47 protein-coding genes (1 of these 47 only partly in view) are annotated in these 57671 nt (G+C 62.3%); 35 read left to right on the plus strand and 12 right to left on the minus strand.

Annotation, left to right across the window (positions count from 1 at the left end):
- Positions 1 to 8 precede the first annotated feature (8 nt).
- The 4 genes from DNK89_RS00280 to DNK89_RS00295 all read right to left on the minus strand — a co-directional run bounded on the left by DNK89_RS00280 (position 9) and on the right by DNK89_RS00295 (position 5413).
- On the minus strand, positions 9 to 989 hold the full coding sequence (locus DNK89_RS00280) for a tripartite tricarboxylate transporter substrate binding protein (RefSeq protein WP_238990642.1): 981 nt from the start codon (positions 987 to 989) through the stop codon (positions 9 to 11).
- A 370-nt stretch (positions 990 to 1359) separates the two neighbouring features.
- Complete coding sequence (locus DNK89_RS00285; RefSeq protein WP_110959125.1) at positions 1360 to 2949, minus strand: amidase; 1590 nt, start codon at positions 2947 to 2949, stop codon at positions 1360 to 1362.
- A 32-nt stretch (positions 2950 to 2981) separates the two neighbouring features.
- Positions 2982 to 3992 (minus strand): tripartite tricarboxylate transporter substrate binding protein, encoded by a 1011-nt coding sequence (locus DNK89_RS00290; RefSeq protein ID WP_238990643.1) that lies wholly within the window; start codon positions 3990 to 3992, stop codon positions 2982 to 2984.
- A 62-nt stretch (positions 3993 to 4054) separates the two neighbouring features.
- Positions 4055 to 5413, minus strand: a complete 1359-nt coding sequence (locus tag DNK89_RS00295; RefSeq protein WP_238990644.1) for an MmgE/PrpD family protein — start codon at positions 5411 to 5413, stop codon at positions 4055 to 4057.
- A 168-nt stretch (positions 5414 to 5581) separates the two neighbouring features.
- On the opposite strand from DNK89_RS00295, the gene DNK89_RS00300 reads away from it, so the two are divergent.
- On the plus strand, positions 5582 to 6469 hold the full coding sequence (locus DNK89_RS00300) for a LysR substrate-binding domain-containing protein (RefSeq protein WP_238990645.1): 888 nt from the start codon (positions 5582 to 5584) through the stop codon (positions 6467 to 6469).
- 185 nt (positions 6470 to 6654) lie between these two features.
- On the opposite strand, the gene xseB is transcribed toward DNK89_RS00300, so the two are convergent.
- Together xseB and xseA are read right to left on the minus strand one after the other, a co-directional pair.
- Positions 6655 to 6987, minus strand: a complete 333-nt coding sequence (xseB, locus tag DNK89_RS00305) for an exodeoxyribonuclease VII small subunit (protein ID WP_110958446.1) — start codon at positions 6985 to 6987, stop codon at positions 6655 to 6657.
- Between the two features lie 3 nt (positions 6988 to 6990).
- Positions 6991 to 8730, minus strand: a complete 1740-nt coding sequence (gene xseA / locus DNK89_RS00310; RefSeq protein WP_110958447.1) for an exodeoxyribonuclease VII large subunit — start codon at positions 8728 to 8730, stop codon at positions 6991 to 6993.
- Between the two features lie 108 nt (positions 8731 to 8838).
- Here xseA and DNK89_RS00315 point away from each other — a divergent pair, with 108 nt between their 5' ends.
- From DNK89_RS00315 to DNK89_RS00360, 10 genes are all read left to right on the plus strand, one after another.
- Positions 8839 to 9150, plus strand: coding sequence for an HU family DNA-binding protein (locus DNK89_RS00315; RefSeq protein WP_110958448.1), 312 nt, complete (start codon positions 8839 to 8841; stop codon positions 9148 to 9150).
- A gap of 99 nt (positions 9151 to 9249) precedes the next feature.
- Positions 9250 to 9702 (plus strand): DNA-binding transcriptional regulator, encoded by a 453-nt coding sequence (locus tag DNK89_RS00320; protein WP_110958449.1) that lies wholly within the window; start codon positions 9250 to 9252, stop codon positions 9700 to 9702.
- Positions 9703 to 9931: 229 nt separating this feature from the next.
- Entirely contained in the window at positions 9932 to 10909 is a 978-nt protein-coding gene (locus DNK89_RS00325; RefSeq protein WP_110958450.1) for a hypothetical protein, read from the plus strand.
- A gap of 24 nt (positions 10910 to 10933) precedes the next feature.
- Positions 10934 to 11554: a bifunctional 2-polyprenyl-6-hydroxyphenol methylase/3-demethylubiquinol 3-O-methyltransferase UbiG gene (locus DNK89_RS00330; RefSeq protein WP_161958918.1), complete on the plus strand. Its 621-nt coding sequence runs from the start codon at positions 10934 to 10936 to the stop codon at positions 11552 to 11554.
- A 202-nt stretch (positions 11555 to 11756) separates the two neighbouring features.
- Positions 11757 to 13661, plus strand: a complete 1905-nt coding sequence (locus DNK89_RS00335; protein WP_203422167.1) for a hypothetical protein — start codon at positions 11757 to 11759, stop codon at positions 13659 to 13661.
- Positions 13658 to 15217: a hypothetical protein gene (locus DNK89_RS00340; protein ID WP_110958452.1), complete on the plus strand. Its 1560-nt coding sequence runs from the start codon at positions 13658 to 13660 to the stop codon at positions 15215 to 15217. Before DNK89_RS00335 ends, DNK89_RS00340 begins: the two co-directional genes overlap by 4 nt.
- Entirely contained in the window at positions 15211 to 20646 is a 5436-nt protein-coding gene (locus tag DNK89_RS00345; protein ID WP_110958453.1) for an FtsK/SpoIIIE domain-containing protein, read from the plus strand. The genes DNK89_RS00340 and DNK89_RS00345 overlap by 7 nt, the downstream gene beginning before the upstream one ends.
- Positions 20633 to 22327: a hypothetical protein gene (locus DNK89_RS00350; RefSeq protein WP_153064225.1), complete on the plus strand. Its 1695-nt coding sequence runs from the start codon at positions 20633 to 20635 to the stop codon at positions 22325 to 22327. The genes DNK89_RS00345 and DNK89_RS00350 overlap by 14 nt, the downstream gene beginning before the upstream one ends.
- Positions 22324 to 24090 carry an ATP-binding protein gene (locus DNK89_RS00355; RefSeq protein ID WP_110958455.1) on the plus strand — a complete coding sequence of 589 codons (1767 nt, stop codon included), beginning with the start codon at positions 22324 to 22326 and terminating at the stop codon, positions 24088 to 24090. Before DNK89_RS00350 ends, DNK89_RS00355 begins: the two co-directional genes overlap by 4 nt.
- Positions 24091 to 24182: 92 nt before the next feature.
- Positions 24183 to 25175 carry a hypothetical protein gene (locus tag DNK89_RS00360; protein WP_153064226.1) on the plus strand — a complete coding sequence of 331 codons (993 nt, stop codon included), beginning with the start codon at positions 24183 to 24185 and terminating at the stop codon, positions 25173 to 25175.
- Between the two features lie 25 nt (positions 25176 to 25200).
- Here the strand turns inward: DNK89_RS00360 and DNK89_RS00365 are convergent, their stop codons facing one another.
- The 3 genes from DNK89_RS00365 to DNK89_RS00375 are packed head-to-tail and all read right to left on the minus strand — an operon-like array spanning position 25201 to position 30284.
- Positions 25201 to 26043 carry a phosphoadenosine phosphosulfate reductase family protein gene (locus DNK89_RS00365; protein ID WP_110958457.1) on the minus strand — a complete coding sequence of 281 codons (843 nt, stop codon included), beginning with the start codon at positions 26041 to 26043 and terminating at the stop codon, positions 25201 to 25203.
- Positions 26036 to 29371 (minus strand): ATP-binding protein, encoded by a 3336-nt coding sequence (locus tag DNK89_RS00370; protein ID WP_110958458.1) that lies wholly within the window; start codon positions 29369 to 29371, stop codon positions 26036 to 26038. The genes DNK89_RS00365 and DNK89_RS00370 overlap by 8 nt, the downstream gene beginning before the upstream one ends.
- On the minus strand, positions 29364 to 30284 hold the full coding sequence (locus tag DNK89_RS00375) for a DUF4007 family protein (RefSeq protein WP_110958459.1): 921 nt from the start codon (positions 30282 to 30284) through the stop codon (positions 29364 to 29366). Before DNK89_RS00375 ends, DNK89_RS00370 begins: the two co-directional genes overlap by 8 nt.
- 468 nt (positions 30285 to 30752) lie before the next feature.
- Between DNK89_RS00375 and DNK89_RS00380 the strand changes: the two genes are divergently transcribed.
- From DNK89_RS00380 to vapB, 8 genes are all read left to right on the plus strand, one after another.
- A complete protein-coding gene (locus tag DNK89_RS00380; protein WP_110958460.1) occupies positions 30753 to 31016 on the plus strand; it encodes a helix-turn-helix domain-containing protein in 264 nt (87 codons plus the stop codon).
- A 1-nt stretch (position 31017) separates the two neighbouring features.
- The gene (locus DNK89_RS00385) at positions 31018 to 32358 is read left to right on the plus strand and encodes a type II toxin-antitoxin system HipA family toxin (RefSeq protein ID WP_110958461.1); all 1341 of its coding nucleotides are present in this window, start codon (positions 31018 to 31020) and stop codon (positions 32356 to 32358) included.
- A gap of 240 nt (positions 32359 to 32598) precedes the next feature.
- A complete protein-coding gene (locus DNK89_RS00390; RefSeq protein ID WP_203422168.1) occupies positions 32599 to 32937 on the plus strand; it encodes an AlpA family transcriptional regulator in 339 nt (112 codons plus the stop codon).
- A 396-nt stretch (positions 32938 to 33333) separates the two neighbouring features.
- On the plus strand, positions 33334 to 34860 hold the full coding sequence (istA, locus tag DNK89_RS00395; RefSeq protein WP_110958462.1) for an IS21 family transposase: 1527 nt from the start codon (positions 33334 to 33336) through the stop codon (positions 34858 to 34860).
- Complete coding sequence (istB, locus tag DNK89_RS00400) at positions 34850 to 35653, plus strand: IS21-like element ISThsp10 family helper ATPase IstB (RefSeq protein WP_110958463.1); 804 nt, start codon at positions 34850 to 34852, stop codon at positions 35651 to 35653. The genes istA and istB overlap by 11 nt, the downstream gene beginning before the upstream one ends.
- A 799-nt stretch (positions 35654 to 36452) precedes the next feature.
- Entirely contained in the window at positions 36453 to 36842 is a 390-nt protein-coding gene (locus DNK89_RS00410; protein WP_238990646.1) for a helix-turn-helix transcriptional regulator, read from the plus strand.
- Positions 36843 to 36855: 13 nt separating this feature from the next.
- Positions 36856 to 38196 (plus strand): type II toxin-antitoxin system HipA family toxin, encoded by a 1341-nt coding sequence (locus DNK89_RS00415; protein WP_110958465.1) that lies wholly within the window; start codon positions 36856 to 36858, stop codon positions 38194 to 38196.
- A 570-nt stretch (positions 38197 to 38766) separates the two neighbouring features.
- Positions 38767 to 39018: a type II toxin-antitoxin system VapB family antitoxin gene (gene vapB / locus DNK89_RS00420; RefSeq protein ID WP_110958466.1), complete on the plus strand. Its 252-nt coding sequence runs from the start codon at positions 38767 to 38769 to the stop codon at positions 39016 to 39018.
- 115 nt (positions 39019 to 39133) lie between these two features.
- Here vapB and DNK89_RS00425 read toward each other — a convergent pair whose 3' ends face one another.
- Positions 39134 to 39793, minus strand: a complete 660-nt coding sequence (locus DNK89_RS00425) for an NUDIX domain-containing protein (RefSeq protein ID WP_110958467.1) — start codon at positions 39791 to 39793, stop codon at positions 39134 to 39136.
- Between the two features lie 59 nt (positions 39794 to 39852).
- Between DNK89_RS00425 and DNK89_RS00430 the strand changes: the two genes are divergently transcribed.
- The 4 genes from DNK89_RS00430 to DNK89_RS00440 all read left to right on the plus strand — a co-directional run bounded on the left by DNK89_RS00430 (position 39853) and on the right by DNK89_RS00440 (position 42954).
- Positions 39853 to 40794, plus strand: coding sequence for a metallophosphoesterase (locus DNK89_RS00430; protein WP_110958468.1), 942 nt, complete (start codon positions 39853 to 39855; stop codon positions 40792 to 40794).
- Positions 40795 to 40856: 62 nt separating this feature from the next.
- The gene (locus tag DNK89_RS00435; protein WP_110958469.1) at positions 40857 to 41348 is read left to right on the plus strand and encodes a hypothetical protein; all 492 of its coding nucleotides are present in this window, start codon (positions 40857 to 40859) and stop codon (positions 41346 to 41348) included.
- A gap of 110 nt (positions 41349 to 41458) precedes the next feature.
- Entirely contained in the window at positions 41459 to 41671 is a 213-nt protein-coding gene (locus DNK89_RS24125; RefSeq protein WP_153064227.1) for a hypothetical protein, read from the plus strand.
- A 314-nt stretch (positions 41672 to 41985) separates the two neighbouring features.
- Positions 41986 to 42954: an ADP-ribosylglycohydrolase family protein gene (locus DNK89_RS00440; protein ID WP_110958470.1), complete on the plus strand. Its 969-nt coding sequence runs from the start codon at positions 41986 to 41988 to the stop codon at positions 42952 to 42954.
- Between the two features lie 571 nt (positions 42955 to 43525).
- Here DNK89_RS00440 and DNK89_RS24130 read toward each other — a convergent pair.
- The gene (locus DNK89_RS24130; protein WP_153064228.1) at positions 43526 to 44785 is read right to left on the minus strand and encodes a hypothetical protein; all 1260 of its coding nucleotides are present in this window, start codon (positions 44783 to 44785) and stop codon (positions 43526 to 43528) included.
- Positions 44786 to 45026: 241 nt separating this feature from the next.
- Here DNK89_RS24130 and DNK89_RS00450 point away from each other — a divergent pair, with 241 nt between their 5' ends.
- A complete protein-coding gene (locus DNK89_RS00450; RefSeq protein WP_110958472.1) occupies positions 45027 to 45464 on the plus strand; it encodes a FixH family protein in 438 nt (145 codons plus the stop codon).
- Between the two features lie 8 nt (positions 45465 to 45472).
- Complete coding sequence (locus DNK89_RS00455; RefSeq protein ID WP_110958473.1) at positions 45473 to 46744, plus strand: cytochrome-c peroxidase; 1272 nt, start codon at positions 45473 to 45475, stop codon at positions 46742 to 46744.
- On the opposite strand, the gene DNK89_RS00460 is transcribed toward DNK89_RS00455, so the two are convergent.
- A complete protein-coding gene (locus DNK89_RS00460) occupies positions 46732 to 47550 on the minus strand; it encodes an AraC family transcriptional regulator (protein ID WP_110958474.1) in 819 nt (272 codons plus the stop codon). The two genes, DNK89_RS00455 and DNK89_RS00460, sit on opposite strands and share 13 nt — an antisense overlap.
- A gap of 558 nt (positions 47551 to 48108) precedes the next feature.
- Here DNK89_RS00460 and DNK89_RS00465 point away from each other — a divergent pair.
- The 10 genes from DNK89_RS00465 to hutU all read left to right on the plus strand — a co-directional run.
- Positions 48109 to 48576: a Spy/CpxP family protein refolding chaperone gene (locus tag DNK89_RS00465; RefSeq protein WP_110958475.1), complete on the plus strand. Its 468-nt coding sequence runs from the start codon at positions 48109 to 48111 to the stop codon at positions 48574 to 48576.
- A 17-nt stretch (positions 48577 to 48593) separates the two neighbouring features.
- On the plus strand, positions 48594 to 48920 hold the full coding sequence (locus DNK89_RS00470) for a hypothetical protein (RefSeq protein WP_060986352.1): 327 nt from the start codon (positions 48594 to 48596) through the stop codon (positions 48918 to 48920).
- A gap of 17 nt (positions 48921 to 48937) precedes the next feature.
- Positions 48938 to 49624, plus strand: a complete 687-nt coding sequence (locus DNK89_RS00475) for a response regulator transcription factor (RefSeq protein WP_110959130.1) — start codon at positions 48938 to 48940, stop codon at positions 49622 to 49624.
- Positions 49621 to 51003, plus strand: coding sequence for a cell wall metabolism sensor histidine kinase WalK (locus DNK89_RS00480; protein ID WP_110958476.1), 1383 nt, complete (start codon positions 49621 to 49623; stop codon positions 51001 to 51003). Before DNK89_RS00475 ends, DNK89_RS00480 begins: the two co-directional genes overlap by 4 nt.
- A 406-nt stretch (positions 51004 to 51409) precedes the next feature.
- Positions 51410 to 52375 carry an ABC transporter substrate-binding protein gene (locus tag DNK89_RS00485; RefSeq protein ID WP_110959131.1) on the plus strand — a complete coding sequence of 322 codons (966 nt, stop codon included), beginning with the start codon at positions 51410 to 51412 and terminating at the stop codon, positions 52373 to 52375.
- Between the two features lie 22 nt (positions 52376 to 52397).
- Complete coding sequence (locus DNK89_RS00490) at positions 52398 to 53234, plus strand: ABC transporter permease (RefSeq protein WP_015014420.1); 837 nt, start codon at positions 52398 to 52400, stop codon at positions 53232 to 53234.
- Positions 53231 to 54010, plus strand: coding sequence for an ABC transporter ATP-binding protein (locus DNK89_RS00495; RefSeq protein WP_110958477.1), 780 nt, complete (start codon positions 53231 to 53233; stop codon positions 54008 to 54010). The genes DNK89_RS00490 and DNK89_RS00495 overlap by 4 nt, the downstream gene beginning before the upstream one ends.
- Positions 54011 to 54040: 30 nt before the next feature.
- Positions 54041 to 54853 carry a histidine utilization repressor gene (hutC, locus tag DNK89_RS00500; RefSeq protein WP_110958478.1) on the plus strand — a complete coding sequence of 271 codons (813 nt, stop codon included), beginning with the start codon at positions 54041 to 54043 and terminating at the stop codon, positions 54851 to 54853.
- A 64-nt stretch (positions 54854 to 54917) separates the two neighbouring features.
- On the plus strand, positions 54918 to 56456 hold the full coding sequence (hutH, locus tag DNK89_RS00505; protein ID WP_110958479.1) for a histidine ammonia-lyase: 1539 nt from the start codon (positions 54918 to 54920) through the stop codon (positions 56454 to 56456).
- A gap of 39 nt (positions 56457 to 56495) precedes the next feature.
- Positions 56496 to 57671, plus strand: partial view of a urocanate hydratase gene (gene hutU / locus DNK89_RS00510; protein ID WP_110958480.1) — the 5' portion only. 549 nt of this gene lie beyond the right edge of the window; only the first 1176 of its 1725 coding nucleotides appear in the window; it begins with the start codon at positions 56496 to 56498; the stop codon falls past the right edge of the window.

The following is a 57671-nucleotide window of genomic DNA, read 5'->3' on the forward strand; positions in this document are numbered from 1 at the left end:
GGGGAAGATCAATCCGTCGTGATCTTTCCCTGCTTGATGACGGCGCTCCACTTTGCGTCCTGGGCCTGAATGTACTTGGCGAAATCGGTAACCGTCATGGGAGCTGGATCGGAGGCAACATCTGCGAACTGCTTGCGTACCTTGGGGTCGGCCAGCACCGCATTGATTTCCCTGTTGAGTCGGTTGACTATGTCCGCCGGCAACCGCGCAGGACCTACCACTCCCGCCCAGGTCACAGCCTCCGCCGCTGGGACGCCTGCCTCTGCCAGCGTTGGAACGTTGGGGAACATGGGCGAACGCTTCGATCCGGTAATCGCCAAAGCCCTGACACGACCTGACTCGACGTTCGGTGCCATGGTGCTGAAGTTGTCGACCATCACCTGGATCTGGCCTCCCATCAGATCAGTTTGTGCGGCAACGATGCTCTTATAGGGCACATGGGTAGCACTAAAGCCCATGCTCGTGCGAAACAGCTCCATCACCACGTGCAGGGCGGAACCGTTGCCCGATGAGCCATAAAACAGCGCCGTGGGATTGGCTTTCCCGTAGTCAGCTAACTCTTTGACTGTCTTGATGGGCAGCGTTGCCGTAACCCCCAGCAGATAGGGCTGTGTCATCAGCATGGCGATGGGCGAGAAATCGCGGGTGGGGCTGTATGGCAGGGTCTTGGAGACGTTGGACGCGACGGTAAAGTTCGACAGGTTGGCGGTCCCTATGGTGTAGCCATCGGGCGGTGCCTTGGCAATGGCGTCTAGGCCGATGGCCCCTGCTGCCCCCGGCTTGTTATCAACGACGATGGGCTGCCCCAGTCGTTGGGCAAGCGCCGTGGCAACGATCCGTACTGTCGTGTCTGCGCCTCCGCCGGGAGCGGCTGGAACAATGAAACGGATTGGTTTTTCCGGATATGCGGCCATTGCGGTCTGGGCGCCCGCAAGAAGGCAGGCAAGCGCTAGCAGGTGGGGACGGTAAATGGGGGGCAGGGAAAACATCTAAAACTCCGTAGGGTGGTTCTACGAATGTTAAGAATCGATGACGATTTGACCCATGCCTGTACAAGGATGGATCCATCCTGCAATGGCATGGATGGGCGGGGATTGGGCGGGCCCCGGATGGGACGACGTAAACAATGTTCGGGACACTCAGTAATGCCTCCCAGCCTGAATTCCGCAGCCGCAAGCATCCAAGATTTTTCCCCGGGATCAATCCACCCTGGGCCAGGACACATTGCCTAAGAGTCCAACAGGGAGGTGCTCGAAGGTCCGGTCGGTCTGGCAGGGAGCTGACTAGGGAAGACCTTGCCCAGAAAAGCTGAATCGCTCTACGTGAGTCGCCCCGAGCCAATTCAAGAGGTCTCCCGCTCTACCGCTTCAATCGCTCAAACGCAGCAGCGATTTCCAACACCTTCGCGTCGTCGCCCGCCCGACCCAGAAAGGACACGCCTACTGGCAGATTGCCCGCGGCTGTGCCGGCGTTGACCGTGATCTCCGGAAAACCCGTTGTGGGCGAGATTTTGCCGGCCGCATAGGCGTAGGTCTTGCAGGCAAAGCTGGGGTCCGCCTTGCCCGGCACCACCGGGGCGGTGCAGGCCAGGGTGGGGTAGAACAGCGCGTCGTAGCGGCCGGCGGCCATCAGCTCGCCCAGCTCGCGACGCAGCGTGGGGATCACCACGCTCAGCAAGTGGATGTATTCGGGCCCATCCGTGGTGCGGGTGTCCAGGTTTTCTTGCAGGCCCTTGTAACGCCCGGGGTTGATGCCGCGACTGCCCTTGTCGGTCAGCGCCTCCAGCCGCACCATGAACTCGCGCAGGTCGCGCGGCTGGCCCGCGGGCAGGCCGGCCAGATAGGCCTCGAACTGCGGGCGAAACTCGGCCAGCCCGATGGGCCCGAGCACGGCGGGTTGCAGCGTCTCGTACACCTTGGGCAGGCGGATGCGCTCTATCTGCGCGCCGGCCTTTTCCATGGCGGCCACGGCGCTTCGCTGAATGGTATCGACCTCGGGGTTGCCGCCTTCGAAGTTCTCCACCACCGCGATGCGCCTGCCGGCCAGCGTGGCCGTAGCCAGGCCCGTGGCCAGCGGCTGCTGCGGGCGCACCATCCCCTTGGTGGAGGCATCGCCCTTGTCCTCGCCCTGGATGGCGTCGAGCACGATGGCCTGGTCTTGCACGCTGCGCGTGATGGCTCCAGCCGCATCGGCCGTGAGCGACATGGGGATGATGCCCGCGCGGCTGACCAGGCCCATGGTGGCGCGCATGCCCACCGTGCCAGTGACGCTGGCCGGTGCCCTGATGGAGCCCGTGGTGTCGGTGCCCAGCGCAAACGGCGCAAGACTTGCCGCAACGGCGGCGGCCGACCCGCTGCTGGACCCATCGGCGGTGCGAAGAGGGTTGAAGGGGTTGAGCGTCTGACCGCCCACGGCGCTGTAGCCGTACCAGCCGTAGGACGCGGCCAGCTCCGACAGATTGGTCTTGCCCAGCAGGATGGCGCCCTGGTCCAGCAGCCGCTGCACCACGAAGGCATTGGTGGCCGGCACCGACTGCGCCAGCGCCAGCGAGCCGCCGGTGTTGGGCATACCCACGGCGTCGAAATTGTCCTTGGCCAGGAACGGGATGCCCGCCAGGGGTGCATTGCGCGCGGCGGCTCCTTGCCGGGCGCGCTGTTGTGCATCCCACGCGCGGGCCTGCTCCAGCGCCGCGCCGTTGACGGCCAGCACCGCGCGGGTACCACCTGCGGGGCGGTCGATGGACTCGATGCGCTGCAGGTAGGCGGCCACGAGTTCGGCAGAGGTGAGAGCGCCGCTGTCCAGCGCGGCGCGCAGCTCCGGCAGGCCCATGGCGATGATGCGCTCGGCCGGCATCGCGGCGGAAGCCCAGGCGGGGAGGGCGGTGGCCAGGGCCAGCATCAGGGCATTGCGGGCGGGGCGGGATGAAAGGAATGGAGGGTGGGTATGCATGGCGGTGTGCTCGTTCTTCATGGATTTACGGATCAATCGACGGTTGCGCCCGAGGCCTTGACTACCGGGGCCCACTTGGCGCGTTCTTCTCGCAGCACGCGGGCAAATGCTTCGGCATCGCCCGTCCAGCCTGCGGGCATGCGCTCGGCCCCCATGGCTGCCAACTGCGCCGCTGCGGCGGGGCGCTGCAGGGCCTTGTTGGTTTCGGCATTGATGCGGGCCACCAATGGAGCGGGGATGCCAGCCGGCCCGACCAGGCCGAAGACCACGCTTGCTTCCATCTGGCTGAAGCCCGCCTCGGCCATGGTAGGCACATCCTTGAGCAGCGGCACGCGCTCGGCCGCCGTCACTGCCAGGGCGCGCACCTTGCCGCCCTGCACCATGGGCAGTGCCACCGGCACGGAGGCGAAGAAAACGTCGACCTGGCCGCCGATCAGGTCGGTGAGCGCCGGGGCCGCGCCGCGGTAGGGCACGTGCAGCATGTCCAGCCCGGCCTTGCGCTTCCAAGACTCGCCCACCAGGTGCGCCAGCGTGCCGTTGCCCGACGAGGCAAACGACAGCGAGCCCTTCTTGCCCGCCTGCACCAGCGCCGCCATGCTGGTGTGCGGGCCGCTGGCCGACACGATGAGCACCAGGGGCACCCGGGCCACCAGGGCGATGGGCTGCATGTCCCTCTCGATCTGGAAGGGGATGCGGCCGTACAGGTACTGGTTGATGACCATGTTGCTCGACTCGCCCATGGCCAGGGTGTAGCCGTCCTTGGGCGCCTTGAAGGCGGCGTCGAAGCCGATGTTGCCGCCCGCGCCGGGCAGGTTGTCGGGCACCAGGGTCCAGCGCGCGGACTCGGTGAGGGCGTTGGCCGTCAGCCGGGCCATGCCGTCTGTGCCGCCGCCGGGCGGGGCGGGCACCACGAGCCGGATGGGCTTGGCCGGAAAGGTCTCTGCCAGCGCAGGGCCCGCGGCCAGCACGGCGGCGCAGAGCGTGGCGCGCAGCAGGGCGCGGCGGCCCGGGTGGGAGGGGGTTGGCTTCATCTTCAGGTGCATGGTGGTGGCCTCGGGGTTCTAGTGGAAATTCTGCTGGGGGTGGTGACAAGGGGGGCAATGGGTCATGAAGCGCCTGCGGGGGCCATCAGTGCCGCGAGCAGCAGGCGCGCATAGCCCGCATGTAGGCGGGCCACTGCGTCGATCACTCCCTGCTGCCGGGCCGGGGGCAGGGTGGCCCGGGTGGCCACACGCAGTTTGCGTTCCAGCTCGGCGGTGGACAGCGGCCGGTCCGGGTCGCCGCGCGGATCGGTCAGCGGGGATTCGAACCGGCTCCCGTCGGCCAGCACCACCGCCACGCGGGCCGGCGAGCGTGCCGGAAACAACGGCTCGATGGCTGCATCGTGGCGCACCACGGTGCGCTGCGCCAGGCGGCCCACCTGTGCATCGGCCAGGTGGGCGGCGCGCAGCGGCACCAGCGCGTCGGCACCGTGCAGCAGGCACAGGGCCAGGCAGTAGGGCACGCTGTACTGCGCTTCCACCAGCGAGTCCGGGCGCGGCCTGTTGGCCAGGTTGAACGTGGCCTGGTAGGTGTACACCTCGATGCCGGCAACGTCGCCCGCGCCGAAGCCGTGCTGCGCCTGCAGCTGCAGCAGCGCCTGTAGCGGCGCGTGGATGTGGCGGCAGCAGCCAAAGGGCTTGAAGTAGGTGCCCTCGATCAGCGGGGTGCTGCCCAAGCCGCGCAGGGCCGCCGGTGCGTTGAACAGGCGCGCATCGTCCAACACCGCCGTGGGGCCGGTGAAGCCCGCCAGCGCCAGCTGCAGCGCTGCCCAGCCCGAGGCCGCGCCGGCGGGGATGCCTTCCTTCACGTCCGAGCCGGCCAGGCCTGCCATCGCGGGCAGGGCAGGCGCGGTCTGCGCCGCGATGGCCAGCGCCTGCGCCAGGGTTTCGGCATCGGTGCCCAGCAGCCGGCCCGCGGTGGCCGCCACGGCAAAGCCGGACCAAGCGCCCGATGGCGCGTAGCTGGTGCGGGCGGCCGCCAGGCGCACGCCGACCTCGTAGCCCGCCACCACTGCGGCCATGAGGTCGCCGGCCGTGGTCTGGGGTAGGGCGTGCGCCAGTGCCAGCGCGGCGGGGATGACGGCCGCGCCCGGGTGGCCGCGTGCCATGCGGTAGCCGTCGTCCAGGTCGAGTGCGGCGGTGGCCGCGCTATTGGCAAGCAGCGCGCCGCCCACCGAGGCCGTGCGCCCCGTGAACCACAGGGGCACGCCGCCTGCGCCGTGCAGCACCGGAGCCGCCTGCTGCGCGGCCTGAACGCCGGGCTGGTCGAGGGCGGCCCCTGCGCTCGCGATGGCGTCGAGCACGCAGCGGCACACAGCCGCCCGCGTTGCGGGGCTGAGCGTGGCGGCATCCACCTGCGCCGCGTGGCGGGCCAGCTGCAGGGCCAGGCCAGGGGCATCTGACTGCAGGGGGCGTTCTGGCATCAATACATCACTTTTTGGCATAGCATCTGCTTGTGGCTGCAGGCCTGGTTGTCGGGTTCTCGGTAATTGATTCAGGGGATCGAGTGCTGATGCTAAGTGCGCCGGCCACGCGGGTACAGTGACAAGAAGGGTGCTGCTTATGCCTTGGAGGTATGGATGAGGATCGACATGAACATGCGCCACATCGAGGCGTTCCGCGCTGTCATGGTTTCGGGCAGCGTGGTGGGGGCGGCCCGTCTGCTCAGCGTGACGCAACCGGGCGTGAGCCGCACCATCGCCCTGCTAGAGATGCGGCTGGGCTACGCGCTGTTCGAGCGCAAGGGCCGGCGCCTGGTGCCCACCCCGGCGGCCCAGGCCCTGTACCGTGAGGTGGAGCAGCTGTACGTGGGCATCGACCGCATTGCGCAGGTGGCCTACGACATCCGCCACCACCGGGCCGGCGCGCTGCGCCTGGCCACTCTGCCCGCGTTGGGGCAGTGGCTGGTACCGGCCGCGGTGGCGCGCTTTCTGGCCACTCGGCCGCAGGTACGGGTGTTCGTGCAGACGCTGCCCTCGGCGCAGATTGCCGAGCTGGTTGCCACGCGCCAGTTCGACCTTGGCGTGGTGGAGCTACCTATGTCGCGCGCCGGCGTGGTGGTGCAGCCGCTGCCGCCGGCGCGCATCGTGGCGGTTTTGCCTGCAGGGCACCGACTGACGGGGCGTGACGAGCTGGCGCTGGCTGACCTAGTGGGCGAGCGGCTGGTGCTGCCCTCGCCGCAAAGCTACCTGCGCTACCAAATCGACGATGCCTTCACGCGCCAGGGCATCGTGCCGCAGGTGGTGGCCGAGACGCCCACCTCGCCCCTGGTGTGCGCGCTGGCGGCCGAGGGCGCCGGGATCGGCCTGGTGTCCGCCTGGACCCCGGCGCCGAATGGCGATATTCGCCTGGTGCAACGCCCCCTCACCGAGCTGCTGCATTCGCAGTACGCGTGTCTACGGCCTGAGAGCGCGGTAGCAATGGCACTTGCCGACGAGTTCCAGGAGCTGCTAGTGGGGCAGATGCACCTCACTGGATAGGCGAGTGAGGCGAACGGCTTGACCACGAGACTTTTGAGAAGGCAGTGCGCCACTCGCGCTCCCGAAGAGAAATCCAATCCACGGCAAACAGGCAAAGCCGTGGATCGAATCACGCCGCGCAGGTGTTCTTGTATAAGCCCGGCAAAGAACTTCCCGAGCTTGCTCGTACTGCGGCTTCCCGGCGCTCAGAACGGAATATCGTCATCCATGTCCTCGAAGCCCGGGGCCGCAGGCTGTGCGGGCGGCGTCGCCGGGGCAGGCGCAGTGCGCGCACTGGCCCGCGCCTTGGCTGCCGGTAGTGGTGCCGGTGCAGGCTCCGGCGCTTCATCCACGCCCGCTCCATCCAGCGCCGTCTTCAGCGCTGCCTCCACCGCATCGATGCGCTGCTTGCAGACCTTGTACGCATTCACCGACTCGGTGACGATGGTCAGCAGATCATCGATGTTGGGCTCGTCCTGGTTGCGCAGCGTTTGGGCATGCCGCTGCAGCACGCCATAGGCTTCACGAAAACTTTCCATCACTCATTCCTTCCGGTTTCTGTCGTCCGGACGGGTGGGAACCACCCCGTCGCGGAACTGGATCTCAAGGGCGGGGAGGGCGCGTGCCTGACCCTGGTCTGTCACGGGTTTCCCTTCGGGCGTGCGCACGATCGCAAATCCGCGGGCCAGGGTCTTCTCCGGCCCCTGGCCGGTGACCTCGCGCATGAGCGCCTCGGCCTGGCTCCGGGCGGCCTGAAGGCTCCCTTGGGCGCGCTCCGCCACGCGCTGCAGCCGGTCCTCGGTGGCCTGGCTGGCCGCTCGGGTCGCGGCGCGGCCGCGGTCCACCACGGCGTGGAGCGCGAGATCCGATCCGCCACGCGCCTCGGCCACACCGGCCTGGGCTCGGGCGTGCACATCGTGCAGTAGGGCTGGCACCTGCTGTCGGGCCGCCGCCAAGTGCCACCGGGCCGCACCCTGGGCCTCGTTCCACCGCGCCAGGCTGCGCGCCGCAGCCTCGTGCACTTGCCGCATGGATGCCACCTCCACTTGGCCCATGGCCTGGGTGCTGCCATGCCGCGCCCGGGAAAGATGGATCTGGGCATCGGTGCGCACCTGCGCCTCGCTGCGGTCGACCTCTGCTCGCACGCGCTGGGTGAGGCGGCCTGCCGCCGTGAAAACGGCCTCGGCCGCCATGCGGGCCTCGCGCGTGCGCTGCAGAATCTGGTGCTCGATGCCCGCGATCACCTTGCTGGGCGTATCGAAGCGCTGGTGAGCCACCTCGTCCGGCAGCGTGTTGTCGCGCTCATGGCCAATGCCGGTGAGCACGGGAATATCCTGGTCACAGATGAAGCGTGCCAGGTCATAGTCGTTGAGCCATGCCAGATCGTTGACTGCGCCGCCGCCGCGGATCAGCGCGATCGCGTCGGGCGGCGCCCCCTTCGGCAACTCTTCCAGGGCCCGCACCATCGCGGAGACGATCTCCCGCGCTGCGCCTTCCCCCTGGAACCGGCTGTGGGCATAGACGAAGCGGCAGACCCCAAAGCGTTCCAGCCGCTCCGACTCCTTCCGGAAATCCCCCAGCCCCGCAGCATCCTCGGGCGCCACCACGAGCACGCAGCGGTAGTCCCAGGGCGGCTCCAGGCGCCGGTTGTGCTCGAACACGCCCTCGCGCTGCAGCCGCTCCCGGATCTCGCGCTTGCGCGCCTCCAGGTCCCCGAGCGTGTACTCGGGATCGATGGCCTCGATCTCCAGACTGAAACCAAACTGAGCATGGAACACAGGCCGGGCCAGCACCAGTAACTTGATGCCCGCACCGATGACCGCGCCTGTGGCCTTCTCGAATTCCGGCAGGATGCGCGCGGCGGTCGCGCTCCAGATCATGGCCCGGGCCTTAGCAACGGGCTGACCGCTGCCATCGCGCTCGGACAGCTCTAGATAGACATGACCGCGCACCCGCGCCTCGACCACCTCTACCAAGGTCCACACCCCTTTGGAAAACGCCTGGGCCACGGCGCTGGCCACGCCATTGAGCAGACGCGAGAGCGGAATACCTTTGGCGCGTGGGAGGGCGAGTGCCTCTTCAGACAAGGGCAGGGCCAGATCTGTGGACGCAGGTGAGAGCGAGGGGGGCGCCTCTACGGGCGTCGGCAGCCATTGGGTGAACACCGCCAGATCCCGCCCCTCATCGACATACCAGCGTTTGACCGCACCATCGAAGCGCGCGCCCAGCGACTTGGCGGCGTCTTTCTGCGCGAAGGGAACGTTCAGGTATTGCCGGGACATGGGAAATTAAGGGGCTGCGAGGCAGCGCCATTGTGGACCAAGGTACCGGGGCCACAGGGCACATGGGCTATAAATCAGGGTTCACCACCTCTCACAAACATTCACACCATGAACCGCGCAGACCTCGTGGCAACCCTCGCCGCAAAGAACGACCTCTCCAAGACGACCGCCAACGCCGTGCTGGACACGCTGATCGAGACCATCCAGACCGCCGTGAAGAAGGGCGATGCGGTGCAACTGGTCGGCTTCGGCACCTTCAAGTCAGCCAAGCGCGCTGCGCGCACCGGCAAGAATCCTTCCACAGGTGCTGCCATCAAGATCCCCGCAGCCACCGTGCCAAAGTTCGTGGCCGGTGCGAAGTTCAAGGCCGTGGTGGACCCCAAGGCTGCCAAGCGCAAGGCTGAGAAGGCCGGCAAGTAAGTCGCCAGACCGATCCACAAGCCGCCCGCGCGCCTTGGCCCCGGGCGGTTTTTTGTTGGGGCCGCTAAGCTCCACACCTTCCACACACTGGGTTCCACGATGACAGCTTTCTCCGACGCATTCCGTGCCGAAGTTCTGCGCATGGCGCGCAAGGAGATCAAGGGCGAACTGGGCAGCCTGCGCAAAACCGTCACGGCGCAACGCTCCGAGATCGCAGCGCTCAAGCGGGATGTGAGGGACCTAGTGTCACAGGTGAAAGGGATACACAAGGCGGCAGCGCGTCAGGCGGCTCCGGGCAAGGCACAGACCCAGGACGCCGAAGTCCCGGCACGCCAGGGACGTCGCTTTCAGTTCAAGGCCGAGGCGCTGGCGGCTAAGCGGGAACAGTTGGGTCTCTCGCAGCAGGCCATGGCGTCGCTGTTGGAGGCCTCGGCGCTCTCCGTGGCCCGATGGGAGGGCGGGAAGGCGATGCCGCGGGCGGCACAGCTTGAGCGCATCCAGGTGGTGTTGAAGATGGGAAAGCGGGAGGCGGTGCGCAAGCTGCAGGTTTAAAGTTCTGGGAGCAATGAGCTCGTGGACTGCACCGACGGAAACCGCCGGTGTGTGGACTGCCCCTAGTCACCTCGCCTATCGAGCCGGCGGGTAGCGAAAGTCGCACTGATATGCTCCAAGACTATTCTTTGTAGGTGTCAACCATCGCAAGAGAGCTATATCGCTTTGTAGGCGAGGAGGCAGTCGAAGAATGAGTTTAGTCGAGCCTAGCGGCAGGAGTGAAATTGAAATGAAACTGAAATGGTTGCTCGTGCTGCTGCTCTCTCTACATCCACTTTGCGCCCTCGCCGCCGCGAAGAATGCGGTCATCGTTTCCCCGCCAGTAAGCGTGCAAGGCACCACAGTCGCTTCAAATCAACGAGTTGCTGGAGCCGCGGTAGATCAGCAAATTCTGTCGGACCTCAAGGCCATAGCCACATCAGTAGAGGCAATCAAGTCCAAGCCACCAGACTACGTTCCTGCATATCTCGCCGTAGTCGGTGCGCTGATAGGCGCTTTGACCGGCGGCTTCGTGACGTGGCGTACTCAGTCTCGGGCACTCAGATCTCAATCGGAACAAGCACAGCGCTCGGCAGACCATGCGCGCGAACTCGCTGAGGCTAGAGCAAAGCTGGAGATTGGGAATAACTTTGTGCAATGGCGCCTGAAGCAGCTTTCGGAACTCTATGGCCCCCTCCATGCGCTACTACGGCAGTCGATTGCGCTCTATCGTTTGATGAATGAGGTTCTAGTTGGTGCGGCTCCGGATCGATTTCGACTCAGACAGGGTGTTCCTACTGACGATTTTGACGGCAAGGTTTTCGAGATTGCGCTGAAGGATGGTGAATGGGAGCCGTTTCGCACCGTGTTGCATTTGTCGAGTGTGTACGGCTTGGAATACGGTATCGAAGATTACTTTGACGAGCTGGTTGCAATTGGAGGCCGAATTGTCGAGGTCATTGAGGGCAAAGCGGGCTTGGCGCGAGAAGACCAAGACCTGATGCCTGTGTTTGGGCGCTATCTAGCGCACTATCGCGTACTCAAGCAGCTGCTTGCCCATGCACAGCCTCGGAAGGACGGGGATGATCGAAATCGAGCAAGTACCAGTGCGATGTCGGTGGAAAGGGCCGCCGTATTTCCCAAAGAAATCCAAGGCTTAGTTGACGACGGATATAAGAAATTGGTTGAAGAATTGAATGCGTGGCGTGCAAAAGCGGGTTATGAATAGTATTGGTGGCTCAGCAAAATGGGTATGAGCTTGCAGAATCGCCACGGAACAGATCGCTACTACGAGAGGCATGCGTCTGAGTATTTTCAGCGCACAGTGGGGGTGGACATGTCACCTCTGTACGACTCTTTTTTGGACCTGTTGCCTCCGGGAAGCCGGATTCTCGACGCCGGTGCAGGATCGGGGAGAGATCTTCGCGAGTTCGTGCTGCGCGGATATCGCTGCCGCGGAATTGATGCGTCGCCATCGCTCGCACGGTTAGCACATGAATACTCTTCGGCTCCTTGCGACGTAAAACGGATCGAAGAACTTGACGAGACAGAGGTGTATGAAGGCATCTGGGCGTGTGCTTCACTACTTCACTTGCCCAAGCAGACTCTCATTGGTTCGCTTGCTCGTCTGCACAAGGCGTTAGTGCCGCTCGGTGTGCTGTTTGCCTCTGTACAGGAAGGTAGTGGAGAGCAGATCGACCGTGACGGTAGATTTTTTGCTTTGTACACCTCCAGCGAATTTTTAGAGGCAGTGGCGGCGGGTGGCTTCACAACAGTGCGGAGTTGGACGTCCCAGGATGTTCTTCGCGATCGTAAAGGCCCGCAGTGGATCAACGTCCTAGCCAGAGCACAACCAAGTGTACGAAGCGAGTGATCGCGGGGTGCTACGTCCCACCCATGCAATTCGAAGCCATTTGAGCCTTTTCACTCACCGGATTTCAACCCAGCTTAGCCGAGGCGAAGACCGTCGTTGGTGTTACGCTCTGTAGCACCTGGGCGGCTTGGTCCCAGGCTCATGGCTTACTGCATATTGCGAGGTCAGCACGGACTATACCGTTCGACAGAGGAGCAATGGAATGAACACGCCGCAACAAGGCGATGGTGCGCTTGGGATGCCGCCAGCAAGTGCTTGGGTCAAGTTTCTGCGGAGCTATGGTCCGACGCCGAACAACCTTACGATGTTCGATGAGTATGTGGCTAACGCGCTAGGGCGAGCAAAAGTGGCGCCTATTCGCCTGTCGACCCCGTTGTTGGACACGATGGTTAGTCATGTCGAGTCGAAGGTTCCGGGCTCGATGCTGATCGCCGGCACTGCTGGTGATGGCAAGACCTACCACTGTCGAGCTTTGTGGACGCGCATCGGAGGTGACCCCAAAGAGTGGGCGGACAAGGGGAACGTGAAGGAACTGCGATTGATCGATGGTCGATTGGCGGTTTTTGTCAAAGACCTTTCCGAGTTCAATGGTGAGGAGAGCGACTTGCCGCTTCAGCGACTTGAAAGGTCGGTGCTCGGTGGCGATGATTCAGAAGTTGTGATATTGGCCGCTAACCATGGCCAGCTTCTCGATCGCTTGCGCGATCTCGGCAAGCGGCAGAACCGTATTCACCCGCTTCGCAAGCCCTTACAAGAGCGATTCCTTCAGGCAGGACCGGCGCCAGAGCGGTTGGCTGTCTTTGATCTCAGCCGAACGACCAGCCGTAAGACGCTCGAGGAAGTGGCGCGCGCCGTGGCCGGGCATTCTGAGTGGGACAACTGCCGACGATGCGCTTTCAGCTCGGGCGGCAAAGTCTGCCCTATTGACGAGAATCGCCGCAGACTTCTCGGCGAAACCGATGGCGGGCAGCTCGCACACCGTTTAGGCGATTTGGTCGAAATTGCACGCCTCAATGGGCTTCATCTTCCGGTGCGCGACCTGCTAGCCCTGTGCTCAAACATGGTCCTCGGCCACTCTGATGCGAAGGCGGCGAAGGAAAACCTGATGACCTGCGCGGACGTTCCCAAGATCCAGGAGGGCGGGCATATCAGCAAGGCCAGTATCTATGCCAACGCTTTTGGAGCTAATCTGCCAAAGCGAAGGGCCTCTGACCGTCCGGTCTTCAAGGCTATGGCGAGCTTCGGCGTAGGCGAAGAGACGACAAATGCGGCCGATGGTCTGTTGGTGTATGGCAAAGACGATTCGCGGTTGCAGGCCGATTTCAAGCGTTTGGTGGCGGTCGACCCCATCTACGGCGCGACGGCGGATTTCCGCGCAGCCCAGGACGCTTATCTTGAAGGCAATGAAAGCGTGCGCCTGGAAGACGGTGCCACCGAGTTCTTGGAGATGTTGGAGGATCAACGTCGCCGGCTCTACTTCTCGCTGCCCGAGGCCGAGCCAGGGTATCCCCGCTGGTCGATGACGGCCTTCCGCTTTGCAGGCGACTACTTGGACATCATCGAATCACTCAAATCCAAGAAGCCCGTGAGTGACGCAACGCGCGGGCGCATCGTTCGCGGCCTAAACAGGGTCATGACAGGCCTGCTCTTGGAGAACGTCGACCGCATCTTTATTGCGAGCTCTGGAGGTTTCACGCAAAGCCGAGTGAGTGTGCTCTGCGACCACGAGACGCCTTCACGCAGGCAGGGCGGCGTAGGCATGGCCATCAAGCTCGAGGAGGTGACAGGTCGCCCGCAGCTCGATGTATCGCTCTCGCCCGGCCCCGGCAACTCGGTTTCGTTCGATCTGACGCCCATCCGGTATGAGTTCCTTTCACGCGTCGCCGAAGGCGCGTTGCCGGCGAGCTTTTCCAACGAGTGCCTTGAAGACCTCTTGGCCTTCAAGGCGAAACTGCTGCGCAAAGCAGAGATTGTGCGCAAGGCGGGCTTTGCCGGCGATGACGATGAGCTCGGCGGAGAAGCCTCAGCACTGACGCTCAATTTCATCGACATTGAGCCGGGAGGCCGCGGCTTCGCTCGCCCCGTGACCGTGAGGGCCCCGGCATGAGCGAAATTTTTAAACGTCCCGAAATCAAGAGCGTCGACTTCACTGTAGACGAGAACATATGGGGGCACCGGCTCTATGACGAACAGCTCCCACATTTGACGGTGCTTGAGTTCCTCGGTGCGCTGGGTTCGAACATTGACAAACCGCTGCGCCCGCATGAGGGCCTTGGCGGCGCTTTCAAGTTCCAGCCGCAGCGCCAGATCCGCCTTCGTGGTTTGCTGTTCAACAATCCCTACGTTGAGTCCATCTCGGAGAGCGCGCAACCCGACGAGGAGAAGTGGCGGCAGTGGTTTGAGCGCTTCGCTCAAGGCTCGACCGGCAACGGCGACGGCGTGGATGACATGGCTTACCTGCGCCATTCGTTCGCAACCTTCGATGACTTCGGGAAGGCTGTTGAGCTGTTGAGATCGTCATCCTTCGAGTCGCGCAGCAACAAGCGCTGGAGCTCTAAGTTCGTCTTCCCCTTCGGACCCGACGCCCTCTACGAGGACTTGGAGATCGATTCCAAGGGGAAGATGAGCAACGACCGGCGCTTCTTTGCCCGCACCGGCGAGCTCCTCTACATGATGCTTACCCGGGCCAAACGAGGCGCTGAACTCGGCGACCTGCTGGCCACACGACTCTTCGACCCCGAGGCGCCGATGAATCGACTCGCCCGTGCGATGCAAGGCACGCCGCAGCGATCCGACGATTCCCGGCAGTCGGGCTATCTGCCTGAGGCCACCAACCCGCGCTTTGACCGAATCTGCGAAGACTGGCTTTCGGTCCTGGCCAAGGACATGCCGATTTACGACGCGTTGGAACATCTGATCGCCATCACCGGCCTAAACATGCTGCTCTACTTTCTTGAGCGGGCCAAGCGCGTGGCTGGCGACGACGATCCGGTGGAGATCGTCTGCGAAATCGTCTCCAAGGAGCGCACGAAAGTCCGCGCACTTTCCGGCGATAGCTACCAGCTCAACCAAGGTCTGCCAGCGAAAGCGGTTAGGGCCCATGTTGAATCGATTCGTATGGAGGCCGGCTGGGCCAAGGCCGCCTCTGGCGAGTTTCCTGAGGTAGAGCGTGTGAGGCTTATGCGTGAGCGCTTCCAGTGGCCCTCTCCAGACGGAGGAGACGACGAGGACTATTCGGGCGAGAGCCCCGAAGCGTTGATAGGGAAGCTCACCGAGTTGGCACTCGCGCGGCATGCTCAGCACGTAGGCAAGATCCATGCGTCGTGGTCGCGGGCGATCGGGCTGAGCTCCCGCCGCCTTTCGCGGCGCACCCGCTACGCCCCTAATGACCGGCTCCTGAAGTCCATTGTGGTAGCTATCGTCGACGACCGGATGCAGTTCGACGAGTTTTTGGCTGAGGCCAGGAAGCGCTACGGTTTGATACTGGGCGACGTCGAGGGGGCGCGCCTGATCGACGCTAAGCTTGTCGACCAAGGTGAACTGAGCGAGAACCGGGATAACCTCGAAACCCGGCTCGTTGGGTTGGGCCTGGTCCGCAGGCTTTCCGACTCCTGCTCGTTTGTTGAAAACCCGTTCGCGTTCAAGGGAGAGGCTGCATGCTGACCGACCGCATCATCGGGCGCGTCGGCGCGGACATCCTGGCCAAGCGCATTTCCATCTCTGGGCAGCCAGGGGATTCCGCCGCGCTCTTCCGGCTCGACAAGCTCTCGTCGAATCAGATCGCGGCGGTGGCGCGGGCGATCATCGCCAATCCCGACATGCTCGGCCGTGTGGATCTCATGATCCCGGAGGCCCTGGTCGATGGCCAGGGACTGCCACCCGAGATTCTGATCTCCCACAACGCCGGCTACGTCCGCAACAACGCGACGACCGCCAAGGCAGCAATCCTCACGGCCAACGGCAACGAGCACAACCTGGCCGACACGCTCGGCCACGTCATGGCCATCGGCGCCAAGGAGATGCGCGCCGATCCAGAGCCCTGGGTTGATTCCGCGTTACATGCCGGCGGGCTCTCGCCTGTGCCGGACGACCGCCTAGTGTTCCATGCAGCCCTGGGCGGCCTGCTTGGTTCTTCCGAGCTCTCCCTCGTCCAGCTTGGTGAGTTTTGCTCAGAAATCGTCGAGGCCATGTCTACTCGGGGCCTGCCCATCCGCGACGCCATTGGATTTGCCCTGCCGCGTGCGGGTCTGCCCCGCGACAGCGCACTCTTCGCCAACTCGAAGAGCTTCGGGGCGCTTCAAAAGCCTTGGCAGCGGGCCTTCGCTAAGCTCTACACCCAGCGCGCGCCGCTGCTCAAAAAGCTCCGCCAGAACGGCCAACCGCTGGATCCTGAGGAGTTGAACGAGCGCATATCCGCCAACGCAGCCGAAATCGCCGAAGCCGCACGCCTGGCGCTTGACGCCTTCGCCGCGGCTCCCGCCGGGGACCAAGAGGCGGCGCTCGCACTGGCCCAGTTCGAGTGGGAGGCCGATGGTGTTTACTTGGCCTTTGACAAGCCCAAGGAGAAGCAGCTTGGTTTGGCCGACGCCACCGTCCGCTTCTTCGATCACGACTGCGACCAAGAGAACTCGCTCGACCCCGAGGGCCGCAAGCTCTTGGAGGACTTGAAGTCGCGCGAGCGCCGCTCCGACTTCACCGAGGATGACGAGGAGTTCTTCGTCAAACACCGACGGCTGCTCGAGCAAGACGCGAAGCTCTGCGCCCGTTGGGAGAAGGCCCTCTACGGCAAGCCCATCGAGTGCAACGATTTCTTCGATGGCTTCGCCCGCGTGGTCAATAGCCTGCATGCGGGCCTGCGTGACGCCGAAGGCGATCGGATCCTGCGCTTCACTGTGGCGAAGGGCCGCAAGGAGTGGCGCGAGCGCTTCAACTACGACGCCGGTAGCTACTTCTCGGCGATGTACCGCGGTTTGAAGGAGCTCATGGGCTCCAAGGCTGAATGGAAGGTGGAGCGCCTAGGCAACGCGAGCCTTCCCGACCCGCTTTTCGACTACGAGGCTTTCTTCGCGAAGGAGAAGGAGCTTCGCTACGACAAGAAGAACAAGGTCCGCCCGAGTTCGTCGCTCTCGCGCGTAGCCTTGCAGATCAAGTTCGATGTGGCCCTGGTCCAGGTCGCCAAGGACAAGGAGACTGTGCTGGCGAAGACCCAGCTTCTGTGGAGCTACAAGCCTACGTCCATTGGCCTGTCGATGGTCGCCGACATGCGCCGCCTGTTGGAGAAGGGCGCGGTCGGTTGCACGGAAGTCCCGCGCCGCTTGGTGAGCAAGAAGGGCGGGGTGCAAAACGTCTCGCTTCTGGACACCGGCACGTTGGAGGCCACTTATTCCACTGACGCCGGCTCGCTCGTGCCCGCCGCTAACAAGCTCCGAAGCCTGCGGGCCGACATCAAGTCCCGGATCAAGGATCTGGCCGAGGGCGGTTACCTGACCCCGTCGCAGCGCGACGAGGTCAAGGCGTCCTGGGATAAGTTCGAAGAGGACTACATCAATGCGATGGAGGACTTCGTCGCCATTGGCCTTCACGGCGAGGCCGTCATGCGCCAGGCCGAGTCCTTCGGCTCTCTGATGTCGACTCTCATGTCGCAGGCCCGCGGCGACGTTTGCCGCTCGCGTTTGGTCTCGGAGATCTTGTCGGTCGGCACGGCCCGCGTGGCCGGCGACAACCCCGCTCTAATCATCCCGCCGTGGCATCCCGAGCGTATGAAAGCGCTGGCCGTGAAGTCCCGGCGCGTGGCGGGATTTGCCACCCACTTGCTCTCGAGCGGCAGCATCCTTTACGGCGACCGCGAGATCTTCATGCGCGAGCTCTCCGACGAGATCGCCCACCCGTTCTATCCGGAGATCGCCGTGCTCAACCGGGCCGGCGCGCCGACACTGGTCTCGGAGAGCAGTACGGTAAACGGCTACAGCCTTCTGGAGTCGCCAACGCGTGGCGCCGAGGACGCCATGACCGACGTGGATCCGGCGGCGGCGGCCAAACAGGCTCGAGAGCTCTTGGAGCGCTATGTCGGTTTGCAGCCTCACGAGGCCTCGAACCTCAGCGTCGTGCTCTACAACGCCGACGCGGCCGAGCTGCCGCTGGCTACGGTGCGCGAGCTCTCCTCCATCCAGGAGGACGGGAAGCTCCAGTGCAGCGTATCGGTACGCCACTCGGATCCGGCGAAGCTTCGCAGCGTCTACGGCGAGCTTGTGAACAAGGCCGGCGATGACCCGGATCTGCCCGTGGTCAGCGAGACAAGCGACAACTTCATCTCGAAGCTGCGCATCTCGGTGACGCCGATTTCGGCGACGCCTGGCGAAAGCGCCCAAGGCTTCAAAGCCTTCGACGTGGCATTCCTGCATGACGTGGTCTCGCGCGCGGCCCAAGCCGAGTGGCTTTCGGTGCCTTGGACGAACGATCGGCCGAACCTCGAGCACGCCCCCTCGCGCTGGTCCTACCGCAGCGTTTCGGGCGAAAACGAGCTCAAGTCCACCACCTTCCTGGCCTGCCCCTGGCAGACGGCCTCCGGTTGGGCCTATGTGTCGGCGGTGGCCGCCGTCTGCCGCCAGCTCGACGCGTTGCCAGGCGAGCGCTACCTGCCGGCCCGGCGCATCTCGCTGCAAAGCCCCGCGCTCGCAGGGATGATCAAGGACGCCCACGACCTGGCCGAATGGGTCGCCACCTATGACGAGCTGCTCGACAAACGCCAGCTCCAGCACAACGACATCACGGTAGTCCGCTACCGCCGCGGATCCACCAACGGGCGTAATATGATCGTGAGCTCGACCTCCGAGCTTCGGTTGCTTGGCGTGCTGGTGCGTCGCCGCCTGGACGAGCTGAACCTGCAGCTTGACGCCGCGGAGATCCAAGCCGCCGCCGAAAAGGCCAAGCGCGATGCGCTCTCGATCTCCGGCGATATCGTGCTGCGGGCAGCCAAGCGCGGCGTGTCCGCGGGCGAAATGATCGGCCTGGTGCTCAGCCGCCACCTGCTCGCCGAAGAGTTCAGGGCTGCCGCGGGCGGGGGCCAGGTCTTGACCGCCTATTTCCTGCTCGACGACTACGCGAGCTGGCTCTCGCAGCCTGAGAGCCGCATCGCCGACATCCTGGCCCTCAATGTCGAGGAGCGGGAGGAGGGCGTCCGGGTAGTCATCTTGATCGTCGAGTCCAAATACGTCGCCGCCGACGGGCTAGCCAAGGCGCGCCGCGACTCCAAGGACCAACTGCTGGCCACGCTCGGCATGTTCCGAGAAGCGCTCTTCGGAGATCCCGGCCGGTTGGACCGCGACGTGTGGCTCGCCCGCCTGGCCGACATGCTCATCGACGCGGATATCCCGCCGGGCATGACGGGGCTGATGGAGCGCGCTCGCGCGAAGCTTCGCGAGGGCGATGTGGAGATCTCGCTGCGCGGCTACTCGCATGTCTACGTCCACACCTCAGACGCCGGCTCGGCCTCGGCCTCCGACCAGGAGCTGTTGGAGGAGTCCGCCGGGGTGAATGCCTGGCAAGAGGTCTTCGACCGCCCAGACCTTCGCAAGCTCGTCGAGGCCTATGCCAAGGGATCCGGCGGGCTCGAAGCGCGCTCGGGGCTGGGAGCCCATCAACCTTGGGATGGGCACGGCTTCAAGAAGCCCGCTCCTCGGGTGCCATGGCTCGCTGCCATGGGACAGCTTGCCAACGGCGTTGCCGACGCAGTCATCGAATCAGCTCCAGATCCCGAAGAAGCCGTCGCGGTGGCTCCGGCCGGCAGCCCGGCGCAAGAGCCTGCGGCTCTTGCGCAAAGTCCGGCCCAAGCCGCCACCGCGGCGCCAGCTACGGCCCAGGGGTCCACGCCCGCGGCCGTGCCATCGGCCAACCTTGGCGCCGCGCTCTCCGAGCTCATCGCCTTCAAGTTCGCAGGCGGCGCGCAGTCGGATGCCGATCGGGAAGATTGGGCCCAGGAGGTCACCAAAAAGCTCAAGGCCGCACTCAACAGCTACGGGCTGCAAGCCTCGGTCCTTGGGACGCGGCTGACGCCCAATGGCTGCCTGGTGCGCCTGGCCGGCTCTGACCGGCTGCGTGTCGAAGACATCGAAAACAAGCGCACGCAGCTTCTGACTACGCACGCGATCAACCTCGTCACGGTCCAGCCCAAGCCGGGCGAAATCGTGGTGACGGTCGCTGGTTCCAAGCGTCAAGCCGTGTCGCTCTGGGAGCTCTGGTCCCGCCGCGAGCTCAACCGCAACGTCGCCGGCATCAACACATCATTCCTCTTGGGCCTTCAAGAGATCAACGGCGCTTTGCTGTATCTGAACCTCGGCGCGGAGTTTGGCGGGCTCTCGTCCCACGAGCCGCATTCTCTGGTGGCCGGCGCGACCGGCAGCGGCAAGTCGGTGTTGATACAGGCTTTGATCCTGGACATCGCAGCGACCAACTCCAAAGATCTGGCGCATCTCATTTTGATCGATCCCAAGATGGGCGTCGATTACGCCCCCTTGGCGGACTTGCCGCACATGCGCGACGAGATCGTCACCACCAAGGAGAAGGCGGGCGAAGTGCTCGAAGCGCTGGTTCAGGAAATGGAGGATCGCTATCGCGCGTTCGCCAAGGCGCGCGCGCGTGATCTGCCGACCTTCAACTCCAAGGTCTCGGCCGAGGAACGCCTGCCCATGGTCTTCCTTGTCCACGACGAGTTCGCGGACTGGATGCTCGACGACGCCTACAAGGGCGCCGTCGGGGCGGCAGTGCAGCGCCTGGGCGTGAAGGCCCGTGCCGCCGGCATTCACCTGATCTTTGCAGCGCAGCGCCCTGACAAGGACGTGATGCCGATGCAGCTTCGGGAGAACCTTGGCAACCGCCTGATCTTGAAGGTGTCCAGCGAGGCCACGTCCAAGATCGCGCTGGATCGTCCGGGAGCCGAGCTGCTGCTCGGAAGGGGACACTTGGCCGCCAAGCTAAACGGTGAGCAAGGCCTTGTGTTTGGCCAAGCACCATTTCTCTCGGACGATGAGATCACCGAAGCAGTGACTGCAATCTGTAGCGACAACAAAGCTGGACCGGCAAATGTCATCGATTGACCAACGGGAAGCGTCGAGTTCAGCCACGCCGGTGGCTAAGGTCACAAGGCTGGTCGCTCACCTTGCCCGGAGCAGCACGGAAGCACTCAGTGGTTTGCTAGGCCCGTCAACGATGGGGCTGCTGGGCAAGCTTGGTGCAGACGTCACGAGTCAAATGGCTCTGGCCTACTTTGTCGCGAGCGTGCAAGGGGAGCGTGGAGCATTGCGAAGCAAGGACGTGAGGGCGCTCTTGCTGTCTCAGTTGGAGAAGGCAGAGGCCGCAGAGCTGTGTGCGCTTCTTCAGTTGCCTGTATTCGCGCCTCTTCGAACACTGAGTTCAATCGATTTCGAAGGATCGCCCCACTACCTCGAGCATCTTGACCGATGGTATGGCGTGGAAACTGCGGAGGTGGAGGCAGCTGCGGACCCAATTGAAGGCTCTCACAAGGCGCTCGCCTCGCACAAGCTACACCTTCATCAGCTCAACGCATTTCGTGAGCTCCGTCGGACCGTAGGCCGTCCTCCTGTGTCCGTTCTGGTACATATGCCGTATGGATCAGGAAAACTGCGACTCGTTGCTACGGCCGCACTTGACCTCTACCGTTCAGAGGCGGACGAAAGGACCGTTGTTTGGTTTGCGCCGGGCGCAGCGATGTGCGAGGAAGCATTCATCGAACTACAGGAGGTGTGGCGCCAGATTGGTTCGCGCGACACGACAATCTTTCAGCTTTACGGCAGTCATCCGACACGCGACCTGGATCAACTCCAAGGATCGATCGCGGTCATCGACATAAATCGCCTAAGCATCAGAGACGAGGAGCCAGATAGGCTCGAGCGCAGTTGGGCAACTCGTCCAGCGCTTGCTGCGCTGGGCGCAACTACCTCGGTAGCCATCCTAGGTGACGCCGAAAATGGCATTCATCCGATCGGTTCGGAGATCATCGATAGGATGGCTGCTGGCGGGCAATTTAGCCTGGTCGGCATTCTTTCGACACCCGCAGCAGCGATCACTGGCGGGCCCATACGGGCTTCGCTCAAGAGGGCGTTTCCTGGTCCCTGCATCACGCTTGCGTCTGCTGACGACTTGAACACGCTTCGAAAGCTCGGTGACTATGCAGTCATATCCGGCGAAGTTGTCGACCTCACGGGCGCCACGCGCCTTGACGATGCGATGAAGTCGCCAGGGTTAGAGCCGGACGACTCCTTGCTTGAATTCGATCCGAGCTATGCCGAGAGTCTTGCCGGCAGCATCGAGCGCAATGAGAGCCTTCTATCGATTTTGGAGCAGGAGGCGAAGGGGCTTGGGCAGATTGTGTTCTATGCCACCACTGCCGAGCAGGCTAGGCTGTTCGCCGGCCTTCTACCGGTACACGGAATAAAGGCAAGGGCGGTCACGGCGGAAGAGTCCTTGGCAAGCCGCAGTCTTGCATTGCAGCGGTTCGTCGCCCGAGACGAAAAGGTCCTATGCGTACACGGCTTCCTGCTCATCGGGAGCTCTATCCCAGAGATTTCGGTTTGCCTGATTGCCGTACCGACCAGGTCGCGATCAGCAATGATCGCCACCATCGGTCGTCTTGTTCAGGCTCGAAAGCCAACCCTTCCCCCCCTCAAGCTCATCGTGGCCGCCGATTCTCAAGCTGACACCAGCTGGATCGAGACGCTGAGCACCTGGTCGACGCTTGATAGCGAGGACACCAAATGAATTTTCCGATCATTCCCCAGAACCTATCAATCTCCGCAATGCGGAGCTCGGGCTATCGCGATACCGCACATGCGTTAGCAGAGCTAATTGACAACGCAATTCAGGCGGGTGAAGTGACTGGCATACGAACCGAGGTAGAGGTCATCTGCCTTGAGGAGGCATTGACCCAAGGGCGCCGTCAGATGTCTCGGATCGCCGTCTACGACAACGCCTGTGGCATGAACCCAAGTGCGCTTAGAAAAGCTCTCCAATTTGGCAACGGCTCGCGGCTAGACAAGGCTCAGCAGAAGGGGATTGGCAAGTTCGGGATGGGGCTACCGAACTCATCCATCTCACAGTGCAAGAGGGTCGACGTTTGGAGCTGGCAAGACGGTAAGGCACATCATGCGTACTTGGACGTGACAAGGATTCAGGACGGTGACTTGGTTGACGTCCCGGAACCGGAGGCATCTGAGATTCCAACCGAATGGTCAACGCTAATTGCCGGCGATCTGCAACCACATGGAACATTAGTTGTCTGGAGTGAGCTTGACCGAATCTCTTGGAAGCAAAGTACCACCTTGCTTCGACACACCGAGTTCATCAGTGGCCGAGTCTATCGGCATTTCCTAGACGACAAGTCGGTACGAATTCGTCTTGCTGCATACGACAGCAAAACGAATGGGACGATCTACCAGAGCTACGTGCGGCAGAACGATCCCCTCTATCTGATGTCGGGGACCAATGCGCCTGAACCGTTCAATCAGGTACCGGCGTTCGTGCCGTTTGGCCAGCCACTAGTTCTAAACGTCGCGTTCAGTGGCGCAGAGCATCCGGTAACCATCACGGCGTCAATCTGCAAGCCGGAAACGCGACTTGAGGGCGGTGGCAAGGCCATTGGGCAACATGCTCAAAGAAACCAGGGCATCTCGGTCGTGAGAGCGAGGCGCGAGCTCGAACTGAACACAAGCTTCACAAATTCCTATGACACCCGCGAAAGGTGGTGGGGCATTGAAGTCCAGTTTGAACCTGGCTTAGATGACGTCTTTGGAGTGACCAACAATAAGCAGGCGGCGACTGGCTTCACGCGCATCAGCTTTGAGGAAGATGCGGTGGAAGAGGGGCTCAGCGTTCGTGACTATCAGGAGCGGCTCGAGCTGGATAAGGATCCACGACTTGCCATGTATCGCATAACCCGTGAGATCGACAAGCTTCTGAAAGCCATGCGTACCTCTGTGGCCACGATGCGGGAGGGAGAGCGTCTCCACTCAAAAAAGGAACGCGCGGAGAACAAGGCTGAAAAGGCGGCTTCGGAGTCGGTGGCAAGACGGCGGGAGCGCGTCGGCGATACCGGCAGAAGCGACAAAGATGAACACGCACCGCAGAGCGAGCGCACTTCGGCACTGACGGCTGGCATCGTCCAAGACGGCGTCGAAGAGACAAAAGCGCAGGCATTGGCCGTGGACTACGTCAGCAAGCGGATCAAGTTTCGGTTCCGGCACGCAGATGTGCCGGGGTTCCATATCTTCGACATTTCCACAGCAGGGGGTGTCATCCTGATCACGCTGAATACCCGTCATGCAGTTCACGCAAAGCTCTTTGAGGCGCTTCGGGCGGAAGAGGGCGAATCGGATAGCAAGTACGCAAGAGAGGTTCTTTCACTCATTGCAGCTTGGGCGCGTATGGAGGATGAGGCGCCAAGCGAAAAGCTGCGACTTGCGCTCGAAGACACCCGCTATCAATGGGGTCGCATGGCTATGGACTTTTTTGAAGTCGAAAGTTAGGCATGGGAGGGCGAGAGGCTATTCGCGGGTTCGCGGTTCAAACGCTCATCTGTCTGCTCGACTCACTGTGGTTAGAGGCAGAGTGGTCTAGCGTGACACTTGAACCCGACTCCGACAATGACAAGGTGGACATCCAATGGAGGTACGCCAACGGCACCAGCTGCGCCCAACAAGTCAAGTCATCGAAGAACCAGATCAGCAAGGGCGAGGTAGTCGCTTGGTGCAAAGAACTCAAGGAGTCCAAGGCAGCGGACAGATACCAGCTTCTACTGGCCGGGCCAATCGCTGCCGCCGTATTGCACGATGCGCCCTTCGATGGTGTGGATGTGCCCACGCCTACATCGATGGACACCCTTGCGTTGCTGGACCAGGCAATCACCAAGGTTGACCGATACCTGTCATCAAAGCGCATTGAACCGCTTCCGCTTTCGCTGCGCGAGTCTCTTGTATACGAACTCGTCGCAAGGATGTTGCAGTCAGCAATTCATGGCCAGCCCATGGGCCGCGACGTGTTCGACGGATGGCTCCTTACTGCCATCACGGCCGCCTATCCTCATGCAGTCAGCCAGCGTCTATCCGCGAACTGCGCGGTGTTGTGGAGCGTCGTCGACCTTGCCGGCCCGGCGCTGGTCGCAGATCGAGCGTTTGAAATCGTCTTGCCACTGACAGTGATCAATGGAGGTGCTTCTACTGCAGTTGCGGAGTTTTTTCTGCTCCGCATCTGGACACCGACCAGAGAAATGCGCTACAGGCCGGCCCTGGTTTTGCCAGAATTGCCTGGAGAGACGCATGCAATGAGGCGTCGTCTGGGGCGCCCTTTTGGGGACTTCGCAATTGCCCCTCACTCATCGGTACAACAGTACGTTCTCTTTGTGCCAGTCAAACTGCCCGGATACGAGGCCGGCGAATGGCCAACGGGGGAGTACGAAGTTGAACTGTTCGTCAAGTACGCTTCGCAGCCATCAGTTTGCTCTGTCAAACGAGCCACCATCGCGATCCAAAGGGACGACTTCTCTGTCTTGGAGAACAACGAAACTCGCTCCATCTCTGTGTCAAATGTAGAGAAGTACCTGCACTCGTTGTGAGCTCGGAGCCGATCTGGCCCTGGAGCTACTTGTGGCAGACCGCACAAGAGCCATTCCCCTCGTCGACGCCGTAGATGTCGTCGATATCGTCCGGGCTGGCCTTCACAGGCCGCAGTGGATTGATGGGGATGGCTTTGAGCATGCGAGTGCGGCGGATGCCGTATTCGGCTTGGATCTCGGCGACGCGTTCAGGCTGCTCCATGTCGGAGAGCGATTCGCCCTTGGACCAAGTGAAGGGAGAACCGTGCTCCAACGCATCCTTCTCCAAAGCCTTAGCGGCCTCGTAAGCCTCGGGGTGCTTCTCGCGCAGGCGCACCCACTCGATCTTTTGCTGGAAGAAGCAGAAGGTGCAGCCGCTGCGCGATCTCCACTCGTAATACTTGGGGTAGCCGACGCCGGAATTCTCCAAGATGTCGATGACGCCGGCCTTGTCGATGCCGGCCTCGCGGAAGGGAAGCTTCACGAACAGGTTGTCGGCCTTGGCTGCGTAGCCTTCGCGATAGTCCTCATCTGCGCGGATGGCGACATAGGATGTGACTTTGTCGCCGGCCGCGAGCATAGGCCGGACCCATTCTTCAAACGGCGCGAGCTTCAACTTCCGCGTGCACCAGCGCGAGTTCGGGTTGGGCAGGAAGTGGTTGTATTGGCGCAGCCAGAACTTGAAGTCGCGATTGGGGTTCAGCCGCAAGATCGGCTTGTGCAGCTTGCCTTCGAGCTTGGCCAGAAATTCGTACACCTCGGGGAGCTCTTCGCCGGTGTCGGTGTAGAAGTATTCGATGTCGAGCTCAGGGTGCTTGGTAGCCATGTAGACGGCCAGCGCGGCGCTGTCCTTGCCGCCCGAAATCCCCAGAACGTGGCGTTCAGCCATTGGCTGTCTCCTTGTCGATGGACGCCAGCTTCATCCCAGCCTTGGCCAGGATCGCCAGCAATACTTCGGTCCCCAAGCCCTGGCCTTCCAGCATCGAGGCGAGCTCGTCGGCCTTGGCCTCTACCGTCTTGCGATGGCGATCAGGGATCGCGAACGAGCGCGAGATGGTCTTGGTATCTGAGCCCGCGCCGATGACCACCGCGATCGCTTCGCTGAGCGCCGCGCGGCCTTGCACGCCCGCGAAGGCCTCGGACTCGCGGAAGCGCCGGGCGAACTTCGCCAGCTCTAGGACTGCGGCGTCGATGTGCCGGTCCACCCAGTCGCGTGGAGGCTTCTCGGCCGCCATGCTCAGGATGCCTTCCAGGGCCGCGCGCGAGCCGTCGTAGTTGGCTAGGCGCGTCGCGAAGCCATCGATCTGGTAATCGCCCGAAATGCCGGAGACAGAGTTCGCCCGATCGCGCAGGGATTGCAGGTCATCGCGGCTGGCGTCGAGCGCGGCGAGCATCTTGGCTTCGATTTCCGAGAGCATCTTGCCGTAAGCGCCAGCGAGCTCCTGCAGAGGCGCGCGAAGCGCCTTGACGTAAGCCTCGCCGTCGGCGGCCTCGAGCAGCGATGCGAGGTCGACGAACAGCACCTTGTGCGGATCGCTGGCCTTCAAGAGCATGTCTCGCATTTCCCGGGCGGTCCTGCCCAGGCGCGAGGTGCGGCGAGCCCATTCGGGCAGGTTGAAGACCATGGCCACCAAGCCGCGGGCGGCTTCGAGCGGGTCGGCCGCGCCGGCCTTCTCGCCAATCTCAGCCAAGAGCTTCGAAATGCCGTCAAGGATGCGGTTCTTGTCCTCGTCAATGGCCACCCAACGCAGCGAGAAGCGATCGGGATCCTGCAAGCACTCGTCGATGTCGAAGTCGGTGAGCCGAGGCACGAACATCCCGTCCTTATAGACAGCGACGTTGGCCTTGTGAGCCAGCAAGAAGGCTGTGAGGATCACCGGCTGGATGCCCAGCTTCATTCCGAAGGGCGGCGCGCTCCAAAGCTCATAGATCTCATGAGCTCCCACCTTGGCATCGGCATCGGAGAAGAGGCCGCGCGTGGCGTCCCACAGATTCTTGAAGCCGGCGGCGAACTGATCGTCCGGCGGCATGCAGCGCCATGCACCGGACGCGTCTTGGCGGTGAAGCCCCGTGCTTCTGAGCAGGGTCTCGTATAGGCCGCGCTCGGCCGGGAAGCCCTCGAAGCCCAAGGCCTCTTGGCCTTCGGCGTTGATCATCGCGTGCAGCAGGTCGCGGCGAGCCTTGACGCTGTTGCTCGAGACGCTGTCGCGGTTGACCAGCTCGCTCCACACCGGGGGCGAGTCGGAGAACATACCTTCGGCCAGGCTCGAGGCCACCGGAGAAAGCTTTGAGCCAGGCTCGACGATCTGCTCGCTTCCGTCATGCCACTTCGCCAGCGACACGGCCGCTTGCAGTTGGTCCTCCAGATCCGCGCGGGTGGCCGCCAGGCGAGCGTAGACCTCGCGGCGGGCCACGGCGTCGCCCGAGAGCTCGTGGCGATCCTTGACCTGCTCGAGGGCCACCAACTCGGCGGAGAGCTCCGCGATGCGGGCGTGGTTCTCGGGGATGCCGATCATCACCGGCCATGGGCGAAGCTTCGCGCAGGCCTGCGCGCGCTTCCTCGCGTCTCTGGGCTTCATGCCCTTGCTGGGCAGCGCGAGGATGAATGCGCCAAATTCGCCCTTTTTGGGGCGGTAGTCCGCCGCCATCTTCTCGGCCTGCTCGATGCTGCACAGCGAGAGCTCCATCCAGCGCATGGAGCCGGTCTCGTGGTAGTGCCGCTTGGCCACCACCGGATGCATGCCCATGAGTTGGGCCAAGCGACCGTAGTCGATGCCAGGCGATGCGGCCAAGGTCTGCGCGATGGCGGAGTCGATGTCGAAGTCGCTGCCTTCGAATACCGACCATGCGCCGGTGTAGCTCTTGTAGAGGGCGACTTTGAGATCAGAGAGCCTTTTGAGGGCCTCGTCGAGCTGCTCGCGACTCTGGTCGTAGAAGAGGGCGCCGATCACCGCGGCGTCGGCCGCAAGTCCCGAGCCGTTGCGGAACATGTCGATGACCGCGATGTTCTTGATCAGCGAGACGAGCAGGACGTCGCCGGTCTTCGCTTCGGCGCGTTCCACCGCTTCCACCGCCTGCGACCAGCGGTGCCCATCGGGAGAGGCCAAGATCGCGGGCTCGAGGTTCGAGCGCAGGTAGTCCCAGTAGTCGCTCGGGCGATACCAGCTCGCGTTCTCGCGCAGCGTCAAGTTCAAATACGAGCGGAAGCCATGCGGCTCCACCGACGACAAGAAGCCGAAGGTGCTGCGCTCGTTTTGTCCGAATTGCCGCTTGGAGATCGGACCCAGCAGGGCGGCCATGGCCGGGTGCAGCGGCCAGCAGGCCTCCAACGCGGCGGCGAAGTTTTGACCCACCGCGGGGCGGCGCGAGCGGATGGCTTCGGCGATGGTCTCGGAGGCGTCGCGCATCCATGGAGGCGTGACCTTCGCTTCGATCGCGCGGCCGATGAGCTCGACCACCTCGTCGCTCGCGGCCACGAAGGGCAAGTCGACGTAGCGGCCTTGGACCTTGGCCCAATCGTCGCGGGTGTCGATGCCCAGGCGAGCCGAATACTGCGCGAAGGACTGATGCAGTACGCCGACGACCACTAGGCGGCCTTCGGAGCGGGCCGCAGCCTCAGCGAGCTCTTGAAAGAAATAGACATCGTCCCCGGAGCCGAGCGCGGAGGCCTCCAAAAACTTGCCCATCTCGTCGATGAACACAAGCGCGCCATCGCGCGGGCGGCTTTTGGCCTCTTCAAGCAGATCGGCGATGAGCGATTGCGAGGTGGGCTTGCTGCGGCCGTCGACCGTCTTGCCCTGCGCCTTGCGCAGGGCGGCATGTAGCTCGGCCACGACGCTGCCGCGCCGGCCCACGGCCGGGACGATCAACCATCCTTTTTGGACCGGGAATGCCTTGTCGAAGTAAGGCTTGGAGTCCAGATGGAGGGCTTGGCGAGCCTTCGCCCGCAGAGCCTTGTCGGGGTGCAGCGCGCTCGCTAGCGCCACCGCCAGCGAACTCTTGCCCCCGCCAAATGGGCCCGTCCAGGTGAAGCAGCGTTGATTGGTGTCCGCGATTTGCCTGCACATTCCCTCGACCACGGAGGCCGCGGTCGCATGGCAGATGTAGCCGGAGAGGGCGTCGGCCCGGCCGATGTCCGCGTCGACGCGGATGGAGCGCTGGTATTGGCGTGAAATCTGGACGATGTCAGACAGAGCCGCTTGCTTCTTTTCAGTCATAGGCCCGCCTGATCATGTTCTTGATGTCTTCCCGGGTCATGTGCTTGCGGTGGACTTGGCGCAGTCCCGCGGAATCGGTCCATTCAAGCCTACGCCCCGTGAAGTCGGAGAGGGCGATGAGCCGCTGCGCGATCGACTCCTCGTCGAGTTTGAAGACCCGGCCCGGAGAGCCTTCGGCGTATGCGACTGTCTCGAAGGCCAGCGAGCTTTGGCCTTCGGCCTTGCGGTCCCAGAAGTCGACCAAGGCATACGCGAAGACGCCGTCGTGCAGCGAAGCCTTGGGGCCTCGACGGAAGGCGTATTGGCCCTTGTGGGCCTCCTGCAGCAGACCCAATTCACCCAGTAGTGGCTCGGCGAAGTCCTCGGGCGAGCCGCCGGCCGCGCGAGGCGCGTAGCTTCGAAGGCAAGTCTCCAAATCGCGCGAGATCGTCGAGGCCGAAAGCCGATGCTTGGGGTCGAGCTCGCGGGCGTAGCGCGCGAGCGGCTCTTCGAGCTCTTGGCGCGTGAAGGTCGGGGCCGTCACATGATTGAATAGCCAATGCCAAGTGGTCGAGCGGAAGCATCGGCCCGCGAGTTGCCAGTGGGCTAGCCAAGCCGTAGACGGACTCTCAGCGTAGGGATCGAGGCCGCCGTCTTGAAGGATCTCGATGGCGAGGTTGCCTATGCGGAACCCATCGTCGCTCTCACGCATTACGCCGCATGCCAAGGCCCAATGTCGGATGGACGCGACCATATTCTTGCCGACCCCGAAGGAGGCGATCGCGTTCTCATCAGAGAACGTAGATTTGCGGATGAGGCCTCTTTCGATTGATTCGTCAAAGGCCTTTTTGAGCCACATTTGACGGAGGGGGAATGTTTCATGCCCGGAAAAGTGGGCCGGAATCCCTCCGCTAAGTTTTGATGTGGTCTTCATGGGGTAGATTTTAGCGCCAAGCTTTGTGAACTGGTGAGTTCCACCAGTTCGACCTTATCTATGATACTGGAAAAAACAACAGTATTCTAGCCTGATGGGGCTTGCCGCTCGGTAGCTAGGCGAATCGCCCACATCTGTTTGTGCCTCCTTCGTGTAGGTTTTTCGTTGATGCATGCGTCGATGTCTTCGCTCTGTTGCGCTTCAGTGGTTGGGATTGCCGAACTTCTCTGGCACCCTGAGGGGTATGCGGTTGGCTCAGCCTGATTTGAAAGAGTGCGACTTATGGGGCAGTTCGCTGATCAAGTGTATGGATCAGGCATGGCTTGGGCCCAATCGAGTGAGAGCATCCGTAACGTTGCATCAACGCTCAAGCGCATTGGGCAAGCCAAAAAGTAGTTGAATTTCAGATATTTGACTAATATCTGTTTTTGAGATATTTTGCGTTTATCTCAATTTCAGGTATCTGCCATGGCGACGACATCACATCCGCTGATCACTGCCGGCCAACTTGGATCAATGCTGCAGGCTGCGCGTAAGGCGCAGGGGTTGACCCAGTCGGCGTTGGCCAGCCGTATCGGCCTGAGTCAGTCACGGATCTCTCATTTGGAACTCAACGCCCACGAATTGAGCGTGGAGCAACTCCTTGCATGGTGTGCCGCCCTGGGACTGGAACTGGCCGTTGGGACCCGGGGTAGCGCTGCGGTATCGGCGGCGCCGACCACGGATTGGTGACATGGGGCGCCGATCACATAGTCGCAGCCTGTCTATCTGGACCAACGGTGTCCGCGTGGGCCGGTGGACGATTCCCGCTCGCGGCGAGGTGGAACTGCAGTACGACCCGGACTGGATGGGGGCTGATATCGGCCGGCCGCTGTCCCTGTCCCTGCCGTTCAATCTGCAGAATCTGCCGGCCAGGGGCGAAAAGGTTTCCAACTACTTCGACAACCTGCTTCCGGACAGTGACGCGATCCGTCGCCGCGTGGCCGAGCGATTCCGTACGGGCTCGACCGAACCGTTCGATTTGCTGAAGGCCATCGGGCGCGATTGCGTGGGTGCCGTCCAGATCCTGGATGAAGATGAGGTGCCCACCGGTTTCGATCGAATCGAGGGCGAGCCCCTGCCGGAGGAGGCTATCGAGCGGCACCTGATCGAAACCGTTTCTCCGCAGGCCTTCGCTGCGGGCCGAGACCCGGATGCCGATTTTCGCATCTCGCTGGCCGGTGCGCAGGAGAAGACGGCCTTCCTGTGGTGGGGCGGGCAATGGCTCGTGCCGCACGGTGCTACGCCGACGAGCCACATCTTCAAGCTCCCGCTCGGCCTGATGGGTGGGCGGCAGGCGGATTTCAGCACGTCCGTCGACAACGAATGGCTGTGCTTGCGGCTGCTGAAGGCCTATGGCTTGACGGTGGCCGATGCCCGCATAGCGACCTTTGGCCGGCAGCGCGTGTTGGTAGTGGAGCGATTCGATAGGCGCATCGCATCCAATGGGCAGTGGCTCATGCGTTTGCCGCAGGAAGATTTTTGCCAGGTCGAGGGCTGCTCGCCATTGCGCAAATATGAGAACGACGGCGGTCCTGGGCTCAAGGCGTTGTTTGGCACACTGCGGCAATCGGTGAATGCCGAAGCCGACATGAAAACGCTGTTGGCGGCTCAAGTGCTGTTCTGGTTGCTGCGGGCACCCGATGGCCATGCCAAGAACTTCAGTATCCAGCTTCTGCCACGCGGGCGTTTCCAGTTGACCCCGCTGTACGACGTCATGTCGGTCTATCCGGTGTTGGGCAACGCTCCGAACCAGTGGTCGCCACATGAGATCAAGTTGGCGATGGCCTTGCTCGGCAAGAACCGGCACTACGAGATGCAAGGTATCCAGCGAAGGCACTTCAATAGCACCGTGCAGAAGGTCGGCTATGCCTCGACCGCCGAGCCGATCATCGAAGAAATCCTTGCCCGGACTCCAGCGGCCATCGCCGAAGTGCAAGCCGAATTGCCACAGGACTTCTCACCGCGTGTTCTTGACGCCATCCTGGGCGGGCTTGAAAAGGCGGCCCGAACACTCGGTGGGATGCCGCCGTGAGCGGTAGAAGAGGAGGGCCGAGCGCGCTTGGATGTAGTGTCTCGATAGGTCGTGCATCCGAATGGGTGTTGGAGCTGGGGTTGCCCCACTTCGGGATCACGGAGAAATCCCACTGGATGAGCAGCCATGGGAGTATTTGCCCTGGTGCGCTGGGCTGCGCCTGCATGGATGGAATGGGCCGGATGTCCCTGGCACTCTACGGAATCGGCGACAGGTGTCGCAGATCGGAAAGGGAGCCATATGAGACCAGCCGCACAGAATCGCAAGGAGCGTGGCAACCAACGGGAAGCTGTCGATAGAGAAATCACTGACCGTGCTGCCCAGTTGATGAGGCAGGCGTTGTCGCTGCTGGAGAGTGGTGAGTCGATACGAACGCTGCCTTTGGAAGATGGAGGCGACGAAGACCGCCTGTTGCGGTTGCCAGAGGTGCTGCGCTTGACGGGGATGTGCCGCTCGGCCCTTTACGACCAAATGGCGCGGGGGCAGTTTCCGGGTTCTATCAAGATCGGGCAGCGTGCGACCTCATGGTCAGCCAAGGCAGTACGCAACTGGATAGCGCAGCGTGTGGATGGTCTGTAGCCGATGGGGCAATGTAGCCCTTGTTAATGATGTAGCGGCAGCGTCTTGGGCTGCCCAAATTGATCGGTCATGGGCCCGTCTCCATCCACAGTTTTTCACGCGGCAGCTTATGGTGATCACGGTGGGGGAACAAACGGGGGAACAATTCAGAAAATGAAAATGCGAAATCCAGCTTTCATGCGGGTTAACAGCTTTCATTCAATTGACGCCAGCTCCACCAAATACAAACCCCCAACCGGTTACGGTTGGTGTGGCGTTAAGCATAAAGTGGCCACTTGGACACTTTATTGTTGATTTCCACGCAGAAGTGACCCACTAACCCCCGGGATTTCCATCCAAACCTGACCCACGTACTAACCCTAACCTGCTGCTTTGCTGAGCAGCAGGAGACCAGGAGTGATAGACGTGGCAACACTGAGTGTCATCAGGCGCTGGGTCCTGCGAGAGCAGCTGTCCATCCGGGAGATCGCCCGCCGCACGGGCCTCTCGCGCAACACCATCCGCAAGTACCTGCGCGTAGGCGAGGCCGAGCCGCACTATGCCAAGCGGGTCAGTCCATCCAAGCTCGATCCCTTCGCCTTGAAGCTCGCCGGCTGGCTCAAGACGGAAGCTGGCCGATCCCGCAAGCAGCGGCGCACCATCAAGCAGATGTACGTGGATCTGCAGGCGCTCGGTTATGGCGGCTCCTACAACCGTGTGGCGGCCTTTGCGCGCCTCTGGCACGAGCAGCGCCTTGTGGCACAGCAGACCACTGGCCGTGGCACCTTCGTTCCCCTGACCTTCGGTCCGGGTGAGGCCTTCCAGTTCGACTGGAGCGAGGACTGGGCTGTTCTCGCTGGCGTGCGCACCAAGCTGCAGGTAGCCCACTTCAAGCTCAGCCACAGCCGAGCGTTCTACCTGCGCGCCTACCCCCTGCAGACGCACGAGATGCTGTTCGATGCCCACAACCATGCATTCGTAGTCCTGGGTGGCGTGCCCCGCCGTGGCATCTACGACAACATGCGCACCGCTGTAGACCGGGTGCGCCGTGGCAAGGAGCGCGACGTCAATGCGCGCTTTGCGGCCATGGTCAGCCACTTCCTGTTCGAGGCCGAGTTCTGCAATCCCGCGTCGGGCTGGGAGAAGGGCCAGGTGGAGAAGAACGTGCGCGATGCCCGCCATCGCCTGTGGCAGGTGGTGCCGCCATTCCAAAGCCTGCCCGATCTCAATGCCTGGCTTGAAGAGCGCTGCGTGGCGCTGTGGCACGAGATCGAGCACGGCAAGCTGCCGGGCACCGTCGCGGATGTCTGGGCTCAAGAGAAGGCAACCTTGATGCCGATGCCCCGGCCCTTCGATGGCTTTGTGGAGCACACCAAGCGCGTCTCACCCACCTGCCTGGTCCACTTCGAGCGCAATCGCTACAGCGTGCCGGCGCCGTATGCCAATCGGCCGGTGAGCCTGCGGGTCTACGCCGATCGCCTGGTGGTCGCCGCCGAAGGCCAGATCGTGTGCGAGCATCAGCGCCTGATCGAGCGTAACCACCACGGTACGGGTCAGACCGTGTACGACTGGCGCCACTACTTGGCGGTGCTGCAGCGCAAACCAGGAGCTTTGCGCAACGGCGCCCCATTCCTGGAGCTACCAGCGGCCTTCAAGCGACTGCAGGCCACCTTGCTCAAGCAACCCGGCGGCGACCGGGAGATGGTGGAGGTACTGGCACTGGTGCTGCACCACGATGAACAAGCTGTGCTCGCTGCAGTGGAGTTGGCACTGGAGTCAGGGGCTGCCAGCAAGACCCACATCCTGAACGTGCTCCACCGCCTGCTGGACGGTAAGCCCGCTCCAGCACCGGTCACATCGCCGCAGGCCCTCAAGCTGGAGGTGGAACCCCAAGCCAATGTGCTTCGCTATGACCAATTGAGGGGTGTGCGCTATGCGTCATGACCCTGCCATCGCTTCCATCGTGATCATGCTACGCGAGCTCAAGATGCACGGCATGGCCCAGGCGGTTGCGGAACTGGCTGAGCAAGGTGCGCCGGCCTTCGACGCAGCGCAGCCCATCCTGTCCCAACTGCTCAAGGCCGAGACCGCCGAGCGGGAGGTGCGCTCGGTGGCCTACCAATTGAAGGTGGCCAGGTTCCCGGCGTACCGGGACCTGGCTGGGTTTGACTTCGGCCACAGTGAGGTGAACGAGGCACTGGTACGCCAGCTGCACCGCTGCGAATTCTTGGAGAACGCCAACAACGTGGTGTTGGTGGGTGGCCCGGGTACGGGCAAGACCCACATCGCCACAGCCCTCGGGGTGCAAGCCATTGAGCACCATCACCGCAGGGTGCGGTTCTTCTCCACGGTGGAGCTGGTCAATGCACTGGAAGAGGAGAAGGCCAACGGCAAGCCCGGACAGTTGGCCCACCGGTTGGCCTATGCCGATCTGGTGATCCTGGATGAACTGGGCTACCTGCCATTCAGCACGTCAGGAGGAGCCTTGCTGTTCCACCTGCTGTCCAAGCTGTACGAGCGCACCAGCGTTGTGATCACCACCAACCTGAGCTTCAGCGAATGGGCCAGTGTGTTCGGGAATGCCAAGATGACCACGGCACTGCTGGACCGACTCACGCATCACTGCCATATTCTGGAAACGGGTAACGACAGCTACAGGTTCAAGAACAGCTCCGCACAGCAACCACCACAGACCACCAAGAAGGAGAAGGCGACCAAGAACTTATCCACAACGTGAGCGTGAAGCTCACGAACCAGGGTGGGTCAAGATTCGATGGAAATGGTGGGTCAGCTTTGCGTGGAAATCAACACCGTGGGTGCCAAAAGCAGTTCTCGTGATGGAGCACACCATCAAGGTCGAGATACAGCACATCGCCCCCTGTGCCTTTCATCTCATCACCTGTACCGATGGAACAAAGGCCCAGCACGGTCCTGCAGGTGTTGCGGCACCAAGGGCAGCTTTCAGCTCGATGTTCGAATTGCATTCGTTCATGAAAGCAATTCGACTACGAAAGATTGTTTGTGTCTACGGATGCTGTTAGTTCATATTCTGTAGCTACGAGCCTCTACGGCGGAGGACGCAGTGTGAGGCGGTCGCCTACCTATCGCTCTTGGGGCCCCGCCAACTCAAAAGATGCGCGAGCGCGTCAGGCTCGCCCACTAGCGCTCGTGCTTTCTCCCGGCGCTCCCGGAGTTCTCTGGCCTCATGCGTCATCAGCTGCTCTAGCTGTTGCTCGACTGCTTGAAAGTACGCGTGGATGCTGCGGGTCTGCTCCCAAGCTGCAATTGCCGGCTATTCGGAATAACGTGTGGAAACGCACTGGATGAATAAACAGGGGGCGTGGACTGAAGCGTGTCGCGCGCAGCCCCCGACATCGCCGAACTTCCTCGCAGCTATGCGCTGAAGGTCGCGCCGTGTCTGAATGCGAGTAAACGCCAAGCACTTCAGTCCATGCGGCGCTCGTAAAAACGCTCCTAGCTGCAATAATGCTCGCCTTATCAAGCATGAAGGCGGATTTTTTTGCCCTCATGCTATAATGCTCGATAAATCGCGCATTTCTTTCTTAATCCTCGATTTAAAGAGTATGAAAGTCTCCCAAGCTTCACTTCTGACGTCGGCGCAGCAGGCGCAAAGCACCCGCCTGGGCGAGTTGCTGGCGCGGCTGCGGGTTGCCCGCAAGGTCAAGCAGGCGGACGCGGCACTTCGAGCCGGCTTGTCTCGCAATACGGCCTATCGCCTGGAAAAGGGCGACCCGGGCATTGCCGTGGGCCAGGTGCTTCGGTACTTGGAGGCCATTGCGCCTGACAGCACCCTGCTGGACCTTCTGGCAGAGCGCCAGCCTGAGCTCCTAGCACTGGCCGCAAGGGAAAAGACCCAACGCGTACGGGACCTCAGCTCTGCAGAGCTCAAAGAACTGGATTTCTGAACAAAGGACCGCCATGGCCGCGTCGGAGCAAAAACTGATGGTGTTCGCCGCCCTGGGACCCGGCTGGACGCCCTGCGGGCAGCTGACGCTGACCGAGGAGGGTCCGAACGTCCTGGCGTCCAGCTTCGCTTACGGGCTGAAATACGTTCGTCGAGCTGACGCCCTGGAAGTCGACCCAGTCAGCCTGGGGCTTAAGAGCCGCGAAGAGGTTCGAGGCAAGCGACTGCTGCCAGCCAACAACCTCACCCTGTTCGGCGGCATCCGTGATGCAGCCCCTGATTCCTGGGGACGTCGGGTCATCGAGGCCAAGCTGATGGTGCCCGCCAACAGCTTGCCCGAGTCTCAGTACCTGCTGCATGCCGGCAGTGACCGGGTGGGCGCCCTGGATGTGCGACAGAGCATCAACGATGGACCTGCCCGAGGCGGCAACGGCCCGCATGCGCTAGAGCACCTGATGGAGGCGGCCGACCGTATCGAGGAAGGCCTGCCAGTGCCCTCACACCTGCAAGCCATCTTTCTGGACGGTACCGCCTTGGGCGGCGCACGACCCAAGGCTTCCGTTCGAGACGAGGCGGGCGTTCTATGGCTTGCCAAGTTCAGCAGCAAGCTGGACAGCTTCGATGTCCCCGGTATCGAGGTGGCAGCGCTGCAGCTGGCGGCAACGGCAGGAATGCGGGTCCCCGAAGTACAGGTCCGACAACTGGGCAACCGCAAGGTCATGCTCATTCGGCGCTTTGACCGGTACTGGGCCCTGCCAGCAGTCACCCCAGAGGGGGAGCTGATGCACACGCAGCCTGGCCAGGGCCGAGAAGAACTTCGGCTGGGCTTCGTCAGCGGGCTGACCCTGCTCGGCTGTGACGAGACCGAGTCGCGCACCAAGTCGTACATGGACCTGGCCGGCGCCATCCGCGCGCATTGCCATCCGAGCCACATCCGGGCCGACAACGCCGAGCTGTTCAAGCGCATGGTGTACAACATCCTGGTCAGCAACGACGACGACCATCTGCGAAACCACGGATTCGTCTGGGAGCCCGCAATCAATGGGTGGCGACTAAGCCCCCTGTACGACGTACTGCCCAAGGCCTCCCATGCCTTTGAGCGGTATCTGCATCTGGGCGTGGGTCCCCAAGGACGATTGGCGACGCTGGACAACGCCTTGGGCGCCCATGAGATGTTCACGCTGTCCAAGGCGACCGCATGCGAGCTGATTTCGCAGGTTTGGCTTGCCGTTCGACAGTGGAAGGGCTACTTCGAGGCGTCGGGGGTGTCCGGCGCTGAAATCGAGAAGATTGCGCCAGCGTTTCGCCACCTGGACACGGTGTCCACGGCGCAGCTTCGCAAACTGCTTCCCTGAAGCGTCGCGCTGTAGGCAATAGCGAGGCGCTTGCCCCGCAGCCGACCCTTCGCCGCGAGCTGCTGTGGCCCAACGCCATGCACGCGTGGCTGCTCACATATCCGCAGCAGTGCGAGCTGCTACAAAGCGCGCCGCTGGGAGCACGCGAGCGGGCTTAAGACTCCTTCGAGGAGCGGCTTCGCCGCGCCATGGAAAACGCCCCGCACCGCGGGGCGTGAAAGAAGGAGTCTTGGGTCTTCTCCACGGGCTAAGTGCGGTGAGCTCGTCCGGGTCTCCCGGACGACTTTCCACGCATTAATCCGAATACCCCAATTGCCGAAAGCAGGTCGTTCCGAGAATCCTGTCGAGCCTTGTCTTGACGAGCCGTTTCTGCTTTCTCTCTTGCGCGGCGCCACTCTTCATCGCGTTTGCGTTCCTCCTCCGCCGCTCGTAACCGACGCACCGATGTGCGCAAGCTGTTGGAGCATTGCTGACGTAATTCGAGTCAGAGCGCTAGCGTCCAAGTCGGCGGATACACCTCCAAAAGTTCCGCTGTTTCGCACGAGAATTGGTGACACAAGGGAGATATCCATGGCTATTGGCACCGTTTTTGTCTACGACCACTCCCAGGTGGTATCTATCCCCGAAGAGGTGAGTTTTCCAGAGCATGTCCACGTCGTTGACGTACGCGCTAATGGTGACGAGCTCGTCATCGCTCCCGTACGAACTTCTTGGCATGATTTTTTCCTCGCCAGTTCACGCGTCAGTGGAGACTTTCTACCCGAGCGAGCGTCTCAGCACCAACCCGAGCGCACACCACCGCAGACAAGTGAAGAACCGTAGTGAGCGAAGAGAGATGAGCCGAAGCGGTGTCTAGGCAAGAAACCTCGTGCACGTACACCGGGGTAGGCTGAAGGAGAAACTTCTGCAGTTGGATTGCAGCCACTAAGCAGGTGGGCTAAAACAAGAACCCATCACTTGCTCTGAAAAGCTGGGCAGGACGCTGCGCTCCTCGCTCGTACTCATCGAGCTCGACCAGGTCTGATGAGCTTTTGAGCTGGCGGCGGAAAGAACTCTTGTCCAACTCGCGCCCGAGGATTGCCTCGATAGTTCGCTGTAGCTGGGTCAGCGTGAACTTTTCAGGCAGCAAATGCAATGGCAGCGTGCCAGCATCGACCTTGGCACGTATCTTCGCTACGGCTGCGGTCAAGTGCTGGGCATGGTCAAAAGCGAGTTGGTGACCGGGCAGGGAGGCGTCAACCCATTCCAGGGCCTCGACCTTGTTGCGCACGAGCGCATTGACCTGGTCGCGGGGCAGCAGCGAATAAAACAGCACAGATAACGACCACCCGCGAGGGTCTCGGTCAGGTCCGCTGAAGGTGCAGACCTCTTCGACCAGAGGCAACTCAACGCTGACCTTGTGCGCCAGTACACGGCGAGCCGCAGCTTCCAGCGAGTCGTCCAAGTGGGGTTTCAGGATGCCGCCTGGCAGTGCCCACTGCTTTGCCGCTGGCTCTTCCGCGCGCTTGACCAGCAGCACTTGGAGCCGACTTTGGTCGACACTGAAGAGTGCGATGTCGACGCCGACAAGAGGAAAAAGCTCACGGGTTGCATTCATAGTTGCAATTTGCCACTAACATCACTAGAATAGTGTCATTATGCAACTAAGGGGTCCCCATGGAATACGACATTGTTGGTGACGTTCATGGTCAGGCTGACAAGTTGGAGGCTCTGCTGCTTGCGATGGGCTACCGTCAGCATGCGGGTGCCTACCGGCATCCGACCCGAAAGGCCATCTTTGTGGGCGACTTCATCGATAGAGGTCCCAGGCAAGTAGACACCTATCGGCTCGCGCGAAACATGGTTGAGGCAGACAGTGCTCTGGCCATCTTGGGCAATCACGAGTTCAACGCGATTGCGTGGCACCTGCCAGACCCTGATTGGGTCGACTCGGGCCATTTTCTGCGGCCACGTCACGGTGAACTGGGCGTCAAAAACCGTCACCAGCATAGCGCCTTCCTGGGCGAGGTCGAGGGAACACCGTTGCACGCGGAAATCATCGACTGGTTTCTCACACTCCCGCTGTGGTTGGACTTGCCTGGGCTTCGGGTCGTGCATGCATGTTGGCACGACGGCTACATGGCGGAGCTGGCTCCGTTACTTGGCGAGGGGCGGACACTGACGGCTGAGCTCATGGTTCGTGCCAGTCGCAGTGATGACCCAGTCTTTCGGGCAGTCGAAGGGCTTACCAAGGGCCTGGAGGTTGCGTTGCCACCTGGTCACTCGTTTAGGGACAAGGACGGTCATGAGCGGCGAAATGTCCGTATCCGGTGGTGGGACGCACACGCGTCCAGCTACCGTGACCTCGCATTGATGCCTGATGAGGAGAGGGCGCAGTTGCCCGACATTCACGTGCACGGCATCAAGCCCACGTACGACCAGCGCAAGCCCGTTTTCTTCGGCCACTACTGGATGCAGGGGGCGCCCGTCTTGCAGGCCGAGCAAATGGCATGCGTGGACTACAGCGCCGGAAAGGGCGGTCCGCTGGTGGCGTATCGCTGGAGCGGTGAGGAGCGCCTGTCATCGAAGAATTTCGTCACTAGCCCACCGAAGAACTAGCGCATCCGGGCAGATTGACAGAGGCCATTCTTGACGACTCAACTCACGATACTGGAGAGACGATGACGGAAAAAGCGGAACCAACAAAGATGCAGGTCGCGGCCGGAAGGGCTATCAAGACCGCAAAGACTGCCACGACCCTTGCCAAGGCGCACCTGGCACGTGAATCCAACAAGCACGGTGGGCGTTGGCACTGGGTGGATTTTCCTGGACCCAACGGTCGGGAGTCCGCAGGCATCGTTGACATCCTGGCCATTCGAAAACGGTGGGAATTGTCGGCTGGCCCTGAGTTTGAAAAGCTCAAGCACCTGGACCTTTTCGACATCATGCTGATACAGGTGAAGGGGGGGAGTGCGCCGATTCCGACCGCAGAGGACATCGCTCGCATGGAGGTGGTGGCGGACCACTACAAGGCATGCAATGTGTTGCTGTACCAGTGGAATGAAAAGGACAAGCGTGCAACCGGCTTCAGGGTGCTCAATCGGGACACCCACCAGTTCGGCGACTTGGTGACGGACGGCAGTAAGGTCTTTGGGAAAGTCCTGGGGGGATGAGTGTGTCTGCTGGAAGTGCCTATCTGTTGAAGGGCGTGTCCAGGTTTGATGCAAGGGGTTTGCAGAGGTGCGCGGTGCCCGGCGTCAGCGTCCGAAGCACAACTACCGCTGTGGCCGATTTTTGGAAGCATAGGGACGGCACCCTCAAGTTACGAATTGTCTGGATGGGCTACGACTGGAGTTTTGAAGCTCGGCTTGCCTCTGGGGCACCCATTCCAGATGACAACGCGTCCATGGATTACTTCGCTTGGTTTGTTTCCGAAGAACTGCATCGGTGGATGACAGAAGACGCTGCAGACCTTCCTCCTTTTGACGACAACTGACTGGGGCAGCTGGCCTTCGTTGGCTTGTAGCAGCGCCGAACATTCGGGGAGTGCGTCCATGAGAGTTCAAGTCCAGCGATGAGACAAGCGTTTACCAGTGGTCTGCTTCAACAGGCGCGATGCCCTGAGCGTAGAGAGCTACCTGTTGAAGGCGAAGGAATTCACCCGTGAAGCCATTGAACTTACGAGTGAGGACAGGAAGAAGCTCGAATACACCTTGCGGGTTTTCCGGGGCCTTGCCGCGGCAACCGCTGCTCAGCAAGCTTAAGAACGTCCATCAAACACGAAGCCTGAGGCGAAGGAGAAAAAAACAGATGGATATCAAAAACCTCGCACAAGGTTGTCTGGTCGGCGCCTTCGTCGGTGATTCAGCAGGAGCGCGCCTGGAGTTTCTCGGGCACCGGCCTGACGATACCGAGCTGGACGATGCTCTTGCCATGAAAGGCGGAGGCGTCTTTCGCGTAGCGCCCGGCCAAGTCACGGACGATGGCGAGTTGACATTGGCGCTCGCACGGGCATTGGTGGGAGAAAAAACCTATCCCCGTGAGAAGGTTGCAACCAACTATCGAGCTTGGGTAGCCAGTCCCCCTTTCGATATTGGGAACGCGACGTCCAGCGCTTTGGGGGGCAAAGTGAGAGCCGATGTGTCCATTGCCGATGCAGTGTCTGCAAACGCGGCAAAACACAATCTCGCATCAAAAGCTAACGGGGCACTGATGCGTGTCAGCCCCTTGGGCATCTGGTCGGTGAGATGCACCTTGGAAGAAGCCGTTGCAGCCGCTAGGGCTGACGCTGCCTTGACCCACCCGAACCTGGCTTGTCAATGGACGAATGCTGCTTACGTCGTAGCCATTCGGCATCTACTGCTGAATGCCGGTGACGTTCGGGGGGCGTTTCTCCAAGCGCAGGGGGCACTTGATGGGGGCACGGATGAGGGTGCGGACGAAGTTCGCTCATGGCTTGACGATGCGGAACAAGGCGTTCTCCCTGCGCGCCGCCTCATGGCCGGCTTTGTGCGGATTGCGTTCACGCACGCCTTTTACCATCTACTGCGCGAGACAACTTTTGTAGTCGCGCTGCGGCAGGTATTGGCGGGTGGTGGAGATACAGACACGAACGCTTGCATCGTTGGAGGGTTGGTAGGGGCACGTGTGGGACTCGCTGGGATTCCGGAGTCGATGAGCCGCGCGGTGCTTACCTGCGACACTGCCAAAGGGCGGCCCAGGCCGCCGTGGTTGCGGACAAAAGACGCTGTTAGCTTGGCAACCGAATTGATTGCCTGATGGTTCAATGCGATTAAGAGCGCGGTTTTGGACGGACGTTCTTAATCTCTGGATGGCTACCACCAAGTGTCTCCACCAATGGGGCATCGCCTACTGGGCTGCTGCCGGTTTCATCTTCCACCTTAACAAGGTGTCGTTGAAACCGGCAGCAGCCCATATCGCCTTACCCACGACGTGCTCAAAACGATTTCGACCTGCGGATAAGGAGCAAGCAGCGTAGATAAAAGCTCAGCTTGCTGGAACAGCGTGTATTCAGGCGGCGCATCGAGATACGCTCCACGCCGTGGGTGCCAAAGCAGTTCTCGTGATGGAGCACACCATCAAGGTCGAGATACAGCACATCGCCCGCAGTGCCTTTCATCTCATCCCCTGCATCGAGGGAACAAAGGCCCGGCACGGTCCTGCGAGTGTTACGACACCAAGGGCAGCTTTCAGCTCGATGTTCGAATTGCATCCGTTCATGAATGTAATTCGACTACGAAAGATTGTTTGTGTCTGCGGATGATGTTAGTTCATGTTCCGTAGCTACGAGTCTCTACGGCGGAGGATGCAGTGTGAGGAGGTCGCCTGCCTATCGCTCCTGAGGAGCCCGCCAACTCAAAAGATGCGCGAGTGCGTCAGGCTCGCCCACCAGCGCTCGTGCTTTCTCCAGGCGCTCCCGGAGTTCGCTGGCCTCATGCGTTACCAGCTGCTCTAGCTGCTGCTCGACTGCTTGAAAGTACGCGTGGATGCTGCGGGTCTGCTCCCAAGCCGCGATAGCCGAAAGCAGGTCGTTCCGAGCATCCTGTCGAGCCTTGTCTTGGCGAGCCTTTTCTGCTTTCTCTCTTGCGCGCAGCCACTCTTCATCGCGTTTGCGTTCCTCCTCCGCCGCTCGTACCTCTGCCTCAGCTCCCTTGCGCTCAAGGTCCGGCACTGCAGCTTCTAGCGCTTTGACGATGCTGGGTACCATGGCGGCAAACTGTCCAGCCTTGCTTTCCCGCCAGACTTGGACCCATGGCACCCTCCAGTTTGCGGAGTAAGCCTGGAGCGCAAGCCTGCCTGATGCGATGTCGTCGTGTGTACGCCAGTAGTGAGGCTCTTTGTAGCGGCGCAGTTGCTCAGTCGTTAGGTCTCTGACGGGGACGTACTTGCCGCTGCCAACGCGCATCATTTCGACGTTTTCCGTCATCTCGAACAAAGTGAGGCCGAGTTCCAATCTACCAATTCGGACGATGGTCACGCGGTCGGGAGACCAGACTTGCCGGTAGTACCTGTTTTTGATGGGTACCTCGCGCACGTCGACTTCGGCGCGACGGGCGTGTGCATTTGATGCGCCCAGAGAAACCCGATGTTTCTTGCCCTCCAGCGCATTGAATAGGGCGTTCGCCGCATTCAATGCTTCATCCAAATTCTTTTCGGACACCACGATGTCTACAAGACACCTTTTATATGGGCGCAGAAGTTCGTTGTCCGTTGCACGGGTCTTGAGGAAGAGTGGCCGTGCGCCGACCAGTAGGTCGTGTCGTTGGTCAACCGGAGTCGTGGTGCTGGGCTGTGTGGCAGATTTTTTTCGCCTCTGGACGGCTGTTCGTTGGGCCGTTCCGATAGCTGCACCAGGCTTCCACTCAGTGATGTCGCTGAGCTGGGGCGCTGGAAGTGGAGGACGCGCCGGATTCTTGCCAAATTCCAGCTTCGCCCAATAGCCTCGTTCGGGGCGCGGCACTCGCAGTTCAGTGCAGACGCGTGCCAAATAGCTCGAAGAGACCCCAAAGCCCTGTGCGACTTTGAGCATCGGCTCCCGCCATACCAGTTCGTAGAGCTGCTCTCGCGTGACGGATTCCGGCGTTGTCATAACTACTCCTGTGTCTGAAGTTAGGGGATGTTGCCTCGGCGGTTTGCATGCACGCGAACCTGCTTCGACGTGGTCCTCGTTAGCTGTAGTCGATTTTTTGCGGGTGAAATCTTTGCTAGGCATCTCCAGTGTTGAACGAAAGGGCTGCCAACTCAGCCCCTGCGTTCAATTCGAAAGCCCTCGCTCTGCGAACAATTCGTTCAATCGCAACCCTCCTCAAAGAAACCACTTTGAAAACATCATGCTCAAAAGAATGACTTTTTCGCTCGCGCTTTTGACGGCCGCAGTCCTGACCGCTGGCTGTATGGCAACGCCCAAGAACTTGGACTTATCCCTAGCCAAGAAATCTGCCGGTGGCGTCTACCACGTAGAGCTTCTCCCGCCTGCTCAAACGCCCGCCATCAATCAAATGCACAGCTGGACGGTGAAGCTGGCCACTGCCGAGGGCGCGCCTGTTCGGGGCGCCAAGTTCCTGGTCGATGGCGGCATGCCCCAGCACGGCCATGGCTTGCCCACACAGCCGCGCGTTACGCGGGAAATCGAAGCAGGGAGCTATGCGCTGGATGGGATGAAATTCAGCATGACAGGGTGGTGGGAAATGAAGCTTTCCATCGATGGGCCGCAAGGTGCAGACAAAGTCACCTTCAATACCGTAGTGAACAACCCGAGCGGGCGCTGAGGTCGGTGATGAAGAAGCGTGTCATCTGGGCTTTTGCTGCGGTAGCCGCATTCACAGTCTCCGTGTTCGCCGCACAGGAGCTCAGTGCGCCGCTTCGCGACAAGTGGACGGCTCAAGAAGTAGCCACTCTTGCGTCCATGCGCCTCAAAGTGGCTGGTGTGCGTCCAGCCGATTTTTCCAACGCCTACGAGCAAAAGACCGAGGCAGCTGCGCTGGGGCGTGCGTTGTTCAATGACACGCGGCTCAGCAAGAACGGTCAAGTGTCCTGCGCCAGTTGCCATTCGGCCGCCGGCCAGTTCGAAGACGGCCGTCAGTTCGGTCAGGGTGTTGGAACGGGCAAGCGTCGGACCATGCCGGTTATGGGCGCAGCGCATTCGCCATTCCTTTTTTGGGATGGGCGTAAAGACAGTGCTTGGTCGCAAGCGCTGGGCCCCTTGGAAGACCCCGCAGAGCACGGCGGCAACCGCGTGGCTTTTGTGAAGCTCGTGCTTGGCCACTACAAGTCTCAATATCAGGCTGCGTTCGGCCCCATACCCGTGCTTGGCCAGCTACCGGAAAACGCTTCTCCCAATGGCAGCGACGCAGAGCGAGCAGCCTGGACGGCCTTGTCTGCGACGACGCGTGACGGAGTGAATCGGGTTTTTGCGAATATGGGTAAGGCCATCGCTGCCTACGAGCGCAACATCGTCTACGGAGAGTCACGGTTCGACGAGTACGCGGAGGCTACTGTCCGCGGCGATGCACGTGGTCAGGAAAGTCTCACGCTTCAGGAGGTCCGAGGGCTGCGTACATTCCTCAACAAGGGGCAATGCGTTACCTGCCACAACGGACCTTTGCTGACGGACCATGCTTTTCACAACACCGGAGTACCGCCGGTAGACCCTAAGAATCCCGACCGCGGGCGCATCGACGGGCTCAAGCAGCTCCTCAAGGATGAATTCAACTGTCTTGGACCGTATAGCGATGCCAAGCCGGAGCAGTGTGGAGAACTTCAGTTTCTCAACACGAACGATGCAGGCCAACTCGGTGCGTTTCGTACTCCAAGCCTACGCAACGTGGCAGCCAGAGCGCCTTACATGCACGCGGGCCAGTTCGCGAGCCTGGACCAGGTGCTGCAGCACTACGCTGCATCGCCGAAGGCCGCGATTGGACACAGTGAACTTGCACGCCCTGGCGAGAAGCATGCTGAGCGCCAGACTATCCGGTTATCGGCTGCCGATATACAAGACCTGGCCGCTTTCCTTCATGCCTTCACTGGCCCGGTCGTTCAGCCCAAGTGATGCTCCAGGCCACGAGCTTGCGCACTGAGTGGGCCCGTCATCTGAAGGGTAGATGGAGCGAGGCCGAACATGTTCCGCGAGGTCCTGGAGAGATGCGCGGAGTCCGCAAAGCCTGCTGCATGTGCCGCTGCCGAAAGCGTTTCTCCCCGCATGAGTAGTGTCCAGACGTGCAGCAACCGACGCCACAAGATGTAGGTTTTGAGGGGCATGCCAGTCTCTTCTACAAAGAGATGCCTGAACCGACCAGGTGACAGGTTTGCAACCTTCGCGACCTCGGAAAGTGTCACGGCTTCGCCCACTCGCTGGCGGAGGTACTCCACGGCCGCCAGTACCCGTGGGTCCGACGGCTCGCGAGGTTCAGTGCGTGAAATCTCCTGGACCAGCTGCATACAGACTGCCTTGACGGCGTCGTAGCTTTTCTCGACCCGCCAGGCACGGTCCAGATTCTTGGCCGCAATCTCGACCGTCGCAGCATCGAGTAGCTCGGGTCTACCTTGGAGCCGGGCAGCCAGAGCCCTGCCTGTGGGCGTTTCGGGCTCGATAAAGAGTACGACGCTCATGTTGCAGCCATTGACATCAATAGTGTGGGTCGCCCTGGAGGGCACCAGGGCTGCAGCACAGGACTGCCAGTTGCCGTTGCGACCCAACTGAACTCTCAGGCCCGATGGCGCGCCGATGGCCAGCTGTATGGCGTAGTGTGAATGTGGAGAGATTGAGGCGCCATCACCGCCTTCGCCAATAAAACCACACACGCCTGCCCAGGCGACAAAGTCACCCCGATATCGACGGACGGTGGGCTTTTCCATGAGGGCGAAGTCTACGTCGGACTCGGGAGCAGGAGGCTATGGGCCTCCTGGTGTAGAGCGGCGAGGGCCTACCGGATTCCGTTTGGACACTTTATGGCTAATTTTTTCCCGTTCGGCCACTTTATGCCTTTTTACAGGTTGTCCAGGTATGCGCGTTCCCTTGGAGCTGCGGACAACATATGCCTAATTTTGCGGACGGGAAATGCGTAACGGCACAGTTGGGGGTTTTTCTTTTTTACGGTTTTGAGTGTCCGAGCGCGGCTTTTCGCTGTATCCGCTTGATCCGCTCATGCCGTCTGCTGCTTCCGCTGTGGGAAGCCGTAGTTCAGTCTCTCCGCGTCAATTTGCAGTGGTGCATGTCTCGGCTTCGCACGGGAAACATCAGACAAAGCGGGCCCACATATTGGTCTCCACAAAATCGACGACCCGCCAGCATCTTTCGCCAACGCCGCCCAAGAAACAAAATGAAATAAACCGAAACTGGGTCGAGACCACGTTCCAGGCCGCTGCGGGCACCATCAGGGTCATGTTCCATACCGTCTTTGAAAGGACTGCATCATGAAACCCTGGATCAAGAAAACGCTGATGGGCATTTTGGGTGCGTCCATCGCGGTGGGTGGGCTGACGGCCTGCTCCAGCGGGCACCATCAGCGCGGCCCGATGACTGCGGAAAAGATGGCCGAAGTGCGCGGCAAGATGGTGGACCGGGTGAGCAGCAAGCTTGACCTGAACGAGGCGCAAAAGACCAAACTCAATGCGCTGGCCGATCAGCTGGAGGCCCAGCGTGCGGCATTCATCGGCAAGACAGCAGACCCCCGTGCCGAGGTGCAGGCCATTGTGGCGGGCGACAAGTTTGATCGGGCGCGGGCGCAGTCCCTGCTCGAAGACAAGACGCGTGCGGTGCAGGACCACAGCCCGGCAGTGGTGAATGCGATGGCCGACTTTTATGACAGCCTGAACCCAGACCAACAGCAAAAAGTGCGTGAGCTGATGCAGCGACGCAAGGGCTGGATGGCCCGCGGATAACGGGCGAGGAGCATTGCATGTCACCCACGCTGGAACCTATCCACCGCCTCGCCCAGGGCGTTCGTGTGCACGGGCCTGCGCTGCTGTCGGGGATGCCGGAGCCTCACGATGAGCTGATGTCTCTGGTCTGGGGGCCGCGCTTTGACCGCGAGCATGCGATGGGCCTGGTAGCCCGCCAGCCCTCGGTGGCGGCCCACACGCTGCCCGCTTTGTTGGCGGCTGCCGACCATTTTGACGCGCTGCACGCTGGTGCGCAGGGCCGTTTACGCCGGCTCATCGTGCGGCACCGCGCATTGTGTGCGGCAGGCGCTTCTGTCGATGAACCCCGTGGGGAGCGCGCCTGACGGTGTGAGAATTGCTCATGCACCGCATATTGCTGATTGACGACGACGCGCAGTTAGGCGCGCCCCTGGCCACTTACTTCCAGCGTTTTGAGCTGGAGCTAGTTCACGCCCTTCGGCCCAGCGATGGCCTGGCGCAACTGACAGCCGGCGGCTTCGACGCGGCCATCCTCGACGTCATGCTGCCGGAAATGGATGGCTTCGAGCTGTGCCGCACCATCCGCAAGCAGGGCGACCTGCCCATCGTGATGCTGACCGCACGCGGCGAGGTGATGGACCGTGTGGTGGGGCTGGAACTGGGGGCCGACGACTATCTGCCCAAGCCCTTCGAGCCGCGCGAGTTGGTGGCACGCCTGCAGACGGTGTTGCGTCGACGCCGGGCGCCAGGGCCCGGTGTTGCAGCGGGCTCGCTGGAGTTTGAGGGCCTCTCCATCGACGCCGCGCGCCGCAGCGTACAGCGCCACGGCGTGGTGGTGGAGCTCACCGGCACGGAGTTCGACCTGTTGCACCTGCTGGCGCGCGAGCCGGGCAAAGTTTTCAGCCGCGACGACATCCTGAACCAGCTGCGCGGTCATGAGGCTGAGCTGTACACCCGCGCGGTGGATATCGTGGTGAGCCGGTTGCGCAAAAAGCTGGAGCCGCTGGACTGCATCAAGACGCTGCGCAACGTGGGCTATTCCCTGGCCCTGCGCCGCGCTGCCCCATGAAGAAGATTTGTTCTCCCGTCCACGACCCGAACTGCCCCTGGCACCGCCGGGCGCGCCACGCGGTGGGGCATTCGCTGCGCATTCGGCTGGTGCTGGTGTTCATGGCTTTGGCCGTGGCCGTCGCCGTCACGTTCATGGGCGGTGTGCAAAAGGCTGTGTCGGTGGGTTGGCGCGAAGCCGCACGGCCGCTGTTGATGGACTATGTGGACCGCTTGGCGGCCGAGATTGGCAGCCCGCCAAGCATTGAGCGAGCTCAGGCAATCGCCAACCGCCTGCCGCTGACCTTGCGCATCGACGGCCCGCAGATCCATTGGGCCTCGCACCCCGATCAGCAGAACCCTGAATGGATGAGCGACAAGGTCCGCCAGGAAAGCCGCTGGACCGGTGACGAGAATGGGCACAGCCTGCTGCGTCGCACGACGGCCGATGGGCACCATATCGAGTTCGGGCTGAACGCGCTGTCCTGGGACAAGCGCCCGCGCATTGCGTGGGGCACGCTCACCGTGCTGCTGCTGCTCACGGCGCTGGCCTATGTGTATGTGCGGCATCTGCTGCGGCCGCTGGACGACATTCGCCAGGGGGCGCAGCGCTTTGGCAACGGCAACTTTGCCCAGCCGATTCCGGTGCGGCATGCCCACCGGCCGGACGAGCTGGGCCAGCTGGCCGAGACCATCAACACTATGGGAGATGACATCCACCAGATGCTGGAGGCCAAGCGCGCGCTGCTGCTGGCGATGAGCCATGAGTTGCGCAGCCCTCTCACGCGGGCCCGCCTGAATACCGAGCTGCTGCCCGAAACGGCCGACGTGCAACCCCAACGCCTGGCGCTGATGCGTGACCTGGGCGAGATGGCAGGCCTCATCACGGACCTGCTGGAAAGCGAGCGCCTCGCGGGCCGCCATGCGGCGCTGCACCGCGAGCCCACCGATGTGGCCGAGCTGGCGCGCGAAGTGGTAGCCGACCTGTGCTCCCGCCATGCGGGCGCCGCCGACATTGCCTTGCACACAGCGCCGGACTTGCCCGCAGTGCGGCTCGACCGATCCCGCCTGCGGCTGCTGCTGCGCAACCTGCTGGACAACAGCCTGCGCCACAGCGAGTCGGGCGCCTTCCCGCCCGAGCTGCATCTGCGGCTGGTGGATGAGGGCAGGGTGCTGGAGCTGGAGGTGCGTGACCATGGGCGCGGCGTGCCCCCCGAGCACCTGCCCCACCTTGCCCAGGCGTTCTACCGGCCGGACACTGCACGCCAGCGCACCACCGGTGGCGTGGGGCTGGGCTTGTACCTGTGCCGCTTGGTGGCGCAAGCGCACGATGGGCAGCTGAACATGCGCAATGCAGAGCCTGGCCTGTCGGTCACCGTGCGTCTGCCGGTGGTGGAATAGGCCGCCCGCCGGCGGCATAGACAGGCTGGCCTGCGCGCCGGCAGGTGGCGTCGCACCGGCGCGGCCAGAGCAGCGCACAGGACTGGTGCGCGGGAGAACTGGCCGCACCAGGGGCCATGGCAGGCCTCACAAGGCAGATTCATAGTCTTTTTGCTCTGTAGCGCAGGTATTTATTGCGCTAATAGCTATCAAATCAGGAGTAATTTCTGCCACCCGGGGCCACCCGAGAAGTCGCCATCCTCCCTGGCCTCGTTCTTGCTCAAGATCGTCACCCCCTCGCATGAGTCGGATTTTTCAGTGTTTACCCTGTATATACAGGTATGCTGAAGCTGTCATCATGGCCTTCGGTACGCAGGTGCGTTCCGGTGGGCAGGGCCAAGGTACTTTCTTCAAACAGGAGCAGATGATGACTCGATCGGTTGTGAAATGGACGTCGCTGGCAGCGGCAGCAGCATGCATGATGGCCCTGGCCGCACCGGCCAAGGCGCAGGACACCAAAATCGTGCTGGGCATGTCCGGCTGGACAGGTTTTGCACCGCTCACGCTGGCCGACAAGGCCGGCATCTTCAAGAAGAACGGCCTGGATGTGGAGATCAAGATGATCCCGCAGAAGGACCGCCACCTGGCCCTGGCCTCCAAGTCCATCCAGTGCGCCGCTACCACGGTCGAGACGCACGTCGCCTGGAACGCCAACGGCGTGCCCATCGTGCAAATCTTCCAGATGGACAAGTCCTATGGCGCCGACGGCATCGCAGTGCGCGGCAACATCAACAGCTTTGCGGACCTCAAGGGCAAGACCATCGGCGTGGATGCGCCCGGCACCGCCCCGTACTTCGGCCTGGCCTGGATGCTGAGCAAGAACGGCATGAGCCTCAAGGACGTGAAGACCACCACGCTGTCGCCCCAGGCGGCGGCACAGGCCTTTGTGGCGGGCCAGAACGACGCTGCCATGACGTACGAGCCCTACCTGTCTACCGTGCGTGAGAACCCCAGCGCCGGCAAGATTCTGGCCACCACGCTCGACTACCCCATGGTGATGGACACCGTGGGCTGCGACCCCACCTGGCTCAAGGCCAACGGCAAGGCCGCACAGGCGCTGGCCAATTCGTACTTCCAGGCGCTCGACATGATCAAGGCCGACCCGACCAAGTCCAACGAGATCATGGGCGCCGCCGTCAAGCAGACGGGCGAGCAGTTTGCCAAGTCCTCGTCCTTCCTGCGCTGGCAGGACAAGGCCGCAAACCAGAAGTTCTTTGCCGGCGAACTGCAGTCCTTCATGAAGGACGCCACGGCCATCCTGTTGGAGGCCGGCATCATCCGCAAGGCACCTGAAGACCTGAACGTCACCTTTGACGCCAGCTTCATCAAGTAAATAGACGGAAGAAGAGCGCTCCATGTCCGCCGTGCAACCCCTGTCCGTTTCTGAGCCAAAGGCCACCGTGCGCCGGCGCTCCCTGGCCCCGCTGGAGCCTGTGAGCAGCCGATCCCGCTGGATGCTGGGGCTGGCCTTTTTCGCCCTGTTCGTGGCGGTGTGGGCGTTCTTCACCCTGGGCGGCTTCGTGTCGCCCACCTTCCTGGCCAGCCCCGTCACCATGGTGAAAGAAGGCTGGCTGCTGTTCACCGAATACGGCTTCATCAAAGACATCGGCATGACCATCTGGCGTGTGGTCGGCGGCTTCATCCTGGCAGCGGTCATTGCTGTGCCGCTGGGCATCGCGATGGGCGCGTACAAGGGAATCGAGGCGTTCTTCGAGCCCTTCATCTCGTTCTGCCGCTACCTGCCTGCGTCGGCGTTCATTCCGCTGCTGATCCTGTGGGCGGGCATTGGCGAGGCGCAGAAGATCCTTGTCATCTTCATCGGCTCGGTGTTTCAGATCACGCTAATGGTCGCCGTCACCGTGGGCGGCGCGCGGCGCGACCTGGTGGAGGCCGCCTACACACTGGGCGCGGGCCACAAGGGCATCGTCACGCGGGTGCTGATCCCCGGCGCCGCACCCGAGATCGCCGAAACCCTGCGCTTGGTGCTGGGCTGGGCCTGGACGTATGTCATCGTGGCCGAGCTGATCGGCTCGTCCAGCGGCATCGGCCACATGATCACCGACAGCCAGTCGTTGCTCAACACCGGCCAGATCATCTTCGGCATCATCATCATCGGCCTCATCGGGCTGGTGTCCGACTTCGCCTTCAAGGCGCTCAACCACCGTCTGTTTGCCTGGAGTTTTGTGCGATGAGCAGCGTATCCATCCAAGCCGTCTCGCGCACCTTTGAGGGGCGCAAAGGCCAGCGCACACAGGCGCTGCTGCCGGTGGACTTTGAAGTGCGTGACAACGACTTCGTGACCATCCTCGGCCCCTCGGGCTGCGGCAAGTCCACGCTGCTGCGCATCGTTGCGGGCCTGGACCACGCCACCGGCGGCCGCGTGCTGCTGGACGGCGTGCCGGTCGAAGGCCCCGGTGCCGATCGCGGCATGGTGTTCCAGAGTTACACGCTGTTCCCCTGGCTCACCATCGAGCAGAACATCCGCTTCGGCCTGCGCGAGCGGGGCATGCCCGAGGCGCAGCAAAAAGAGCGCGCCGCGTACTTCATCGCCAAGGTGGGCCTGCGCGGCTTTGAGCAGCATTTCCCCAAGCAGCTGTCGGGTGGCATGCAGCAGCGCACCGCCATTGCCCGCGCGTTGGCCAACGACCCCAAGATTTTGCTGATGGACGAGCCCTTCGGTGCGCTGGACAACCAGACCCGCGTGCTCATGCAGGAGCTGCTGCTGGGCATCTGGGAGGTCGAACGCAAGACCGTGCTCTTCGTCACCCACGACATCGACGAAGCCATCTTCATGGCCAACCGCGTGGCCGTGTTCAGCGCCCGGCCCGGCCGCATCAAGACCGAGCTGGCGGTGGACTTGCCCCACCCGCGCCATTACACGATCAAGACCAGCCCCGAGTTCATGGACCTCAAGGCGCGCCTGACCGAAGAGATCCGCGCCGAATCCATGGCGGCGGACCTGCATTGATCTGAACCTGCACCCACCCCGCATTCACCCATGAGCGCCCGTCCATCCCGCCGCACCACCGCCGCTGCACCGCGCAGCGCCACGCCTGCCAAGGCCGTGGCCTCTGCGGCTGCGCCCGCGCAGGCCATGGCGCTGTACGAGCAGGTCAAGGACCACATCTCTCGCAAGATTCAGGAAGGCATCTGGCGCGCGGGTGACCGCCTTCCGTCCGAGAACGAACTGGTCACCCAGTTCGGCATCTCGCGCATGACGGTGAACCGCGCGCTGCGCGAGCTGGTGGAGCAGGGCCGCATCGTGCGCGTGGCCGGTGTGGGCAGCTTCGTGGCCGAGGACAAGCCGCAGTCCACGCTGCTGCAGATTGCCAACCTGGCGAGCGAGATCCGCCAGCGCGGGCACGACTACCGCTGCGACGTGCTGACGGTGGAGCGCACCTCCGCCACGCTGGAGGTGGCCGCCGCGCTGGACCTGCGCACCGGCGAGTCGGTGTTCCACTCGCTGTGCATCCACCGCGAAGACGGCCTGCCCGTGCAGCTGGAAGACCGCCACGTGAACCCACGCCAGGTACCCCAGTTCGCCGCGCAAGACTTCACGCAACTGCAACCTTCCGAATACCTGGTGCGCAACGTGCCTTTCGACCAGATCGAGCATGTGGTCGATGCCGTCATGCCCACCGCCGAGCAGGCCACGCTGCTGGAGATGTCTCCGCAGGAGCCCTGCCTGCTGCTCACCCGCCGCACCTGGTCGCGCGGCGTGCCGATCACCGTGGTGCGCTGCCTGCACCCCGCCACCCGTTACCGCCTGGGTAGCCGCTTCCGCGCCGACGGCAACCCCGTCGCTGGTTGAGATTTTTCGCCAAAAGCACAGAATTTTTTCGCTTGTACCTACTTGTATATACAGGATCAACGCCATGACACAGAACGCATCTCCCATCACCCTGCACCCCGGCCTCGTCACGCTGGCTGAGCTGCGCCGCATCCACGCCGGCCCCGTGCAGGTGGTGCTGGACGCTTCGGCCCGCGCGGGTTTGCAGAAATCCCTGGCCACGGTGCAGCGCATCGTCGATGAAGACCAGGTGGTCTATGGCATCAACACCGGCTTCGGCAAGCTGGCCAGCACCAAGATTGCGCACGACCGCCTGGCTGAACTGCAGCGCAACCTGGTGCTGTCGCACAGCGTGGGCACGGGCGACCCGCTGCCTGATGACGTGGTGCGCCTCATCCTCGCGACCAAGGCCGTGAGCCTGGCGCGCGGCCACTCGGGCGTGCGGCCCGAGCTGGTGGATGCGCTGCTGGCCCTGGCCAATGCCAACGTGCTGCCGGTGATCCCGGCCAAGGGCTCGGTGGGGGCGTCGGGCGACCTGGCGCCCTTGGCGCACCTGGCCTGTGTGCTGATCGGCGAGGGGCAGGCCAAGGTGGACGGCAAGGTGGTGTCGGGTGCCGAGGCCATGCGTTCCATTGGCCTGCAGCCCTTTGTGCTGGGCCCCAAGGAAGGGCTGGCGCTGCTCAACGGCACACAGGTGTCCACCGCGCTGGCGCTGGCCGGGTTGTTCGGCGCCGAGAGCGTGTTTGCTGCCGCGCTGGTTGCCGGCTGCCTGTCGCTGGAAGCCATCAAGGGCTCGGTCAAGCCGTTTGACGCGCGTATCCATGAGGCGCGCGGCCAGGCCGGGCAGATCGCAGTGGCCGCCGCCGTGCGTGCGCTGCTGGACGGCAGCGCCATCGACCCCTCGCACCCGAACTGCGGCCGCGTGCAAGACCCGTATTCCATCCGCTGCGTGCCACAGGTGATGGGCGCGTGCCTGGACAACCTGCACCACGCTGCGCGCGTGCTGACCATCGAGGCGAATGCGGCGTCCGACAACCCTCTGGTCTTTGACAACGGCGATGTGATCTCCGGCGGCAACTTCCACGCCGAGCCCGTGGCCTTTGTGGCCGACATCATCGCGCTGGCCGTGGCCGAGATCGGTGCCATTTCCGAGCGCCGCCTGTCGCTGCTGCTGGACCCGGGCCTCTCCGGTCTGCCCGCGTTCCTGATCCGCGACAGCGGCGTGAACTCCGGCTTCATGATCGCGCAGGTCACCGCCGCCGCGTTGGCGGCAGAGAACCAATGCCTGGCCAACCCCAGCAGCGTGACCAGCCTGCCCACGTCGGCCAACCAGGAAGACCATGTCTCCATGGCCACCTACGGCGCACGCCGCCTGGGTGACATGGTGCGCAATGCGGCCGTGATGGTCGGCATCGAAGCCATGGCGGCCGCGCAGGGCATGGAGTTCGACCGCTCGCTCAAGAGTTCACCCCTCATCGAAGCGCAATTCGCCGCCATCCGCGAGCGCGTGGCCTACCTGGAGCAGGACCGCTACCTCGCCCCCGACATCGAAGCCATGCGCGCCTGGGCCCAGCAGTCCACATGGCCCGCAGCGCTCACGCAATGCCTGCCCAGCTTCGCCTGATTTTTTCCACGTATACCCACTGATTCACAGGAGCCCACCATGAACGCCAACGACGCCATCATCGCCGCCGCCTCCAACACCGACCCCCGCCACGACGCCAGCCGCGTGATCCGCGCGCCGCGCGGCAGCCAGCTGACCTGCAAAAGCTGGCTCACCGAAGCGGCCTACCGCATGATCCAGAACAACCTCGACCCCGAGGTGGCCGAGCGCCCGCAGGACCTGGTGGTGTACGGCGGCATTGGCCGCGCTGCGCGCAACTGGGAATGTTTTGATCAGATCCTGGCGTCGCTCAAGGACCTCCATGAGAACGAGACCCTGCTCATCCAGTCCGGCAAGCCGGTGGGCGTGTTCAAGACGCATGCCAATGCACCCCGCGTGCTGCTGGCCAACAGCAACCTCGTGCCCAAATGGGCCAACTGGGAGCACTTCAGCGAGCTGGACCAGAAGGGCCTGTTCATGTACGGCCAGATGACGGCGGGGAGCTGGATCTACATCGGCACGCAAGGCATCGTGCAAGGCACTTACGAAACTTTTGCCGAGGCGGGCCGCAAGCACTTTGGCGGATCGCTCGAAGGCAAGTGGATCCTGACCGCAGGCCTGGGCGGCATGGGCGGCGCGCAGCCGCTGGCCGCCACGTTTGCGGGCGCGGTGTCGCTCAACATTGAGTGCCAGCAAAGCAGCATCGACTTCCGTCTGCGCACGCGCTATGTGGACAAGCAGGCGCGTGACATTGACCACGCGTTGGAGCTGATCCAGCAGCACACCGCAGCCAAAGAAGCCGTGTCGATTGCGCTGCTGGGCAACGCCGCAGAAATCCTGCCCGAGCTGGTGCGCCGCGCCAAGGCTGGCGGCTTGAAGCCCGACTTGGTCACCGACCAGACCTCGGCCCACGACCTGGTCAACGGCTACCTGCCCGCGGGCTGGACGGTGGCGCAGTGGCGCGCCGCGCAGCAGGATGTGACCCAGCATGAAGTGCTGAAGAAAGCCGCGGCCCGGTCGTGTGCGGCGCATGTGCAAGCCATGCTCGACTTCCAGCACATGGGCATCCCGGTGGTGGACTACGGCAACAACATCCGCCAGGTGGCGTTTGACGAGGGAGTGAAGGACGCGTTCGACTTCCCCGGCTTTGTGCCCGCCTACATCCGCCCGCTGTTCTGCGAGGGCAAGGGCCCGTTCCGCTGGGTGGCGCTGTCTGGCGACCCAGAAGACATCCGC

The sequence above is a fragment of the Acidovorax sp. ST3 genome, from assembly GCF_003231145.1.
GTDB lineage: Bacteria > Pseudomonadota > Gammaproteobacteria > Burkholderiales > Burkholderiaceae_C > Acidovorax.

Bases quoted from the DNA above. Each gene is read 5' to 3' on its own strand.
- DNK89_RS00370 (WP_110958458.1), bottom strand. From the start codon at position 29,371: ATGACTGAAAAGAAGCAAGCGGCTCTGTCTGACATCGTCCAGATTTCA.
- DNK89_RS00390 (WP_203422168.1), top strand. From the start codon at position 32,599: ATGAGACCAGCCGCACAGAATCGCAAGGAGCGTGGCAACCAACGGGAA.
- DNK89_RS00470 (WP_060986352.1), top strand. From the start codon at position 48,594: ATGTCACCCACGCTGGAACCTATCCACCGCCTCGCCCAGGGCGTTCGT.
- istB (WP_110958463.1), top strand. From the start codon at position 34,850: ATGCGTCATGACCCTGCCATCGCTTCCATCGTGATCATGCTACGCGAG.
- vapB (WP_110958466.1), top strand. From the start codon at position 38,767: ATGGCTATTGGCACCGTTTTTGTCTACGACCACTCCCAGGTGGTATCT.
- DNK89_RS00315 (WP_110958448.1), top strand. From the start codon at position 8,839: ATGAACCGCGCAGACCTCGTGGCAACCCTCGCCGCAAAGAACGACCTC.
- DNK89_RS00285 (WP_110959125.1), bottom strand. From the start codon at position 2,949: ATGCATACCCACCCTCCATTCCTTTCATCCCGCCCCGCCCGCAATGCC.
- DNK89_RS00365 (WP_110958457.1), bottom strand. From the start codon at position 26,043: ATGGCTGAACGCCACGTTCTGGGGATTTCGGGCGGCAAGGACAGCGCC.
- DNK89_RS00350 (WP_153064225.1), top strand. From the start codon at position 20,633: ATGTCATCGATTGACCAACGGGAAGCGTCGAGTTCAGCCACGCCGGTG.
- DNK89_RS00425 (WP_110958467.1), bottom strand. From the start codon at position 39,793: ATGAATGCAACCCGTGAGCTTTTTCCTCTTGTCGGCGTCGACATCGCA.
- DNK89_RS00325 (WP_110958450.1), top strand. From the start codon at position 9,932: ATGAAACTGAAATGGTTGCTCGTGCTGCTGCTCTCTCTACATCCACTT.
- DNK89_RS00300 (WP_238990645.1), top strand. From the start codon at position 5,582: ATGAACATGCGCCACATCGAGGCGTTCCGCGCTGTCATGGTTTCGGGC.
- DNK89_RS00430 (WP_110958468.1), top strand. From the start codon at position 39,853: ATGGAATACGACATTGTTGGTGACGTTCATGGTCAGGCTGACAAGTTG.
- DNK89_RS00490 (WP_015014420.1), top strand. From the start codon at position 52,398: ATGTCCGCCGTGCAACCCCTGTCCGTTTCTGAGCCAAAGGCCACCGTG.
- xseB (WP_110958446.1), bottom strand. From the start codon at position 6,987: ATGGAAAGTTTTCGTGAAGCCTATGGCGTGCTGCAGCGGCATGCCCAA.
- DNK89_RS00385 (WP_110958461.1), top strand. From the start codon at position 31,018: ATGGGGCGCCGATCACATAGTCGCAGCCTGTCTATCTGGACCAACGGT.
- DNK89_RS00415 (WP_110958465.1), top strand. From the start codon at position 36,856: ATGGCCGCGTCGGAGCAAAAACTGATGGTGTTCGCCGCCCTGGGACCC.
- hutC (WP_110958478.1), top strand. From the start codon at position 54,041: ATGAGCGCCCGTCCATCCCGCCGCACCACCGCCGCTGCACCGCGCAGC.
- DNK89_RS00475 (WP_110959130.1), top strand. From the start codon at position 48,938: ATGCACCGCATATTGCTGATTGACGACGACGCGCAGTTAGGCGCGCCC.
- DNK89_RS00320 (WP_110958449.1), top strand. From the start codon at position 9,250: ATGACAGCTTTCTCCGACGCATTCCGTGCCGAAGTTCTGCGCATGGCG.
- DNK89_RS00450 (WP_110958472.1), top strand. From the start codon at position 45,027: ATGCTCAAAAGAATGACTTTTTCGCTCGCGCTTTTGACGGCCGCAGTC.
- DNK89_RS00335 (WP_203422167.1), top strand. From the start codon at position 11,757: ATGAACACGCCGCAACAAGGCGATGGTGCGCTTGGGATGCCGCCAGCA.
- DNK89_RS24130 (WP_153064228.1), bottom strand. From the start codon at position 44,785: ATGACAACGCCGGAATCCGTCACGCGAGAGCAGCTCTACGAACTGGTA.
- DNK89_RS00435 (WP_110958469.1), top strand. From the start codon at position 40,857: ATGACGGAAAAAGCGGAACCAACAAAGATGCAGGTCGCGGCCGGAAGG.
- DNK89_RS00375 (WP_110958459.1), bottom strand. From the start codon at position 30,284: ATGAAGACCACATCAAAACTTAGCGGAGGGATTCCGGCCCACTTTTCC.
- DNK89_RS00355 (WP_110958455.1), top strand. From the start codon at position 22,324: ATGAATTTTCCGATCATTCCCCAGAACCTATCAATCTCCGCAATGCGG.
- DNK89_RS00460 (WP_110958474.1), bottom strand. From the start codon at position 47,550: ATGGAAAAGCCCACCGTCCGTCGATATCGGGGTGACTTTGTCGCCTGG.
- DNK89_RS00290 (WP_238990643.1), bottom strand. From the start codon at position 3,992: ATGCACCTGAAGATGAAGCCAACCCCCTCCCACCCGGGCCGCCGCGCC.
- xseA (WP_110958447.1), bottom strand. From the start codon at position 8,730: ATGTCCCGGCAATACCTGAACGTTCCCTTCGCGCAGAAAGACGCCGCC.
- DNK89_RS00485 (WP_110959131.1), top strand. From the start codon at position 51,410: ATGACTCGATCGGTTGTGAAATGGACGTCGCTGGCAGCGGCAGCAGCA.
- DNK89_RS00295 (WP_238990644.1), bottom strand. From the start codon at position 5,413: ATGCCAGAACGCCCCCTGCAGTCAGATGCCCCTGGCCTGGCCCTGCAG.
- DNK89_RS00410 (WP_238990646.1), top strand. From the start codon at position 36,453: ATGCTCGATAAATCGCGCATTTCTTTCTTAATCCTCGATTTAAAGAGT.
- DNK89_RS00345 (WP_110958453.1), top strand. From the start codon at position 15,211: ATGCTGACCGACCGCATCATCGGGCGCGTCGGCGCGGACATCCTGGCC.
- DNK89_RS00440 (WP_110958470.1), top strand. From the start codon at position 41,986: ATGGATATCAAAAACCTCGCACAAGGTTGTCTGGTCGGCGCCTTCGTC.
- DNK89_RS00340 (WP_110958452.1), top strand. From the start codon at position 13,658: ATGAGCGAAATTTTTAAACGTCCCGAAATCAAGAGCGTCGACTTCACT.
- DNK89_RS00380 (WP_110958460.1), top strand. From the start codon at position 30,753: ATGGCGACGACATCACATCCGCTGATCACTGCCGGCCAACTTGGATCA.
- DNK89_RS00495 (WP_110958477.1), top strand. From the start codon at position 53,231: ATGAGCAGCGTATCCATCCAAGCCGTCTCGCGCACCTTTGAGGGGCGC.
- DNK89_RS00480 (WP_110958476.1), top strand. From the start codon at position 49,621: ATGAAGAAGATTTGTTCTCCCGTCCACGACCCGAACTGCCCCTGGCAC.
- DNK89_RS00465 (WP_110958475.1), top strand. From the start codon at position 48,109: ATGAAACCCTGGATCAAGAAAACGCTGATGGGCATTTTGGGTGCGTCC.
- hutH (WP_110958479.1), top strand. From the start codon at position 54,918: ATGACACAGAACGCATCTCCCATCACCCTGCACCCCGGCCTCGTCACG.
- DNK89_RS00330 (WP_161958918.1), top strand. From the start codon at position 10,934: ATGAGCTTGCAGAATCGCCACGGAACAGATCGCTACTACGAGAGGCAT.
- DNK89_RS00455 (WP_110958473.1), top strand. From the start codon at position 45,473: ATGAAGAAGCGTGTCATCTGGGCTTTTGCTGCGGTAGCCGCATTCACA.
- DNK89_RS00280 (WP_238990642.1), bottom strand. From the start codon at position 989: ATGTTTTCCCTGCCCCCCATTTACCGTCCCCACCTGCTAGCGCTTGCC.